This window comes from Photorhabdus hainanensis (assembly GCF_018448965.1).
In the GTDB taxonomy this organism is placed as follows: Bacteria; Pseudomonadota; Gammaproteobacteria; order Enterobacterales; family Enterobacteriaceae; genus Photorhabdus; species Photorhabdus akhurstii.
Genome location: NZ_RCWD01000028.1, coordinates 1 through 57,671, shown reverse-complemented (window position 1 = coordinate 57,671; position 57,671 = coordinate 1). Strand labels below are relative to the sequence as shown.

27 protein-coding genes (1 of these 27 running past the window's edge) are annotated in these 57,671 nt (G+C 41.8%); 13 read left to right on the top strand and 14 right to left on the bottom strand.

Annotated elements, in window-relative coordinates; translation table 11 throughout:
• On the bottom strand, positions 1–5 hold the beginning of the coding sequence (locus EAE92_RS16410) for a dicarboxylate/amino acid:cation symporter (protein WP_214068864.1). It extends 1,249 nt beyond the left edge of the window; 5 of the gene's 1,254 nt are visible here — the first part of the coding sequence; the start codon lies at positions 3–5; its stop codon lies beyond the left edge, outside the window.
• 492 nt (positions 6–497) lie between these two features.
• Here EAE92_RS16410 and ybfF point away from each other — a divergent pair, with 492 nt between their 5' ends.
• A complete protein-coding gene (gene ybfF, locus EAE92_RS16405; protein WP_422616062.1) occupies positions 498–1,271 on the top strand; it encodes an esterase in 774 nt (257 codons plus the stop codon).
• Between the two features lie 54 nt (positions 1,272–1,325).
• On the opposite strand, the gene rtxA (EAE92_RS16400) is transcribed toward ybfF, so the two are convergent.
• Positions 1,326–11,465 carry an MARTX multifunctional-autoprocessing repeats-in-toxin holotoxin RtxA gene (gene rtxA / locus EAE92_RS16400; protein WP_214068862.1) on the bottom strand — a complete coding sequence of 3,380 codons (10,140 nt, stop codon included), beginning with the start codon at positions 11,463–11,465 and terminating at the stop codon, positions 1,326–1,328.
• Between the two features lie 1,018 nt (positions 11,466–12,483).
• Here rtxA (EAE92_RS16400) and EAE92_RS16395 point away from each other — a divergent pair.
• Positions 12,484–12,738, top strand: a complete 255-nt coding sequence (locus EAE92_RS16395; RefSeq protein ID WP_214068861.1) for a type II toxin-antitoxin system prevent-host-death family antitoxin — start codon at positions 12,484–12,486, stop codon at positions 12,736–12,738.
• A 163-nt stretch (positions 12,739–12,901) separates the two neighbouring features.
• Here EAE92_RS16395 and EAE92_RS16390 read toward each other — a convergent pair whose 3' ends face one another.
• Both EAE92_RS16390 and EAE92_RS16385 read right to left on the bottom strand, forming a co-directional pair.
• Positions 12,902–20,047 carry a Tc toxin subunit A-related protein gene (locus EAE92_RS16390; RefSeq protein WP_214068860.1) on the bottom strand — a complete coding sequence of 2,382 codons (7,146 nt, stop codon included), beginning with the start codon at positions 20,045–20,047 and terminating at the stop codon, positions 12,902–12,904.
• 537 nt (positions 20,048–20,584) lie between these two features.
• Positions 20,585–21,601 carry a formamidase gene (locus EAE92_RS16385; RefSeq protein ID WP_214068859.1) on the bottom strand — a complete coding sequence of 339 codons (1,017 nt, stop codon included), beginning with the start codon at positions 21,599–21,601 and terminating at the stop codon, positions 20,585–20,587.
• A 481-nt stretch (positions 21,602–22,082) separates the two neighbouring features.
• Between EAE92_RS16385 and EAE92_RS16380 the strand changes: the two genes are divergently transcribed.
• The 6 genes from EAE92_RS16380 to EAE92_RS16355 all read left to right on the top strand — a co-directional run bounded on the left by EAE92_RS16380 (position 22,083) and on the right by EAE92_RS16355 (position 29,613).
• Positions 22,083–23,639, top strand: coding sequence for a Fic family protein (locus EAE92_RS16380; protein WP_214068858.1), 1,557 nt, complete (start codon positions 22,083–22,085; stop codon positions 23,637–23,639).
• Between the two features lie 959 nt (positions 23,640–24,598).
• On the top strand, positions 24,599–25,576 hold the full coding sequence (locus tag EAE92_RS16375; RefSeq protein ID WP_214068857.1) for a class I SAM-dependent methyltransferase: 978 nt from the start codon (positions 24,599–24,601) through the stop codon (positions 25,574–25,576).
• Positions 25,577–25,619: 43 nt separating this feature from the next.
• Positions 25,620–25,958 (top strand): cupin domain-containing protein, encoded by a 339-nt coding sequence (locus EAE92_RS16370; protein ID WP_214068856.1) that lies wholly within the window; start codon positions 25,620–25,622, stop codon positions 25,956–25,958.
• A gap of 1 nt (position 25,959) precedes the next feature.
• Positions 25,960–27,018: a pyridoxal phosphate-dependent aminotransferase gene (locus tag EAE92_RS16365; RefSeq protein ID WP_214068855.1), complete on the top strand. Its 1,059-nt coding sequence runs from the start codon at positions 25,960–25,962 to the stop codon at positions 27,016–27,018.
• Positions 27,019–28,362, top strand: a complete 1,344-nt coding sequence (locus tag EAE92_RS16360) for an MATE family efflux transporter (RefSeq protein ID WP_214068854.1) — start codon at positions 27,019–27,021, stop codon at positions 28,360–28,362.
• Between the two features lie 12 nt (positions 28,363–28,374).
• On the top strand, positions 28,375–29,613 hold the full coding sequence (locus EAE92_RS16355; protein WP_214068853.1) for an ATP-grasp domain-containing protein: 1,239 nt from the start codon (positions 28,375–28,377) through the stop codon (positions 29,611–29,613).
• A gap of 214 nt (positions 29,614–29,827) precedes the next feature.
• On the opposite strand, the gene rtxA (EAE92_RS16350) is transcribed toward EAE92_RS16355, so the two are convergent.
• A complete protein-coding gene (gene rtxA, locus EAE92_RS16350) occupies positions 29,828–40,414 on the bottom strand; it encodes an MARTX multifunctional-autoprocessing repeats-in-toxin holotoxin RtxA (protein WP_214068852.1) in 10,587 nt (3,528 codons plus the stop codon).
• Between the two features lie 915 nt (positions 40,415–41,329).
• Complete coding sequence (locus tag EAE92_RS16345; protein WP_214068851.1) at positions 41,330–41,965, bottom strand: hypothetical protein; 636 nt, start codon at positions 41,963–41,965, stop codon at positions 41,330–41,332.
• 815 nt (positions 41,966–42,780) lie between these two features.
• Here EAE92_RS16345 and EAE92_RS16340 point away from each other — a divergent pair.
• From EAE92_RS16340 to EAE92_RS16320, 5 genes are all read left to right on the top strand, one after another.
• Positions 42,781–43,470: a PAS domain-containing protein gene (locus tag EAE92_RS16340; RefSeq protein ID WP_214068850.1), complete on the top strand. Its 690-nt coding sequence runs from the start codon at positions 42,781–42,783 to the stop codon at positions 43,468–43,470.
• 41 nt (positions 43,471–43,511) lie between these two features.
• Positions 43,512–44,198, top strand: coding sequence for a helix-turn-helix transcriptional regulator (locus EAE92_RS16335; protein ID WP_214068849.1), 687 nt, complete (start codon positions 43,512–43,514; stop codon positions 44,196–44,198).
• Positions 44,199–44,640: 442 nt separating this feature from the next.
• The gene (locus tag EAE92_RS16330) at positions 44,641–45,309 is read left to right on the top strand and encodes a helix-turn-helix transcriptional regulator (RefSeq protein WP_214068848.1); all 669 of its coding nucleotides are present in this window, start codon (positions 44,641–44,643) and stop codon (positions 45,307–45,309) included.
• Between the two features lie 556 nt (positions 45,310–45,865).
• Positions 45,866–47,128 carry a hypothetical protein gene (locus tag EAE92_RS16325; RefSeq protein WP_214068847.1) on the top strand — a complete coding sequence of 421 codons (1,263 nt, stop codon included), beginning with the start codon at positions 45,866–45,868 and terminating at the stop codon, positions 47,126–47,128.
• A gap of 4 nt (positions 47,129–47,132) precedes the next feature.
• The gene (locus EAE92_RS16320) at positions 47,133–48,005 is read left to right on the top strand and encodes a hypothetical protein (protein ID WP_214068846.1); all 873 of its coding nucleotides are present in this window, start codon (positions 47,133–47,135) and stop codon (positions 48,003–48,005) included.
• 90 nt (positions 48,006–48,095) lie between these two features.
• On the opposite strand, the gene tssE is transcribed toward EAE92_RS16320, so the two are convergent.
• From tssE to EAE92_RS16280, 8 genes are all read right to left on the bottom strand, one after another.
• Positions 48,096–48,524 carry a type VI secretion system baseplate subunit TssE gene (gene tssE / locus EAE92_RS16315; protein ID WP_046394646.1) on the bottom strand — a complete coding sequence of 143 codons (429 nt, stop codon included), beginning with the start codon at positions 48,522–48,524 and terminating at the stop codon, positions 48,096–48,098.
• A gap of 4 nt (positions 48,525–48,528) precedes the next feature.
• Positions 48,529–48,807: a hypothetical protein gene (locus EAE92_RS16310; RefSeq protein ID WP_214068845.1), complete on the bottom strand. Its 279-nt coding sequence runs from the start codon at positions 48,805–48,807 to the stop codon at positions 48,529–48,531.
• On the bottom strand, positions 48,785–49,870 hold the full coding sequence (tssG, locus tag EAE92_RS16305; RefSeq protein WP_214068844.1) for a type VI secretion system baseplate subunit TssG: 1,086 nt from the start codon (positions 49,868–49,870) through the stop codon (positions 48,785–48,787). Before tssG ends, EAE92_RS16310 begins: the two co-directional genes overlap by 23 nt.
• On the bottom strand, positions 49,834–51,594 hold the full coding sequence (gene tssF / locus EAE92_RS16300; protein ID WP_214068843.1) for a type VI secretion system baseplate subunit TssF: 1,761 nt from the start codon (positions 51,592–51,594) through the stop codon (positions 49,834–49,836). Before tssF ends, tssG begins: the two co-directional genes overlap by 37 nt.
• Before the next feature lie 523 nt (positions 51,595–52,117).
• Positions 52,118–53,101, bottom strand: coding sequence for a T6SS immunity protein Tli4 family protein (locus EAE92_RS16295; protein WP_214068842.1), 984 nt, complete (start codon positions 53,099–53,101; stop codon positions 52,118–52,120).
• 248 nt (positions 53,102–53,349) lie between these two features.
• Positions 53,350–54,351, bottom strand: a complete 1,002-nt coding sequence (locus EAE92_RS16290; RefSeq protein WP_246545255.1) for a T6SS immunity protein Tli4 family protein — start codon at positions 54,349–54,351, stop codon at positions 53,350–53,352.
• Between the two features lie 98 nt (positions 54,352–54,449).
• Positions 54,450–56,063 carry an esterase/lipase family protein gene (locus EAE92_RS16285; protein ID WP_214068841.1) on the bottom strand — a complete coding sequence of 538 codons (1,614 nt, stop codon included), beginning with the start codon at positions 56,061–56,063 and terminating at the stop codon, positions 54,450–54,452.
• A 715-nt stretch (positions 56,064–56,778) separates the two neighbouring features.
• The coding region (locus tag EAE92_RS16280) for a type VI secretion IcmF C-terminal domain-containing protein (protein ID WP_281422785.1) at positions 56,779–57,671 on the bottom strand (893 nt) is incomplete at its 5' end.

Here is a 57,671-nt window from a genome sequence, read left to right as displayed (position 1 = left end):
TTCACTTCTTAATTCCCTAATCCATAGTGTAAAATCAGATTCTATTTATTCTTATTAGAACGGTGTAGTTATTGTTAAATGTACCTTATGTCTTCATTCATATAACACATAAAGTAAATTTTCATCATTTTTTCACAAAAAATTAAAATTAACACACAATTTTTCAAGATATAGATCACATAAACACACAATCAATAACCTCACTAAGATGATTGAACCGATAATCATCTCATAAGTTATTTAAAACTTTCCATTTAATAATATTATTTACTTGAAGAACATTTATTTTTCAATCCATTAAGTATTACATTGAAAAAATTAACAAGTTTTTGATACATGAGCGTTTTGAGAACAACTTAATCATAAGATATTATTAACTATAATTGTATAACCTGGTTGCTTTTTTATAATTTAAGCAACAATATACACGGTATGATATCAATACTTGAAAGAAAACAATTCTCATCATGAAATTAGACAACCTGTTAAATTACCATATGCAGGTACCGGAAAATCCGCTCTCTTCCACCCCTGTGGTATTCATCCACGGGTTATTCGGCGATCTCAATAATCTTGGGGTTTTGGCCCGTGACTTGCAGCAATACTACCCCGTCATTCAAGTCGACGTGCGCAATCACGGTTTATCCCCACGGGCAAATAATATGGATTACCACGATATGGCACAAGATGTTATTTCCCTGCTGGATCATCTGCAAATTCAGTCTGCCATTATTATTGGTCATTCAATGGGCGGTAAGATCGCGATGGCAATGACCGCACTAGCACCAGAACGGATAGAAAAAATTGTTCTTATTGATATAGCACCCATTGCCTATCAAGTTCGCCGTCATGACCAAATTTTTACCGCACTGAATAAAGTGACAGAAGCCGGAGTTAAAACCCGTCAAGACGCCGCTAAAATTATGCGAGAAAATATTCAGGAAGAAGGTGTCATTCAGTTTTTACTGAAATCATTCCATCAGGGGGAATGGAAATTCAATTTACCGATATTAATTGATCAGTATGAAAAAATCAGTGGCTGGCAAGAGATCCCTACATGGCCTCGTCCAGCCCTGTTTATTCGTGGCGGCCTCTCCCCTTATATTCAGGAAGAATATCGGAACGATATCGCCAGACAATTTCCACAGGCTAAAGCTTGGGTAGTCGCCGGTTGCGGCCACTGGGTTCACGCAGAAAAACCAGACGCCGTTTTAAAGGCAATTCATCGTTTTCTTAATACCGATACAGAATTAACGTCGGAAACCGATTAATTAGCAAGAAAAGTGGCTCACTTATTTTGAGCCACTTGATTATCAGGAAGTTAATTAGGCAAATTTCCCCTTGCCAATCGTGACATCTGCCCACGCTGTTGCGATAGCCGCTTTCGCTTGACTCTCCAGCCCCTCAATAAAACCATTATCACCGACTGTCGGCGCAAAACCACTCATTGCCTGAATCAAAGAATCCACCACATTATCTGACAGTGCGGTAAATTCACGCTCCCCTAATGCGTTCTTATCACCCATCTGAGTCACCAATTTGGCACGATTGCCATTAAAGTAATCATCAAAGGTAACCGAACCTACTGATTCAAATAACTCCTGAGCACTGTTGTCCCGAGTTTGGCGCTTCACTGACAGCACCAGATCATATCCGCTGCGCTGCAACCATAGGTTTTGCCAGTCAACACCATTAAGCAATATCATGTCTTCTGCGCTGATATCATTGACTGATGTATCAATCACCTCTCCGCTAACCACAAAACTGTCCGCCCCCAAACCACCCCGGAAGCGGTTTTGGTACCCGCCAAGCACCAGCAAATCCTGACCTTCACCGCCATCAAACTCACTGAACTTCGCAATCGCCGCGGCTATTAAGTGATCATCACCTTCCCCACCGTTGATTACCGCATGGTAGCCCATCAGTTTTATCGCATCGTTGCCGGAATGGCCGTCGAGCCGGTTGTCATTGCCAAATACTCTGGCAAAATCATTGCCTTCACCCAATTCAACCTGGTTATTATTGCCGATGGCGACAACGTAATCCTGACCTTCACCGCTATCTACCCGGTTATAGTTGCCGGAGATGGTGACGTAATCCTGTCCGTTACCAGCATCAATAAAGCCGCCTTCACCAAAGACAAACGCCTGATCATTGCCTTCCCCCATAAACACATGGTTAATACGCCCGGCCATCACCGCGGTATCATCGCCATTACCGCCAAACATCCAGTTTTCACGTCCCATCAGGACGCCCAGATCATCTCCTTCACCGCCGGTAAAGATGTTGGAAGTACCCATTGAATAATAAACATCATCACCGCGACCACCCCAGAAGTTGTTGTTATCTCCCAGATAAGCGCCAAGATCTTTACCATCGCCACCCCAATTGAAGTTATAGTTTCCCAACGATATATGGATATCGCCATCATCATGCAAATGACCACTGTTACGCAGGAAATCAAACGTTTTTTCCTCCATATTAAGCAAATCAACCGTCAGGTTTTCTTTCAAATGCGTGGCTAAAGACTTCATTTCTGTTTGCTTATCTTTACTGAACATCGTCGCAAATAGATTAGGCAAATTCAGTGAGTTAAAGCCAAATGCAGATTGGGCTTTATCATCATCGGTCTGAGTACGCTTTCTATCGACGCTCACTGGAGATTCCGGTTCATGATTTCCATCAGACGCTTTCTCTTGCAGGCCATGACTTTCCGCAAACGATCTGACGCCATCCTCGCCCATATCAATGCCCGCTTTCAAACCATCAAGCAACTTCTCTAGATTTGTAAAAGCTTTCAGTTGATCCCCGCTAAATTCTGCAATCACTGCCAGCATCTCTTGCAGAATCGTTTCGCTCTCAACTGGTTCCCCTGTACGGGAAATAATTTGGCCCTCTGCGGTGTAATTCACGCCAAAAATGTCCGCTAGGGTAGTCTCTGCATTTACACTTGCTAATCGACCAAGCAGCTTATTCTTAAGCTGACGCGGCAAGTCTTGCGGATGATAGGTAAAAGTGGTCTTCGCCATACCCGTTGCCGAATATTGCTGAGTCATCAGACCAAACAACGAACCCAGATTGGTATCCATAATCGACTGGATATGATCACCAAACATAAAATTCCAGTTTCCGGCTGTTACCTGGATATCCGCTCCTTGACCACCGACGGCAAAGTTAAAAGCCAGCTTCTCATTAGCTTGACGCAATTTATTTGCGCGGCTCATGGTGCCCATACCAGTCACATTACTGGTTAGCCATTGGTGATATTTTTTATTCAATGTGACTTCAATATCTCGCTTCAAACCACGGCTACTACGTTCATGCTGTGAATCCAGCTCAACCAACGTTTTGTAGTCCACACTGCTGGTTTGATCCAAACGGGACATATCTTGTACAAACTTGTTCGCACCGGCGATGGTCCACTGCTGATCTTGCGCGATTAACCAATTTTGTCCTTTGCCAGAGTAAGCAATACCTTGTAGCACGCCGGCAACATGCGCCACACCATCAAACGGGTTAACCAGTGGCGGCGTTGGAATGGATTTATCCATCATCACAATCAAGTCATTACTGCTGCCCTGATTGAAGCTCACGTTACGATTACCAATAAACATCTGCGCCCCTTCAAGCGCTTGATAACCATTGATATCGAAGCTGTGTTTACTGTCTCCGTCACCGATACGGACCATCACATTATTGTCACCGAAGGCCAATGACTTAAAGCCGCCGTTACCCACTTTAATACCGATATTTGATGTTCCCCAATTCAGCGCGGTAAACTCCCCTTCACCCACATTAACCTGAATATTGCCGGAGTAGCTAAGTTGATTATTCGATTTATCGTTGGCGTCAATCTGAATGGTATTTTCACGTTTCTTTGGCATAGTAAAAGGACGACGATAATCTGCAACCACCCCTCTCGTCACCGCATCATCCCCGGTGTATCCCACCTTGGAAAGGGTGATATCGCTTTCAGTGATACCGCGGATAACCCTTTCTGTACTCGCCGTCAATTCACCCTGTTTATTCCATTCGAATACAACTTTGTTATCAGGCAAGTTATTAACCCACTGGTTATTGGCATCACGGGTAAATTTACGGCCTGTTGCATCAATCGCGACTTCGCTACGGCGGGCGGAAACATTACTACGAATACCTTGTTTGTCTAACTCTGTAATAAAACGACGGGCAAAACCGTCCCGTTTGTCATCACTTATCAAAGAACAACCCACAATGCTGATATGGCCTAGTTTACCCGCCGGTTTAAGGTCGTGGCTGAACTGCTTGAGTTTCACAGCGAGTTGATCGGCGGTGTAACCACTCAGGCGAATGTTATTTTGCTCCGACGTATCACGGCCATGACCGACAATTTGCCAACGTAACTTGCCGGATAATCTGGCAGAATCGCCATAAACGACACGATATTTACCGTCAGCGTCCAGTTGCACAACCACACTGGAATCCGGGTGTTTACCGGCCAGATTGGCGGCGGCTCTGGCAACGACCGGATCATCCTCCATTTGAATAATGACCTGATGACTAAAACGAGTCGTACGATCATCAGCTTGTGGCGTGACAACCGCCTGCTCCCAAGTTCCCGCATCTTTGTTTTTGATGATGTCACTTGATGACAATTTTTCCAGTGAAGAACTCGCCGCATCACTATTAACCGGCACTTTAAGTATCAGCCGATTTGCTGCCGGATAAGAGAGGACTTTATCGATATTCGACCGCACAAAGCTGGCCGCTTGTTTAAAGTTGTTGCTCTCAATGTCAACCAGAACCTTCTTAGTTTGTTTACCTTGCTTGCCTGTCACTTCCAAGGTGATGTTACCTTCTCGGTAATCAGCTACACGCCCAGTGACGTTTGAACCTAAGTTAAATACTTTGCTCCGCTCTTTCAATGCACGCAACACGTAGTTTTGTTCACCATCACGTGACGTTTTCCAAACGCCGTCATATTTCGCAATGGTTCCCTCTTCAAACTTATTAAATTGAACATAAAAGCTTTGGTTGGATTCTTTACTTGCCTGAAATTTATAACTCGTTATAAACCCTTTATGAAACGTATCCATAAAACGGCGGAAATCGTTATAGTTAGCAAACGACTTGCCGCCATAGTTAGGATCATAAAATGACCAAACTGTTTGATTGATTTTTTTATGTACCACAACGGACATAGCATGTTCTTCAGACATGAATGTCATATAAGTCGATTTTCTTATATGACGCAGCTTATCCATGACGGATTCATAGCCTTCCGCAGAGTAATTCAGTGCGTTATTAATGTTCGGCCCGGCCAATCCATTAGTTTTCAATTTACCGCCATAGGCAGCATTCGCTTTTTTATAAGCTTCAAGAGTCGAGTCATCCATAAATTGGCTGTACTGCATCGATAATAAATCTTCAATAACCAGCCCAATATTTTGACGGCGATATTGGGTCAGCAAAGCCGATTCAATGGCGTCGATATCAGTTTTCTTATTGACTGATTTATCGTTGTAGGCTTTAACCGAGTCCCTCAACCACATCATATAAGCTTTACCACCCCCTGAGCCATGTACTCGTTCTTCCATTAAATAACGGGCAGATAAAGCAAAACACAATCCTTTCATGAGCTTTTTAGACTCAGCGGTATCTCCTTTAGTCAAGAGCACACTGCCAATTTCCGGGATAACTTCGCTAAGTTTTTCTAACAAATTGCCATCCTGGCTAAAATGGAATGAATAAGCTTCCAGCTCTTTTCCATGTGCTATAAAGTCAAAAATTTTATTATCAATTTTTTGAAAAACATCCCCTTTTATTGCCCCACGATGTTGAGAAGATGTTGTTAGCAGATTTTTATCCAACAAGGATTGATTATTAACCTGCAATCGATTAATCATGTTTTCCGCGTCTTTCAGTATGGCCAGATCTTCTTCTATCAACCTTGCACTGAATCGCCCATCTGCCTGTGCGACAAACTCAGGGTTAACATGGCTGCTGGTTTCAGGCATAGCCGTGGACTGATAAGCCTCTCCCGGCAAACCACTACCAAGTGCGCCTATTCGCTGTGGCTTAGCATTGTCACTCTGTTTCGCGCTCTTCGCATCGGTTTGTGCCTGAATCACTTTCTCCTCAGCCACAGCAATATCACGTTTGCCTCGATTTTCTGCCTCTAGATAAGCAACACTGGCATTACTTTCCGCTCTTTCTGCTTGCCGCTGTTGTAACAGGGCCTCTTTTTCTCTCAATTCCACTTTTTTATGAGCGTCTATCATATCTTGTTGCACGCCAATACGATGCCGCTCACTTTTCGCTATACCTGCCTCCGATTGTGCAATCGCTTTTTTCACACTCTGTCGGTTATCGCTAATATTTTGCTGTACATTAACCAATGCTCTCTGTGCATTAGTGTTGGTGTTATCCAATTTACTTTGAGCATTGTTCAAGAATCCGGCAGCAAATTGATTACACCATTGGTCGCCTGACTTACCGTGGTAATTATCAAAGTCATTCAATGCATCCAGACCTTGAGTCATGGAGAGCAGTTCATCTGTTACTGCTTGTGATTCTTCTTTTATCGCATCACGCTGCGCTTGCCCATTGGTGTTTAGCGCTGCCTGATCCGTTGATCCCAATTGAGACTGCGCTCCTGCAATTGCTCCCAGTTGCTGCTCTTTCTCTTGTTCCAAGATGCGGCGATCTTCTCCAGCCTTATCTTTATCACTTAACGCATTTTGCGCCGCTTTATCCTGTTTTACCTGTTCGATAACGGCCTTGGCTGGTCGTGAGCTTTCAGATTTCGCAACAATATTATCGAGAACATAACCTACGCCATCATTTAAACCTGTACCTTTAAATGCAATTTGGTTACTACCGGCTTTCGCTGTCAACTCCAGCGTTTTGTTTTGCCATCCAGCGGCATCTCCAGAAGTTGAGAATACCTGTTCCCCGTTCCAGAAAACTTCCATGCCGTTGTTGGTAAGATAAGTATTATGACGATTGGCAAAATCAAAATTCAGTGAAATAACTTCTCCCTCGAACAAGTTTTGTAAGTCCTGATAAATCGCGGTGTTTCTATCCGCATCAAGCTCACTAACCCGCTCTCCATGCCCCTCGTTATCAAGACCGTAAGCACCAGCTGAGTGATATGCTTCAATACCATTGGTTGCCAACCAACCGTAATTACCTTGTTCAAAATTACCATTGATGATCAGATTAGCTCTCTGTTCCGGCGCATCGCTTTTATCAATGTTCAATGAATGATGGATATTTTCGAGCTCAGGCATTTCGATCGCTGTTATAGAACCATGTAGGTGGCTGCTTAAATCTGAATTTACCGTTGCGATTTTATCCATCTTAAAACCATCAATAGCAGAAACTTCGGCTAAATTAATCGCCCCTCTGCCTTTATGTGTCCCAGATGTACTAGCCTCACCGCCCTCAACCAGATAGTTGATCGCCTGACTGCCCCCCACACCTAACGCTGTCTGTTTGATATGTTCAAAGAAGGAAGAGAGTTTGTTGCTTTGTGTATTGCTTTCCGCAACAGAGAAACTATAGAAATCACCGTTACCGATCTTAATCGCCACGTTATTGCGTGCATACGAGGCATTCATCCCCAGACCATCACCAATATGAATATTGGCGTTATTTTTACCTTTCATCACCGCAACATTCAGGCCATTTCCAACTTTAGTATTAACATTGAAATTACCCCATGCCACGTTAACGGAAACACCCTCACCTACTTTGGTATTCACATTCAGGTCGCCATGCGTCGCCGTTACATTTAAGCCATTTCCCACGGTGGTGGTGATATTCGCTTTGCCTTTCGCCGCGGTAACCTGCATGCCATCACCCGCTTTGGTGACAATATTTCCTTTACTCCACAAGGCATTAAAACTGTCACCGTTACCCACCTGAGTCACAATATTAGCCTCACTCTTGGCAAGCACCACATTGCGCCCATCACCGACCTTGGTAATGACGTTGGCTTTACCCCAGGCGCCGGTGTAATCATCACCGTGACCAACATGAGTGATAATATTGGCGTCACCCTGAACGATCGTCACTTCTTGTCCATCACCCACTTTGGTTATGATGTTCGCTCCACCTTTCGCGAAGTTATAACGATCGCCATGCCCCTTTTGCGTCAAGATATTAGCTTCACCCCAAACCGCATTGATACCGGCGCCATTCCCCACTTTGATAATGATATTGGCTTTACCTTTAGCAAATCCCACCGTTGCGCCATCACCAACATGGGTCATGACATTCCCCACATTCGACACAAGCAAGCCGACAGTCGTCCCCTCTCCCACTTTGGTCAGAATATTACCTTCGCCAAGCAGTACGCCAGCAGTCATCGAATTGCCTACATGAGTAATAACATTAACTTTCGCCCCTGCGACAACCCCCATGAAATCGTTACCGGTTTTGGTGACAATATTCGCTTCTCCTAACGCCAAAACACCGGTTAAGCCATTGCCGACATGGGTCATAATATTGGCCTGACCAAACATTGCCGCCAACGTTGTACCATCACCGATTCTAGTCATCACGTTCAGTTCACCGACAAACAAGCCGATACTGGAACCATTACCCACATGGGAATAGATATTAGCTTTACCTATCATCAAGGCAGTTGTCAGATCATTACCAATCTTGGTCAACACATTGGCGCCGCCGATCATGGCGGCAAAGGTATTGCCATCTCCCATATGGGTAAAAATATTGGCGCCGCCAATCATTGCGGCCAACGTCATACCATTACCCGCTTTAGTCGCGACATTGCCTTTTGCCAGCATCAAGGCAACACTTCCCCCATCGCCAATATGGGTAAATACGTTGCCTGCGGCTATCATCAGCGCCAACGCATCACCATCACCCACTTTAGTAAAAATGTTTACCGCGCCTCCCATCAGCGCCCATACATCACCTTTACCGACATGAGTAAAGAGGTTGCCTGCGCCAATCATGGCTGCAACCACAGCGCCATCCCCGACTCGGGTAAAGATATTGCCTGCCGCCCCCATCACCCCCAAAGTCTGACCGCCACCGACATGGGTAAGTACATTACCTATCCCAAACAGAGTGCCGGTAGTATCTCCGTCGCCTATTTTTGTCAGGATATTGGCGCCACCAAGCATCACACCTGTCGTATTTCCGTTACCAATGTGAGTCAGAACGTTTGCACCACCGCCCATCACCGCCAACACATTGCCGTGTCCTTTCTTGGTAAAAACATTAGCCCCACCCAAGGCAATTGCCTTGGTATTCGACATTTCAGCATCATCACTGATATGCGTGATAATGTTAGCCCCGCCGAGCATACCGGAAACCAAATCACCGGCACCGAGCTTAGTCAGCACATTGGCGCCGCCCACCAATACCGAGGAGACATTGCCATTTCCTTTTTGGGTCATGACATTAAAACCGCCTACACCTAACCAACTCGCTCTACCATTGCCTATCTGCGTGTGGGTGTTGTAACCACCTAACATGAAAATCTGGCTGTTGCCATTGCCGTTGTGGATTGAAATATTGCCAACTGCCAGAAGACGCGCCAAATATCGTCCATCTCCGACACGGACGAAAACATTTGCCGCACCACCAGCATGAACATCCATATCTCCACGCTGACTTTGATGAACAACGACATTTGCCAGACCTGCGCCTTCAAAATTGACATTGCCATAGGTGACACTGGATGTAATAACATTTCCGCCGCCAGCGCCATTGAATTGAATATCACCGGAACTCTCGCCACTATTAGTAGATGAGTTCACCAGTGCTTGCTGACGGTATTCTTCGGTATGCGCCAACCGATCAGAACCATACCGCATCGTTGCATTAAGGCTATATTGAAGCTGACTTAACACGCAGCTACCCGCACTCACCGAGTGGTAACCGTTTGTGGATGAAATATCTTCATCAGCCAGATTGCCGGTATGATCACCCGCTTTAAGCCATGCATTGACAAGGTATTTGAGTTCCCGCGTGACAGGATCATTTTCCAATTCAACCACCACTACTCTCGTGTATGATTCCAGATATTTAGCATACACATAAGTATTCGGCTGACGGTTCGATCTCACCGCGGAAACATCAAACTTCTGACAATTGGCAAAGATCGAATGCCCTCCCATCTTTGCATCAGAGAGAGTGATATCTTCCGCTTTGACCGTTGTCCCACTCGCATGAATAATCCACTCGTTTTCAGATAAACCCGCTTCCACGGCATGAATAATTACCGGCTGATGATGTTCAACCATTAAATTGAACAGACGATAAGCATCATTGATGTTGATATTGACAAATCCATTACCGGAAGAAATCTCCGTTGAAGCGAGACCATTGAGGTGATTACCCTCCTTATACCAGGAGGAGGCGTAATAATTGAGCTTACCGGTTTCGGGATTATTTTGGAGCTGGATTTTGCTGATTTTCGTATACATTTCGTCAGCAAAGGCAAAGAGATAAGTATCAGGTTCAGTGGTTGATTTAATACCCGTCACTGGTTGGGCTTCTTGAATCCAAGTTCCGCCCATCGTCGCTGTAGTTAATACAATATCTTTAGCCTTAGCATATTCCAGCGCCTCATCACGGAAACCGTTATTGACACCTATTCTTGATATTTGGTTGTAGGCTCCGACACCGGAGAAATTAATATTGCCATGCGCAATATTAGAATAAATCTTGTTATAACCACCCGCACCTTCGAAAGAAATATCACCACGGGTTTGTACGTAAACATCTTCCTTTTGACGAATACGTTTAATTCGGTTCGACGCCCCGGCGCCACTTAAGGTAATATCACCCTCTTTACCTTTACGTACAATATGATTGTCAACCCCGGCACCTTCGAAAACAATATTACCGAGCTCTGTCCGCGAGCTAATACTATTTGCCGCACCTGCGCCATTAAATGTGACATCGCCACGGCTTCCGTGGTAATTGTCATACCAAGTGCGGTCAATTTTGTTACCCGCTCCAGCGCCATCAAAGAATAAATTGCCCTGATTGGTTCCATGCCATAATTTATTGTAGCCGCCAGAACCATTGAAGCTCATATTACCCGTTAAACCATCACGGTTCATTTCGTTATAAATGGCCGCACCGGTAAAATCCAGATCACCGTGATGACCGGCGTGATCCATAACAACGCCACCCGCGGCGCCAGAAAATGAAATATCACCATCACCATCTTTATCAATATCGGTGTAACCCGCACCACCTCTTACTATCAAATCACCTGTGGAATCCACAATGGATAAATATGCCGCACCACCGACTACCGTGTCATTACCTGTACCGGTATAAACTTTGGCGGCAATCGACCCCAGAGCAATATGGTCATTTCCTCCGCGGGCATAGATATAGCCACCAAATCCAATGGCATCAATGTCATTATCATTGTCATCAGCGAAATAATTCCCGGTAAAGAAATATTCCGCACTCCTGCTTGATGATTTACCCATAAACAATCCCTTAGTTTAATATACCCTATGGATTTCAAGATGCATCGCGACGGCAAGGGAGTGAATCCCCGGGAGCATAGATAGCTATGTGACCGGGGTGAGCGAGTGCAGCCAACAAAGAGGCAACTTGAAAGATAACGGGTATAGAAGTTAAAACCGTACTCGACGGATATAATGGTTAGGTTGAATGTCTCATTTTTTTGGCAATACAAATCCTTTAGCCTCTTCATGATAAAAAGAGACCAAATAACAGATTGTTAGCAACGTTAAAGCGGTGATCACGGGATATGATCATTTCGAAAAAAACAGATATTCCGGCTCAACGATTAAGCTTTATTTAAAATACTGAATGCAGGAAAATGCTACTCCACCATTATTTCACTCATCCGGCAATTTCGTTCTTAGCACACGGAATATAAGGTAAGCAGCTCTCCTGCTGATATGCAGATTAGAGAGAATTTGTACAAATCCTTTATACATAGCTTTACTCAAAAGACAATTTATTCATAAAAAGCGCACAATAAAACTTTAAAATTAAAAAATACCTAAACTGATGTATAGACAAATAATTTCAAATAAAACCAAGATTCCAAAACAATATTTAACCCAGAAAACTTCTTTCTTTCATATAAGATATAACGTTTCGCTAATTATGATCAATTATTTATTTTTTCTTTATTAAAATACCAAAAATATATTTTCACTAATAACATTAATTCTATATATATAATATATTATTTATATAATAACTATTTGAAATAATTAATATCGATTCTATTTAATGTAAAACTGCCACCTATCCTGACGTTAAAAAAATGCCCAGTTCACATTTGACTGGGCATTAAAGTTGTACATATGACACCTTAGTTAATCTGATAATAATGACCGCTATAGCTCAGATACCACAAATTACGAACTTGGAAGCTTGCAAGATATAGAAACAATCGTACAGTATGTTGTACGATCAATGGGTGTTTCGTTGTATTTTTCAGGTTATTTCTTGGCATAGGTAGGATAAATGAAAGAGTTAACTTACTCAGAAGCAAAAAAAAATCTTTCTAAAACGATGATAAATGCTGTGAACGATTATAGCCCAGTGATTATCACTCGTGAAAATGGCGAAAATCGCGTACTTATGTCATTAACTGATTTCGAATCTTTGCAAGAAACAGCTTATTTGATGAGATCGCCAACCAACGCGAATCGCCTTATGGAATCTATCTCTCAATTAAGAACCAACAAAGGGAAGGACAAGGAATTGGATTTAAGCTGATGAACCAGCTCAACTTATTGATGTTCAGTACAGAGCCGGGAAAACTCCCGGCTCTGACTGTTAACGAGGTTTTGGATAAAACGGTACGTTATCAACAATCCGATCTTATCCAGTAAGCTATTGATACTCGACCATCATATAATTCACTCTCTCAGGCGCCGATTTATCCATGATTCATTTTACCTTTTACTGCTGTGGCAAACGGTTTACCACCATCTAACGCAGTGTAGTGGAGATGAATCTGAATATCTTTCAACTGCGATGTGTAGAGGTTGGGAACCAAGACATCAATCACAGACTGATCGGGGAATTCCAATGTCCAGGTTGAAACGGCTCCTGTTCCTTCGAAAGGCAGATAGCGATCATCATCAAACATCAGGGTGCATAGCCAGTTCTCTTTAGCGACACCACCATCATCTTTTTCATTTAAGGAAGAGAGGGCAATTTGCTGTTGAGCGCGCAGATTCTTCACAATATTTTTATCGCTTCCGCTATTTCTGGTTGGGTCATAAAGCCAGGTTACCCCATCAATATCGGTATTGGTTAAAGTGAAACTGCTGGTTTGTGTCAGGATGGCGCTAATCTCCGTCGGTAATGCAGGGTAAGGGCTGGATATGTTTAGTGATATCGAAACGGAAATGCGCTTAATCTGGCGTAGATAATGTCCGGGATAATTCGTGTCGAACAGTTTAGAATCCAGCGTAAAACTCACCGCCTTTTTATTAATGATTTGAGTTTTCAACCCATTGTCTGACAGCAATTTACTGAGCGAGATGGTTTTATTGATATTCAAACGGCGTTCATTGCGTTGTAACCAAGCGCTTTCCATTTGTAATAGATCAAGCTGCAAAGATTCCCCTGCCAGCAAACCCTGGTAAGAATCATTCCACGCCGAGGTTTTGATAAAACCTTGCCGCTGATAATCCCCGACTTCATACCGCCAGCTTCTTTCCGCCATCAAACACATGGAAAGTACCGCATCATAAGCTGGCGCATACAGTGCTGCGAGACGCCCCATCAACCACTTATAGGTTGGGACAACCAGAAAGCCGGATGTTATAAACTCATACAGCTCACGGGCAGCGGATTGTTGCGCCTGAGCTTCTTGCAGGGCGGTTTGAGAGCTTTTGATAAGCAATTCCTGCTCTTTTAATTGCATCTCAATGATATTGATTTCACTTTGGGCTTGTTTGTACTCAATTTCCCATTCTTGACGACGGCGTTGATATTCTGCTCCGTCTTGCAACCTGTCGGCAGTACTGCTTAATGCGTCAGAAAGAAGGTCAGCAACGATGGCTGCATTTCTGATCGACGCTTCGTACCTAGATCCCCCAACTGCCATACCATAAATATTGGGTACGGTTTCCAGTACCGCGCTGGCGGTAAGGAAAGGCGCAGCCGTCATTTTGTATATTCCTGATGCCACTTTCACGCCGAGGGCTGCTATCTCCAAAGCAGAAAGGTTTTCTTCATATAGCGCGTGATAATGTTGGTAGCGCTCCTCTGCCATTTTTTTGCTGACTTCCAGTGTGGCTTTCCCCATTTGCGCAAGTTGCAAGGCTTGTTGTTGCAGTTCTACTGTAAAAGCAGATAACCGGAGCGCTTGCGATTGTACCAGCACGTCCTTTTCGGCATCAACTTCAGTTTCCATGATATGAAGTAACCGATGTCCCATTTCAATTAATTGTTTTACCGCGCTATTTGCGCTTTTTAACATCAATGGGAAGCGATAAGGGGGGATCTGTTGCTGCATATTGCTCAGCCCGCTGGTGAGATAGCCGGCGTTTCTTCGCGTCAAGCTCTCTGCACTCGCGGCACCAGCATAAAGTGGCAACGGTTGTACTTTGCCATCCAGTGTTAGGCCATGACGCAAGTTATAGAGCCGAGTGTTCAACGTTTTTTGAAATTCAATTAGTTTTTCATTGAACGGGGATTTAAATAAATTTTCAGCCGCACGTACCTTGGGTTTCAATTTTGCTTTGACCTTTTCCAAGGTATCCGGACGCCAATGACTGGCATCCAAACCTTCCGGTAATGCGCCGAGTAATTGCAGGGCTTGTTGATAACACAGACCGGCTTCGTTCAGGCTATCTCTGGTCAGTTGTCTGTAGAGGTTATCGCCTTCTTGTATCCACAAATTGATTAAGAAATGGAACAGAGCTTTCTGATAATAGACGGGTTGGTTGTAAGCGATAGTATCAGGATCGGCCGTTCTCATTATTGGAGGAAGATCATTGCCATTTTCGACAATGGCGCGAGAATTCCACATTCGAATATTGTTATAAGGGTCAAACAGGTAATTGATAAACCATCGGCGTGCATCATAAAAACGCTGCTCTTCATAAAGTCGGGAAGAGATTAGGAAAGGAAGATGGAAAAACAGTTCCCAGAAATATTGCCCGTTAGCACCATTAAAATCGACTTTTGTCGGTGAAGTTTCGTTATCTAACGCAGGCTCAAGCAAGGATTGAGTTTCCCATGCCAATACCTTGTCAATGGATTGCGCCGCTCGTGCGACCAGTTGTTTGCCAAATAATGTGTTTAATCTAATGGCGGTAGATTTGAATTTCAGGTTGGTTATATCTAGATATTGAACTTGCTTTTCATTTCTTTTCAACGTAATGGCAGGAATTTTATCACCTTCTTCGATCGTGAGTTCGTATATATTCTCGATAACTTGTAGTTTATTTTCTGATTCAATTAATCCTGCGGCTAAACTAAAAAAATAGGTATTGATATTTGGTTTAAGATTAAAAATGATATCTTGTATTACCGCGTTACCATCTAGTGGTAATTTTTGGCTGGCGTATTGTTCACCTTGTGGGTATGTTCTGAAGACCAGCACAGATGGTAAATATTCCCAACCATCTTGGATTTTGTATATCTCTTTACGTAAGGAAATATTCTCTCCCTCAATGGAGAGTGATAGGTTTTTATCACTGAGATTCCATTGTGTACTGGCCTGAAATGCACCGCTACCGATCCATGAAAAATCGTGGCTTTTGGTAATCTTATTATCTTTCCATTCAGAAGGTAATAACTTGAAAAGTTGTGTTTCATCATAGCTGATAATAAAAACATCCGTTGGCGCATCTCTTCCGGCCCACTCAAAATTAAACGTTTTTATTGCTGTATCACTGGCAGGAATTTGGACTTGCATTTGAATGTTCTTAGTATCGATCACCCAAAAAAGTGCTTCGGAGGGGAACCTGTCAGGGTTTGATGATGCTAATTGATAGCGTTTAACCAATGTGTTTCTGCCAGTTAACAGAAGATTAGTCCCGCCGCTTCCTACTTTGCCCTCTAATTGCAGAAAAGAAGATTTATGCGGTTTAATATAACGATAAATATTCTTCGTTTCCTCCTCGGTTTCTTTTATGGTGAGAAACTTCGCTGTACCTGCATAGTGATGTTGTAATGTGTCTGGATTGCTGAAAAATTTATACCACATCGTAACAAGTGTTTTTTCATTCTCTTGAGTCAGGGACTTCTTATCCAGCAATAATAAGTCGCGCAATTCAAGGTAATAATCTTTGTTTTTCTCCCACTTGCTGCTATCTTTATTTTCGGAGTCATACAATAAAACCCCCATCCATTGGTCTCCGTTCACTTGTAGTTGTACATCCACATCCACCATAGCTATCAATCCAGGTTTATATTTTTCATCTTTCAAATAAAGGTTATCTTTGTCAGGAACGCGCTTATTCTCTTTTGTCGGATATTCACCGTTGGCATCTTTACCATCCAGACGGAGTAATAGATTGGGGGCGCTCCATTCACCATTACTTTGTTTGAAGGTAAATTTCACATTGATAGCGCGATAATTAGTGGGTTTCTGATCTACATCCATCAATGGCGTTGCTTCACGCTCAACCCAGATTGCATATTGGCGGCCAGAAATCACGATTGGCCGAATTGCCAGCATGGTTCCGGATAAAGACAATGTGATTTTTTCCCATTCACTCCACGCCAGTGGGCTAATGACATCGTTGTTATCACGCAGCTTAATATCCAGTGTGCGCCAGTAATACTCTATAGGTTCGACATTACTTTTACCGATAAAGTGATAACTATCGTTTTTGGGGTCAGTACCGTCGATATAGCCGCACATCAATTGCAAATTGCTGATCCGTTCAAATTCGGTCAGATAATGCAGAATGGCTGTTTGGATCATATTGTTATTCAAACGTGATTGACCCAAATCGTTTTCCAGCGTGGTAAAGGCGCTGGTTTTACGCAGCCTGCTGGCGGGGGAGATAAAGTTTTCCGGGAAGTTTCTTTGCCTTTGCCAAGCTTGCCAACGGTTATATTGATTCAGAAAGTTCTCCCAGAACTGGGTTCGTTCATCACTGATGATTTGTCCCTCATAGCCGGTTTCCATCCGGGAAAAGAGACGAAACAGATAACGTTGTAAGCTGGCAATGCAAAAAGCCACTCTACTGGTATCGACTTCTTTAGCCACCAATATATCGGTCAGGAAATAGTTTGAAAGATCTTCAACGGTCGTGATATCCGATGAAGCATCGCTGGAAGGCGCCCAGCGCTGTAGCAGATATTCGACCATCGAATCACGCCAGCGTTCATTGAGTGAACCGCCTAGCTTGGATTGTACTTCGGAAGAGGTGGCGGCAAACAAGGCGCTGCTGACTTGATACCAATGATCATAGCTGGATGCTGTGGTCAGTTTGGCGATATCCAGTAATGGCTGGGCAGATACTTGACTCTTTTCGGCCAGTGCTTTTAGACGCATGACGGTACTAACGTCAACGACATTCTGTGCCACCTTCAGATTAAAATCGCTGGTTACCCGCAGAACCTCTTTACTTGACCAGCCAATTAATTCGGCCAGATTTGTGGCTGCCTGTTCAGCACTCCAAACTTTGGCGTCAGACGGTTGTTGCCCAATTTGACCGACTTGATACAGATAGTAGATCACATCAACTTCTGTTTTATTGGCGGGTAATAAATTCAGCCAATCACTATAACGGCTCAGGCGATGGAGAAACGTCAAATCAAGGGGGCGAAGTTGGTTATCTTTCTGGAGATTGAACCCGGCAGGGTAATTCACTAATGCTATAACGCTTGTATCTTTCAGCTTGAATAGCTTGCAAATCTCAGTATAACGGTTGAGATCGTACCATGTGCTCAGCGCTTGCTCTGTTTGTTGTTGAGAGCCGGAACGGCGCGCCAATGCAATGGTATTACTCAGAAAGTCAGCGTTGCTGTTCCCCGTCCATCGCAATAGTGGCAGCGCAAGTGAATCCTCAATATCAAAGACATGGGCGATGGCATTAACTATCAGATCCTGTTGGGCAATAAAGGCGTTGCCTATCAAGGTCGTTAACTTTTGTGTCCAGGTATCCCCTTGTTGTTGCCATTTATCATCTTGCACTAATTTTTTAAGAATTTCGCTGACTTTGCCGCTTAAGGCTTTTTGATCATCGTTTGAAACGACTTGAACCAAAACAACACCTAATTCTCCTATCAGTTGATTAAGCTCATTCATCCACTGGATCGGCGTCTTCTTCGCCTGAAAGTCTTGCATGACAGCGCCAATTTTAGCTTCACTCAGCAGCGCATCGCTAGCATCAGGGATAACAGTTCTGACTTTGTTAATCCAATCAATATTCTCAATATCAACCGTCACATTGCCGTCAGATCGATAAGGGGTGAGTAACGTGTTCAGCAACAGGGGAGATAAATTATGGCGCTGAATCCACTGTGCCGCATTCATGACCGCGATAAGTACATCAAGGATATCAATGGCCTTGGCATCTTGCGCCAATGTTGGAATACCCGCTAGCTGTTGCAGATAATTGTTATTATCACGGCTCAATATGACGAGTAGCCCCAAACCCTCTTTAATTGACATGCGTAACTGACAAGGCAATGCTACCAAGCGATACAGGGCGGAAACGACATTCAGTGAACACTGGGGTTTCTTCAACCCCTGAACATACATCACGAGCGTTAGCAGAATTTGGCATGTTTCATCATCAATATTCAGACCTTTGCATAGCTGATTAACGATTAAAGCATCAGGGCCTTCGGTCGCCATTGGGTCAAATTCACGATTATCCAGCACAAGCACAGAGGAAGAGGATGCCTGTTTTGACAGTCCTTGCGCATTGAAAATCCTGTCAAAGAAGGAGAGTTGATCGCCGAGAGCATAAGGCGTTATCTGGCCGATAAAAACAGCAAACTGCTCTGCGGTTATGTTGTACTCTTGCCGGAAATGCAGGAAGACGCCCAATGTGCGGATAGTTGCTTCTGTGATAACAAAACCGGTCTGTTTTTCTGCTTGTCGTGCGGTTGCCAGTAACAGATCCAGTTGCTCATAAGAGAGTTTCAGTGCTTTTTGCAGATGCAGGAAACGTTGGATACGGTCAAAGTTATCAGTACTGACGTCTGAGATTAGGATAACGCTTTTGGCGGTGTCTTTATTCTCGAATTTTTCCAGATAGAGAGCGGGAGCTTGGCCCGCATTGATATAGGAAGCGGCATAGTTAGCACCGGAAGGAAACCGTTTATCCACATTGTCGGGTTTGATGACATTCGCGGAATAAGTGACGGTACTGTATATCTCGTCTTCTTCCTCTTTTGATATGCCATTAACGGCAAACAGGCGTTCAGCTTCTTGGGAACTTAGCCCGGTTTGTTGAGTAAACACCGTGAGGCGAGACAAAGAGAGCGCCGCCTCGGCTGCATCGCCTTTGAGACCGTAGTAGTTATCGAAGAAATCTTTTTGGCTGCTTTGTGATGTTTCCAACAGCAAAGCTTGCAGTTTGGGCGCCAAGGTACTGCTAACCATCATGGCCGTTTGCAGCGAATCCACACTCAAATTGTCATCTATAAAATTGGGGTATTTTCTGTCGGCTTGTTGAATAAGATCCAGTAATGCGATCTGCTTTTCGGCCAGTACGGTTATCGTTTGCTGGAGTGGAAAATGAAATGGCAACGAAAGTGGGTAATAAATATCGGCCAGCGAACCCGTCAAAGGTTGGTCGTTATTAAGATATGTTTTGATTTTTTCGGCAAGAATTTCAACAACAAGGGGTAATGATTGACTGGTTTGATTGAGATTTGTGCCATCAAGCAGTAATTTTTCAATATCTGGCCGTCGTTGGCTAAGAAGCCGGGCACTCTTTTTATCGGCATCTTCTTCAAACAAGCAGGACTGTTGATACAGATCGACCAAATAAGCCAAAGGGCCATCGTTGGCTTCAGGTAAACCGGGAAAACAATAGAGATCTTGGTTATCGTTAAATAGCGTTTTATAGCTAATTCGTGATTCTATTTTATTTGCCATAAGTAATTACCTTTTTAATAGAAAATAGGAGTATTCATCAAACATCATGATGCTTAGATGTTTGATGAATAGAATTACACTATGGCCTATCACGGTGAATCATCCAGCCTAAAATATATTTCTGCTTTAATCGTTTTTAAAAAATCATTTCATTTCAACTCACCCTATATATCTCAATTAAATTAAATTTAGATTTTATATATCCAATTTACACAAAAATTAAAACTACTCTCAATCATCATATAGATAATTAATCTATTCAATAAATTAATACTAAACTAGTAATGCAACCAATTAATAAACACAATGGAATTAATTAAAAGATAATAAAAAAATCACCTTGCTACAATAGTTATCCAATAAAATATTTATACTATTTTCAATTTCAAAAAAAATAATTAAAATTTCACACAATACCTTTCATACCAGAAGAATGCCAGATTCACCACTTTTCCACTACGCTTTAAGTTGACATAGGATGGAAAGAATAGCAGCATCGCAGCACTCCTGTGGTTGCCATATTATTAGCCTCTCAGTTTACTTATCAATTTTCGGTAATGGCCCCAATTTCACACCTTCTGGGTAATATTTCCAGCCATCACGAATACGGATGTTTTCATCCCAAGGCAATTTATATTCACCGTTTGCCAAATCGCGCACCCAAGTCAAATAATTAGCTCTCTCTCCGCCAGGTTTACCAACATAACCTCGGCAACCGAGATTAAAAATACTGTTCTCAAGCGCCCAATTCTCACGAGCCTTATCCGCCAGACGCGGGAACAGTTCAGCGGTAACAATTTCCCACGGATTACGTTGGCCTTGCTGGATAACGTTACCGTCATAATTACAAATCGTACCTTCACCGAAATAATAAAAAACTTCATCGTAACCTGCCAGATTAACCGATACGGTATACATTAAGTTCTGCCAGGCATTAGTGCGATTAGTCCAGATCCATTGATCGTTGACTTGGGTAGAATAACCAGAAATACGGATAAAAACGTTACAACCTTTATAGGCTGCTTCACGCGCCAACTCAGGAAACATACCATCATGACAAATACACACCGCCAGCTTCGCACCTTTAGGCCCCTCACAAACCGGCATACCCAAATTACCCGGCATCCAAGGCTCAATCGGCACCCAAGGCTGCAATTTTCGGTAATGCAATGCAATCTCACCATTATTGTTAATAATAATTGCAGAGTTATAAGGTGGCTGAGACGGATCTTCATTACGTTCCATGACTGAAAACACGCCCCAAATATCATTGCGGATACAAGCCTGGCGAAAACAATCCACTTCTGGACTGTCCAGCGATAACAACATTTCATCGTAAGTCCAGATCTTGGTATTTAATCCCTGAGCGGAATATTCAGGAAATACAATAAAATCCAAGTCAGGATAACCGGCTTTAGTTGAATCGATTGTTTTACAAATCTGCCGCACTTGAACCTGAATATCTTCAGGCCCCTTAATAATAGGAACAGGATATTGAATAGCGGCAATTAATAACGCTTCATCCCACGCACTGACACTTCCGGTACTGCCCATAAAGACCTCTGAATGAATAGTAATTATTAGAATTGAATGACAAGTTTCATCGTTATGCAGACAAAGAGAGCGTTATCTTTACCCGTCGTTAAGCGATTTCACTAATGCATAATAGCGTCTCTTTTATTCACAAAAATGCGATCTGTAACATTAAATAAAAAAATTAATAACTTTGTAGTAAAGAGTACTGTTATTAATATTAGGGTTAATTTGTCCTGAATCACTTTACAAAATAGTCGAGCACTTTGAAGGAACTCAATCCGGTTTGAGTGATCTTAGGAGTTATCAAAAGATCCCAAACTACCTGTTTGGCCTTTGCCTCATATTGACCATCAACAATCAGTTAGTAGGACTCAGATTCACTGCATTTGAGTGTAACAGCTAATAATGCAAGTTCGTAAAAGCTAGTAATTCAATATCGTAATAGCTAATATTGCATTCCCGTATTAGCTAATACTTGAACATCTGCTGGAAGAAAGACATGGCAAAAACTGGAAACGAAAGGTTGGCAGAAGCGCTGAGAGCTGCAAGCGATGTGGCCGTGGGCAACGTGCTGAGTTCTAAGTCAATCACTGATAAACAACGCACACTTCTGGTCAATAAAGGCTATTTCAAGCAAATCATCAGGGGATGGTATCTCCTGGATGCAGATCTCACGACTGAAAAAGCGGGTGATTCAGTACTTTGGTATGAATCCATCTGGTCTTTCGTTGGGCAGTACGTCGAAAGTATCTTCGGAGATGATTACTGGCTAAGTCCCGAATCCTCTCTTGATTTACATACAGCAAACAATGCTTTACCAAACCAGATAATTGTCTACACCTCAGACACGACGCCTCGCACACTTAACCTACCTAACAACATGAGTATGGTGATCATCAAGGGAAGGGTTCCCTGTAAGACTGTCAGAGTAAACGGTATAAATGTTCATTCGTTAGAAAGCGCACTCGTTGAAACTGGCCCACAAACTTTCAGAGCCAACCCTATAAGCATTCAGCTAGCGCTCAGGAATGCTGATCTGAGTCTGCTTTCAGAAGCAGTACTGACAACCAAGAATGTTGCCTCAGGAAACAGATTAATTGGCGCCTATCAGCAGCTAAAGATGAGAGCCGAAAGCCGGAAACTACAAACCATCATGGAAGGAGCCGGTTTTGAAGGTATTAAGCAGGTTAACCCATTTGACCATATTCCGATGATAGTAGGCGGTAGTCGGGGAGAATCCCCAAGCGCAGTTCGTGTGAGGCTCTTGTGGCAGGAGATAAGACAAGAAGTCGTCGAGGTATTTGATGACTTTCCACCACCTTTTGACTTCTTTGAGCGCTCAATCGAAAAAACACACGCCATGATGAGCAGCCTCTACATAAGCGATGCCTACAACTCACTATCCATCGAGGGTTACAAGGTTACGCCAGAATTAATCGAGCGTCTGTCTAAAGGCGACTGGTCGCCGGATACCATCCAAAGGGACAAGGAGCAGAAGGACGCAATGGCTGCCAGAGGCTATTACGATGCCTTCAACAAGGTGAAAGAGCTACTGCGTGAGGCACATGAAGATAAGGAAGGCTTGGACATCCACTACCTGATTGACGTTGGCTTGACTGACTGGTTCACTGCGCTGTTCAATCCCTGTGTAGATGCCGGAATTATCAACAGACTGGATTTGGCGGGATTTCGCAAAGGACCAATCTATATCCGCACTTCAATGCATGTACCGCCCTCCAGCGAGCAATTGATGGACTGTATGGAAGCACTGAAAGAGTTGATCGCTAATGAGAAGTACTTTGTGGTAAAGGCTATCTTGGGACATCTTTTTCTGGGTTACATTCATCCGTTTCCCGATGGTAATGGCCGCACCGCCAGATTCTTAATGAATTTCTTGCTGGTAATCGGAGGATACCCTTGGACGGTAATTAAACTCAAAAATAGAACTCAGTATCTATCAGCGTTAGAATCAGCTTCGGTAGGAAAGAATGTGAAGCCATTTGCGGAGTTCATAAGGCAATCTATGCAAGAAGTAGAACACAATATCGCAATATGAACTAAAATCGGGGCTGACAGGCCCCTTAGCAAAAACCGCCGTAAACCGGCAGTCACGAAGCAATCCCGCAAATATGCCTGGCTCAATGAGAAAGAATCTTTCGATGATTAAGTATCTACGCGATATTAATATCGTGATTTTCGCGATAAAAAACGCCATGAATTCATTACAATAAAATCAATTAAACGTTTTAATTAACTCTATTTAATAACAAAATCCTAAATTTAACATTAAAATAGTGATGATGAATTAATAAAAGCATTAACAAATAAAACTCAGAAATAGTTTCTGAATAAAAGCTATTTACGATTTTGTATAATCGCTCTTCTATTTAAAGGTGACGGTTTACGTAGTCACCAAATTCAATCATAAAACGATTCATTGCCATATGCCAATCATGCAGCGGCATTGTCCAGTTTCTCCCCAGCTACAGCTGATTTTGACATAACATTCATTCCTAGATTTCAGCGAAAGTCTCTATTGCCTGCCAGACCGCTTCTTCCGCGACAGCTTGATAACCCTGTTTCAAGTCCTTCATAATGGCTTTTGAGTGTGGTGGTCCACTAAATCAAGAATAGATCACCAACCTTGCTTACCCGTTCGTTAAGAAAAACCGCCAACTTTAATGATAACAACCACAAAAATGCTTATTACTATCAATAAGTTAAACGAATTTCATACGTCACAACATGATTTGATTAATAAAAAACTTTACATTCCTATTCGTATAATGTATCAATAATTAAGATGGAATTGGACAAATAGTGATAAGAATCATAATTTTTTAATAAATAAAAGACAACATCCGCCGCTTTTATTTCCTGCTTATTTATCCCATTCCAAATTGTCACAATATAGATCTAAAGAACAATATGATCAGTTATTGGCATACCATGTTGTTGTGTAATACTTTAGCTCTTTCAATTGACATTATATGCAATGGAATAAGGAAAATCGCTATGTTGGCATCAAATTTATTTAATGGTTACATTGGCTCCAACCTATGTTACCACCTTGAAAAAGAAGGTGTATTTGAATTATTCGGAAGCAACTCTTCATTCGATAAGTCCATTCTGAAAGAAAAAATTTTTAACAACCGAAAAATAATTGAATCCCTTATTTCATTCTCAACAAAATTTGGTTTTTTTGTTGATTCTGACGATGGGAAAATTAGCCTGACTCCATTAGGAATGGACATGAGGAAGAATGTTGGATTTTTCACTTGGTCTATAGGTGGCTATGGGAATTTCATGCGAAACTTTACAGACATCAAAGATGAGAAAAATAATTCATTATATAGACTGATTGATGGAGCTAACGTAGCGTTAGGATCTCGGCAAGCAAATCGTGAATATATGTGGAACACAATAATTAAGGAATTAAAAAGACTAAATATAAATAAAATAGTAGATTTAGGTTGTGGTGCAGCCGGAGCTTTAATAGACATTTGTAAGATTTTTAACACAGTAACCGGCTTAGGTATTGATATAAGCCACAAAGCTGTTGAAGCTGCTGAAATTAATATAAAAAATAATTCTATGGATGACAGAATTTATGTGGTTAATCAGAACGTAATGGAAGTTACCAATGATGCTTCATTAATAGCCACATTCGAAACTGTTGATACAGTAATCTCCTTCATGATGCTGCATGATTTATTTAATATCGAAGATCCTGTAGACGTTCTTCGAACATTACAAAAGACCTTCCCAAAAGCAAAAAGATTTCTGCTGGCAGATACCTTTATGTCAGATGAAAATACAATCACCAAAGAAACTCCCATATTTACTTATGGTTTTGAATTTGTGCATCACTTTATGAATATAAGGATTTACAAGAAAGAAGAGTATATAGATTTCTTCTCAAAAGCTGGTTTTGAAATTGAAAAAATTCAATATTTGAATGTTCCTAATACTTACCTTTTCACTCTGAAGTGAGGCTTATATGGATTTTTATAATTTCACGCAGGACCTACCCATAATGAAATCTGTCGTAGGTCATGAGAACAAGGTTCCCTTCTTTATAACTAAAGAAATGTTTAGGGGTATACCTTTCGAGCTTGCAGGCGGCGATATATCAGAGTTAGTGAATAAACCTGTTGCCGCATTACATAAACATGAAGTTGATGAAATATATTTCCTAATTTCTCCCGAGCCAAACGAAGCTGTCATTGATGTAACAATAAATGGAGAAACAAAGACATATTCCTCTCCTAGTGTTATTCATGTACCCGCTGGAATAGAGCATCAATTCATTACAAGAAAGGCTAGTAAGGGATGTTACTGCTTTGGCATATTATATGGCTCCCAGGAGGCTTAAAATGAATAAAAATATGGATTTCAACACCAGTGATACCCATATATCTCATCGACTACATTTGAACGAAAGTGATAGCAATAACTTGCTTAATCTTAAGCATATTTTTTTAAATGAATTTAAAAAGATTAGTATCTATCCAGATCCAGGCAATACAGATCTAAAAAACAAAATATCCTATCACTGTAAAGTTTCACCTGATATGGTGGTTTTAGGAAATGGTATAGATGAAATAATTCTTCTCTTAAGTTTAACTTTTTTAAAAAACAAAAAGACTATATTGACTAGTGAGGCCACATTTCCCGGTTATGAGACATCAGCAAAAATTGTCGGGGGAAATGTTATATACGTTCCTTTAAATGATATGAGGTGCAGTATTGCTAATTATCATAAAAATATTACTAGCGATGTTATTCTTGCTTATTTATGCAACCCTCACAATCCGACTGGAAGTATAGTAAGCCTAGATGAAGTTATCAATTTCATTAAGGTAATGAATGATAAAAGAGTTATTCCCATCATTGATGAGGCTTATATTCAATTTTCTGATGAAAATAAGAACTCTATTCTAAAATATATAGCGAATGGTGGAAGGGCTATTGTGTTGCGGACTTTCTCCAAAGCATATGGCCTTGCTGGATTACGGGTGGGTTTTGCGGTAGGCCCTAAAGATTTAATTCATGCTGTCTCCTTAACTGCTCTCGCCTTGCCATTTAGAATAAACCGTTTCGCTCAAAGGATGGCTTCTGAAGTCCTTGCCAGTGATATTTTATCCATCAATGTAAGAATAGTGAGAAAGTTAATATCCACTATTGAATTATTATTTAGTCAGTCTGAGGTGACATATATACCATCCTCTACTAACTTTATATGTTTTAAACCCCCTATGGGAAATACTAATTTTCTTATAAAGGCAGAAAAATTTGGGGTCATGGTTCGTGATTGTGGTCTTTTTGGACTCCCAGGTTGGGTAAGAGCGTCAGTAAGCAATAAAAAAGATGTCGATTGCCTTTTATTTTTATTAGATATTACTTCTTGTGAAAAAACCAATCTGGTGATGTGAATGAATAGCAGAATTAACTTCAAACCATATCAGCAAGTTTTAATTACTGCTTTCCCTTTTATTTTGCTTATGCTTTCACAAAGCTTAAATAGCATTATTGACATGTTCATTGTGGGTAGGATCGGCATGAATGCCATCGCCGCTGTTGGTCTTTGCGGATTTATTTTCTCGATAATGACCAGTTGTGTAACTGGTATAACTATAAGCGTTCAAACTGTAGTTGGTAAGAGCATTGGCGCTGAAAAAATAAATCAAGGTATTAATGCGCTTCATAGTGCAATATTTGTTGCTATAGTTTTAGGTATATTAATCGTAGGTTTAGGTTTTTTTATCCCAAAATTCATAACATTGTTTATTCATGATGAAGTTTTAGCTTCTGACTGTATAACTTACCTTCAAGCTCTAGTGTTAGGTGCTCCAGCTATAGGGATTGTCAGGGCTTTTCGGGGTTACTATGGCGGGATCGGTGAGAATAAAATGAGTGTATTAATAATCTTCTCCACTTATTTTTTTAATTTCTTAATAGGTTTTACACTCGTTTCCTTAGGGTATGGAATCAGAGGTGCTGGATTGGGAACATGTTGTGCTTTTTACATAGGTGCCTGCTTGTTTTACTTCAGTGGATATTTTATAGATTCTAAATATCGTTTTTTTAAAGTTACTAAAATTTTTGAACAAATCGGTGTGATATCAAAACTTTCTTTCTATGCAGGTATACAGCAACTCTTCTTTTCGGGTGGGTTTGCAGTTATGTTCATTATTGCTAGCCAAATGAATTCTTCTGCTTTGGCAGTGATAACAGTTCTCAATAATCTTATGTTGCTAAGTATCACACCATTAATCGGAATGGGAATGGCCTCTGCGGTTTATGTGAGTCGATCTCTTGGAGCAAATAAATATAAGGATGCTAAATCGTGGGGTAATATTGCGGTAAAGTTAGGTTTTGGAATATTCATTATTCAACTCTTCATTTTGATAAATCCACATTACATTATGGGTTTATTCATAAAAGATAATTTTATAGTAAATAATTATATAGGATTGTTTAAAATAACGATATTATTTGTTTTTTCTGAGGTTTTTGCTCAAATATTAAAATTCTCTATGTTTGGAGCAGGTTTCAACCGGCAGTTGACAATGGTTACAGTGCCATTGCAATGGTTTTTTTTCATACCGTTAGCTATTTATCTTTGTCTTTTCAAAAATCATGGCATTGAAACACTATGGTTTTCATTTCTCGTGTATCGTTTAATTGAATCAATATTCATGCTGATTATTTGGTTAAAAGAAAGTTGGGTTCCGGCTAAGTTAGATAATACTTTTCCTGAATCCACTGACTGCTAAGGTGCGTATAAGATGAATTTGCTCGTTATTGATTTTGAATCCTCTAATTCTAACCCTATAAGTGAATGGTATAAAGATCACAATTGCTATTTAATTACTTCTATCGAATCATTAAGATTAATGAGCAATGAAATGATTTCATCGTTTAAGAAAGTTGTTGGCATTGAAAGTTTACATCCAGATAATGATGACCTGATTTTTTATTATGCGGAAAAGTTAAGAAAAGAAACGGTCTTTGACTACGTTATAGGAGTCAGAGAGTTTGACTTATTACCCGCTGCTTATATAAGAAATAAATGGGGTCTACCGGGTGCAAGTGTCGAGGCAATAGAAGCATATAGAGACAAAGGTGTAATGAAGAAGATTTTGGAAAGAAATAATGTTTCCATCCCTAAGTTTTCATTGATAGAAAATGCTCTAGATGTCCTCAAATTCATAGAGGATCATGATTATCCTGTCATACTCAAACCACGAACCTCTAAACGTGCACGAGGTATTTCAATACTGAAAAATGACAATGATCTCCATAATTCTTTATATATTGGATTAAAGAGGAATTCTGAAGAATTAATTAATATGATGGTCGAGGAATTTGTTGAAGGCCCAATGTACCATGTTGATGGAGTTGTCTTGAATAATCAGATAAGATTTATTTGGCCTTCATTATATTTGTCAAATTGCATGGACTTTCAGGATGGTGACTATATTTCAAGTTGTTTGTTATCACCTGAGGATAAACTGTTTGATAGAATAATAAGATATGTAAGAAAATGTATTGAGGCACTTCCTTCACCTGTGAATTTTGCTTTTCATGCAGAAGTTTTCCTATGTTCTGACGGAAGTTTTAAATTATGCGAGATCGCTGCTCGTGCAGGCGGCGGGCCAGTAATGACCGCGATAGAAAATATATTTGGCATCAACCCAAAAGAGATCGCATTTAATGCTTACATTGGTAATGTGTTAAATGAAAAGCTTGACTCTACCAATATTATGCCAAACTCAATTTGCGGATGGATAATTATACCAAATAAATTAACCAACTCTTATATTTATAACATTCCTGAATTTTGCCCTTTCCCTCAAGTTACAAGCTATAAAACTTTTGCTAAGGATGGAGATTATTTTTCTGACGAACACCAAGTTATAGCTGAAATCACTATAATTTCATCAAATTCGAATGAAGTTAAAAACCTTATCGCCGGGATTATGAAATGGTTCTATAGTCAAATTAATTTTAAAGCCGTTAATTAAGGTAGCCTGAGGTTTTTTTAAGAAGGGAACTAAGTGCCTGAGGCACGATCAAAGTTTCTGTTCAAGAAAACAAAATCGTAGAGATCCTCAGGCATATATAATCTAGAAGAACTTTACTGCAACATTGATGACTTTTTCCAACAAGTTACCGAAAAAGCCGAACCTGAATTTACATGATTCTGAAATTGCCGCTCTTAAGCAAACCTGCCGTTAATTAAGCAAATTTCCCTTTACCAACCGTCACATCAGTCCATGCCGTTGCGATAGCCGTTTTCGCCTGACTGTCCAGACTCTCAATAAAACCATGATCACCCACTGTCGGGGCAAAACTACTCATGGCCTGAATCAAAGAATCCACCGCATTATCTGACAGTGCCGTAAATTCACGCTCCCCTGACGCGTTCTTATCACACATCCGAGTCACCAATTTGGCGCGATTGCCATTAAAGTAATCATCAAAAGTAACCGAACCTACCGATTCAAATCTCCCCTGAGCGGTATTATCCTGAGTATGACGATTCACTGACAGCACCAGATCATACCCGCTACGCTGGAACCACAGATTTTGCCAGTCAACACCGTCAAACAGGATCATATCTTCTGCGTTAATATCGCTCACTCGGTTATCAATCACCTCTGCGCCGATCACAAAGCTATCCACACCTGCGCCGCCCCGGAAATGGTTCTGATACCCGCCTAATACCAGCAGATCCTGACCTTCACCGCCGTCAAACTGGCTGAACTTCGAAATAGCCGCGGCTATCAAGTGATCGTCGCCTTCGCCGCCATTGATCACCGCATGGTAGCCCATCAGCTTAATCGCATCATTGCCGGAATAACCATCAACCCGATTGTCATTGCCAAATACTCTGGCAAAATCGTCGCCTCCACCCAGTTCGGCCTGATTATTATTGCCGATGATTACCGCATAATCCTGACCTTCTCCACTATCCACCCGGTTATAGTTGCCGGAGGCGACGACGTAATCTTGTCCGTTACCGGCATCAATAAAACCACCTTCACCAAAGACAAACACCTGGTCATTGCCTTCCCCCATAAATAGATGGTTAATACGCCCGGCCACTACTGCGGTATCATCCCCCTTACCGCCAAACATCCAGTTTTCACGTCCCATCAGGACACCCAAGTCATTACCTTCACCACCGGTAAAGATATTGGAAGTCCCTAGCGAGTAATAAACATCATCACCGCGACCACCCCAGAAGTTATTGTTATCCCCCAAATAAGCGCCGAGATCTTTACCGTCGCCTCCCCAGTTGAAGTTATAGTTTCCCAACGATACATGGATATCGCCATCACCGTGCAAATGCCCGCTATTACGCAGGAAATCAAACGTTTTTTCTTCCATATTAAGCAGATCAGTCGTCAGGTTTTCTTTCAGGTTAACCACTAACGATTTCATCTCTCGCTGCTTCTCTTCGCTGAACATCGTGGCAAACAGATTAGGTAAGTTAAGCGAATTAAAGCCAAACGCAGACTTGGGTTTATTATTGGTCTGGGCATTTTCTCCATTGATATTCACCGCAGATCCTGATTCCTGATGTTCATCGGGCGCTTTCTCTTTCAGACCATGACTCTCCGCAAATGACCTGACTCCATCCTCGCCCATATCAATGCCCGCCTCCAGGCTATCAAGTAATTTTTCTGGATTGGCGAAGGCGTGCAATTGATCACCACTAAACTCCCCAATCACTTCCAGCATCTCTTGCAGAATCGCCTCACCATCAACCGATTCGCCGGTGCGGGAAATAATTTTCCCCTCCGCGGTGTAGTTCACCCCAAAAATATCCGCTAAGGTGGTATCTGCGTTTACACTCGCTAATCGGCCAATTAGTTTATTCTTAAGCTGACGCGGCAAATCCTGTGGATTATAGGTAAAGGTGGTCTTCGCCATGCCCGTTGCCGAATATTGCTGCGTCATCAGGCCAAACAACGAACCCAAGTTAGTATCCAGAATCGACTGGATATGGTCGCCGAACATCAGGTTCCAGTTACCGGTTGTCACCTGAATATCGGCGCCACGCCCGCCTACAGCAAAGTTGAAGGCCAGTTTCTGATTAGCCTGACGGAATTGCGCTATACGACTTATTTTGCCCATACCCGTTCCGTTGCCATGTTCGCCTAACCACTGATTAAACTTCTTGTTCAATGTCAATTCAGCGTCATGCTTCAAACCACGGCTGCTACGCTCATGTTGCGAATCCAGATCAGTCAATGTGTTGTAGTCCACGCTGCTGGTTTGGTCCAAACCGGACATATCCTCCACAAACCTCTTCGCACCGGCGATGGTCCACTGCTGATCTTGCGCCGCCAACCAATCTTGATCCTCACTGAAACCGGCAACCCCTTGCAGTACGTGAGCAATACGCGCAGCGCCATCAAACGGATTAACCAACGGCGGCGTTGGAATGGATTTATCCATCATCACAATCAGATCATTACTGCGGCCCTGATTAAAACTGACATTACGATTACCGATAAACATTTGCGCCCCTTCAAGCGCTTGATAGCCTGCAATATCGAAGCTCTGTTTACTGTCGCCATTACCGATATGCACCATCACATTGTTATCACCGAAGGCCAGTGATTTAAAACCACCGCTACCCACTTTAATACCGACGTTCGAGGTTCCCCAGTTGAGGGCGGTAAACTCGCCGTCTCCCACATTTACCTGGATATTACCGGAGTAACTGAGCTGATTATTCGATTGATCGTTAGAGTCAATCTGAATCGTATTTTCACGTTTCTTGGGTTGAACTAACACTTCATTGTGACCGGTAATCGCGCCTTTAATAACGGTATCCGCTTCGGTGTGTCCTACCCTGGAGAGATTGATATCACTTTCAGCAATACCACGACGAACCGGTTCGCTATGCGTGATCAATGCATTTTCATCATTCCAACTTAATACAATTTTGTTATCAGCCAGATTGTTAACCCATTGGTTATTTTGATCACGGGTAAATTTGCGTCCACCGGCATCAACCGCCACTTCACTACTGCGAGCGGAAACATCGCTGCGAATGCCTTGCTTATCCAACACGGTGATAAAGCGACGAGCAAAACCATCCCGTTTGTCATCACTGATCAAAGAACAACCCACAATACTGATGTGATCAGGTTTGTGAGTTATGCTTTTACCCAGATTAACGTCCCGATAAAACCGCGTTAATCTGGTCGCCAGTTCATCAGCCGCGTAACCACTCAGACGAATGTTATTTTGCTCCGAGGTATCACGACCATGACCGACAATCTGCCAACGTAACTTCCCGGATAATCGGGCAAGATCGCCATAAACCACACGATATTCGCCCCTGGAGTCGAGTTGAATCACCACGCTAGAATCTGAGTGTTTACCCGCCAGATTGGCCGCGGCTTTAGCGACGACCGGATCATCCTCCATTTGGATAATAATCTGACCATCAAAGCGAGTTTCACGACCATCAGCTTGTGGCGTCACCTTCTCTATTCGCCAGTCACCGAGCAGCCTGCTCATTTTCTTATCCTGATGAGGATCGTCGATGATAGTCGGTTCTAGCCTCTTATTTTTACCCGATAACCCATCTAATTCTTCCACCGCTGGACGACTTTGGGGCTTCACCCAAGCATGTTTCTGATAGAACTCCCCAGTTTCTCGGAAAGCGTTATCCAGCGCCTGACTTACCCACACTTTGCCTTCTCCACCGGCAATATCCACCAGATCCCGATAATTGGCAGTATAGCTATTTAACATCTGCTTACGTTGCTCATCACCCGTTACCTGTAGCGCCTGATAAACCGCCAGACTTTCGTTGACAGAATGACCACCATCAAATACTAGAAACGCCAGCGTGTTGAGATAGCCCTGTCTGGCCGAGAAGGCAGGCTGTTCATTAGCAATCTGTTCATTAGCAATATAGTTATTGAGGTGAACCATGATATTGGTCGAGCCGGAAGCGCCTGTCACCACAGAGTGACCTTGCGCTAACGCATGATGCTCAAATCGCGTTTCCCATCCGGGGACCAAAATTCGGCCCGCAGCAACCTTTCTGCCATACAAAAAGTCATCATGCTTGTTATTAGCAGGCTGGTAAGGCAATGCCGTACCATAATCGTTAGTCTGCTTTTCGGTTATTTCGACTTCATACGTGACATCAGCCCCGCTAGTCAGTTGACTACTGGTCGAACGGGCTTTGGTGATCGCATCCTCATAGAAACGATCCCCTTTAACCTTCCACTCCGCACGATCCATCCCCATTCCTGAGGTAGTTGCCATTTTCACTGCCAAAAATGGCACCTTAATCACCGCAAAACCATCATCAACCTGAGTCATCATGACTTTGAAATTGGCAAAAGTCGGTTCATCCAGAAACGTCGTCAATTCAGGCACCCGACTAAACCAGGGACGAAAGTCCTTATTAATGACCTTGGCGAATCCCGCCATCTTTTTAGCAATAACCTTCTCACGATCGGCTACATCAGGATAAAAGCCCCCTATCCACTGCTCAAATCTCTCTACCAGAAATTGTCCTGTCTGTCTGGAAACAGTCATCGCATCCTGTGGCGCTGTTTTCACCAATTCATGGGCCAATTCAGAATCAAAATGGCGGCCAAACAGGTTGTCAATATATTGTCCAGTCGTCTTTTTCTTACGGGCATCAGTCAGTAATTGTTGAGCTAACGTGTGTAATTCAGGATGTGTCTGCAACTGGGCAACCGCCTCCTCAAACAGCTTAATGGTTTCCTGTTGTGTTACTTGTCCGCTAAGCCACAGATTTTTGGCTCGTTCAATGAGCGGCATACCTTCGGGAATAGCTTCTTGTTGCAATCGGCTAACGAAAACAATGAGACTTTCACTTTCAGTTTTAGGCGCTTCCCGCGCCGCCGCAGAGTTAATCTGGGTCAATGGCTTGATTTGTAAAGCAGTAAGACGATTAATTTCGCTTTGCGCGATATCGCCTTTCAGACCTACCACACGCCCGAATCCATCAAAGGATACCTGTTGGTCAAACTGTGCAATATGGTCAGGCGCTAGGCTAACCCCTAAAATCCCGGCTGATTCAGCTCTTTTTGCTTGAAGGTAGGCAACCAATTCCCCCATCTCAAAACGCAGGCTTTTAACTAATCGGCCACGCCTGGCAAATTCATTGGGATCATGCTGTTGCCAATGAGCAAGCGCTTGCTCAAGCTGCAACACATGCTGCTCATCAGGTTGTTCGACCGTATTATTGAAAACCTCACGTACTGCCGCCAGCGCCTTACTGGGCCGATCGGTATTTATCTGACCAAGATATCTTTTCGTCGAATCAATAAACCGCTTGTCACCCTGACTCAGCAAGAAAGGATCAAACTCTCTCAGGATGGAAGAATGGGATTTAAGGCTATCTCCACCAGCAACTTGCCCTAACCCTTGCAAATTAATACCCGAAATTACAGGTGCTTTTGTGGTTAACTTTCTCGGTTGATTTGAGGTAGGTTCCACAACCCTATCGGATGACGTTCCGGTAAGCCGCGAAATGACCGAAGCACCGACATGTTCAGCACGAATACCCCTGTTGATCTGTAGTCGATTAACCGCCCGTCGCGCACTATTCAATGCCGCCAAATCTGCGGCTGTTAGTGTTAGATCTTCACTGTTCCAGCCATTAGCTTCCGTTTTGGATTCAGGATTGATATGACTTTTCAGTTTCGCTACATCGATTGGCGTATAAGCCCTCCCAGACAAGCCACTGCCGGGCGCCCCGCTACGATCGGGTTTTGCATCACCGGCCTGTTTCGCCCCTTTCGCATCAACCTGTACCTGAGCGGCTTTATTTTTCGCTGCCGCGCTATCATATTCACCGCGTTGTTTCGCTTCTTCATATACGGCATAAGCATCGCTTTCCGCTTTTACTGCTCGCAGACGTTGTAAATCCGCTTCTTTCTGTCTTGATTTCGCTTTTATTCGCGCATCTTCAATATTGTCGTCTGTGTTCTTTATATTCTGATAACTTTGTTCTAAACCTGCTGCTGATTTGCCAATTGTATTTTTTACGTGTTGTTGGTTATTAATAAGGCACGGCTGTAAATCAGCCAATTTTTTCTGGGAAATAAATTTAATGTCATCTAATTTCTCCTGAGTACGGTCCAAATATCCCATAGCAAACCGGTTACGCCACTCATCACCCAATTTCCCAGTGTAATTCCCATAGTCATTAAGCGCATTCAGACGTTGAGTCATGGAGAACAGCTCTTTCGTTACCGCTCTGGATTCTCCACTTATTGCATCACACTGTACTTGCCCATTGGTATTCAGCGCATTTTGATTTGTTAACTCCAATTGGAATTGTGATTTTGCAATTATTTTAAGTTGGTCATCCCGTTCTTGTTCCAGAATGCGGCGATTTTCTTCCGCTTTCTCTTTATCACTTAACGCATTTTGCGCAGCGCTGTCCTGTTTTGCATGTTTAATAACAGCCTCAGCTTGTGATGACGATTCACTCTGCGTCGAATCAACCTTGTCTCCAATATGCAAGGCATGCTGAATAGCCTCAATATCAGGCGTCTCCACCTGAGTGACCGTGCCGCTTAATTTATTACGCAGATCCGAACTAACTTCATCAATGGCATTCATCTGGAAACCATCAAGGGCAGAAACTTCGGTTAAATTAATTGCTCCTCGGCCTTTATGGGTTCCAGAAGTACTCACCTCATTACCGTGAATCAAATAGCTAATCGCCTGACCACCTTCCACACCTAACACAGTTTGTCTAATCGTTTTAAACAGAAAAGGAAGGTTATTACTTTGCGTATTGCTTTCCGCAATAGAAAGAGAGTAGAAATCGCCGTTACCAACCTTAATCGCCACATTATTACGCGCATAAGAGGCGTTAATCCCTAAACCATCACCAACATGAATATTGGCATTGCCCTTACCTTTCATGATCGCAACATTAAGGCCATGCCCGACTTTAGTATTAACGTTATATTCACCCCACGCTGCGTTAACGGAAATACCATCCCCCACTTTGGTATTAATATTAAAATCGCCGTGCGTCGCAGTAACACTTAAACCATTCCCCACCGTGGTAGTAACATTCGCTTTGCCTTTTGCCGCAGTAACCTGCATCCCATCACCTACTTTGGTGACAATATTCCCTTTACTCCACAAGGCATTAAAGCTGTCGCCGTTACCTACCTGAGTCACAATGTTGGCATCAGCTGTGGCAAGTATGACATTACGCCCATCACCGACTTTGGTAATCACATTAGCTTTGCCCCAAGCGCCGGTATAATCATCACCTTGCCCCACATGGGCGATGATATTGGCATCCCCTTGAACAACCGTGACTTCCTGCTCATTACCCACTTTGGTAATGATGTTCGCTTTACCTTTGGCGAAGTTATAACGGTCGCCATCACCAACCTGAGTCAGGATATTAGCCTCCCCCCAAACAGCATTAACGCCGGTACCGTTCCCCACTTTGGTAATGATATTCGCTTTACCTTTGGCGAAACCCACCGTCGTGCCACTACCAACATGGGTCATGATGTTACCCACATCGGAAATAAGTAAACCGACGGTTATCCCGTCACCCACCTTAGTTAGAATATTGCCCTTACCGAATAGCACGCCAGCAGTGGTTGATGATCCCTTATGAGTGATGACGTTAGCCTCCGCCGCCGCAACCACTCCCATAAAATCATCGCCCACTTTGGTGACAATATTCGCCTCTCCTAACGCTAAAACACCGGTTAAGCCATTACCGGAATGCGTCATGATATTGGCTCGACCAAACATTGCCGCCAATGTTGTACCATCCCCTACCCTGGTCATCACATTCAGCTCACCGGCAAACAGACCAACGCTGGCGCCATTACCCACATGCGAATAGATATTGGCTTCACCAACCATCAAACCAAGCGTCAAATCATTACCCGCTTTCGTCAGGATATTGCCCTGTCCGATCATCGCCGCAAAAGTTGAACCATTACCAATATGGGTCATCACATTGGCCTCGCCGATCATTGCCGCCAACGTCATGCCGCTACCCACTTTGGTGGCGATATTTCCTTTAGCCAACATCAAGGCAACACTCGTTTCATCACCAATGTGGGTAAACACATTGCCGGCAGCAATCATCAATGCCAGCGCCTTACCATCCCCGACTCGGGTAAAAACATTCCCCAAGCCCCCCATTAACCCCCATGCATCACCACTGCCAACATGGGTAAAGATATTGCCCGCGCCAATCATGGCCGCAATCGCAGTCCCATTACCCACTTTGGTAAAGACATTGCCTGCGGCTCCCATCACTCCCAGAGTCTGACCGCCACCGACATGAGTCAGCACATTACCGATGCCGAGCATAATACCCGTGGTGTTATCGTTTCCGATCTTGGTCAGAATATTAGCGCCGCCTAACATCACACCCGTCGTACTCCCATTGCCAATATGCGTAAACACATTGGCGCCGCCGCCCATCAGCGCAATAGCACTACCTCTGCCCTTTTTCGTCAAAATATTGGCGCCGCCTAACGCAACCGCCGTGGTACCTGATATTTCATCATCGTGGAGATGGGTGATAATATTCGCGCCACCAAGCATACCGGCAACCAAATCACCGGCGCCAAGCTTAGTCAGCACATTGGCGCCCCCCGCCAGTGCCGAGGAGACCTTCCCCTTACCTGCCTGGGTCATCACATTAAAACCGCCGGCGCCTAACCAATTAGCGTTGCCATTACCTATTTGGCTATGAGTGTTGTACCCGCCAAACATGACAACTTGGCTATCGCCATTACCTTGGTGGATCGAGATATTACCTATCGCCAGGAGATGAGCCAGATACCGACCATCACCGATTCGAACCAATACGTTTGCCGCACCGCCAGCGTAAACATCCATTTCTCCATGTTGGCTTTGATGCGCCAGCACGTTTGCCAGACCTGCGCCACGGAATGTCAGATTACCCTGTTCCCCACGCTTCACAATCACATTGGCAGCGCCAGCGCCTTCAAAATTAACATTACCGCGTGTGACACTGGAGGTAATGACATTGCCGCCCCCCATGCCTTTAAAATTAATGTCACCGGAGCTGTCACCCATATCCGTGGATGATTTCACCAACTCCTGATGACTATACTCTTCGGTATGCGCTAAATGCTCAGAAACACGACATACTGAATTCACTTTATATTGCAGATGGGTTAGGGAGTATCCGCCCACCTCCATTGAGCGATAACCATTTTTAGGGGAAAAATATTCGGCAGCCAGATTGCCGGTATGATCACCTTCTTTATACCAAGCACTGGCATAATATTGCAGCGCACCGGTTTCAGGATTATTCGCCAATTCAACCATCACCACTTTGGTATATGACTCAACATACCTGGCATAGATATAAGTGTTCGGTCGGCGGTTCGATTTCACTGCTGACACATCCAATATCAAACCACCGGAATGGATTGCATGCCCATGCATTTTGGCATCAATCAACGTGACATCTCCTGCTCTGGCATTGGTTCCGCCGGCATAAGTCACCCAGTGATTTTCCTGCAAATCTTCTTCAACCGTATGTTGAATAGTAACGGGTTGATGATGCTCAAAGATTAAATTAAAGAGGCGGTAACCACCATTGGAACGTATATCGAAAAATCCATTACTTGAAGAGATATTCTCCGCGGCAAGATTATTGAGATGATTGCCCTCTTTGTACCAAGAAGTAGCGTAATAACCGAGCTTACCGGTTTCAGGATCATTTTGAAGTTGAACCTTAACCAGCTTCGTGTACATTTCATCGGCCAGCGCAAAGAGATAAGTATTAGGCTCGACAGTTGATTTAATCCCAATCACCTGTTGGTGTTGGGATTGTTGGAGCCACTTTCCCCCTATTGTCGCTGTCTCTAACACAATCTCTTCGGCTTTAGCGTATTCCAGAGCGCCATCACGAGAACCGCTATCTACGCCGATTCTTGATATTTCATTGTAAGCGCCGGCGCCATCGAAACTAATATCACCATGTGCGACATCAGAATAAATCCGGTTATAACCCCCTGCCCCTGCAAATTCGATATTACCGTGGGTCTGTCCATATTGATCTTGGCTTTGGCGCAAGCGTTCAATACGGTTTGATGCTCCGGCGCCATGCAAAATAATATTACCTTCTTTACCTTTACGTATAATGTGATTATCCGCTCCGGCGCCTGTGAAATTAATATTGCCGTTTTCAACCCGCGAACTAATACTATTTGCGGCTCCCCCGCCTTCAAATTTCACATCGCCGTGACTTTTCTCATAGTGATCATACCAGGTACGATCAATTTTATTACCGGCGCCGGCGCCGAAGAAACTTAAATTACCCTGATTGGTTTCATGCCATAATTCGTTATAACCTCCGACACCTTCAAAAATCACCTCACCAGATTGCCCTTTACGACTCAGGCCATTATAAGCAGCCACCCCAGAGAAATTGAGATTACCGTGGCTTCCCCGGTGATCGATAGCAACCCCTCCCGCCGCGCCAGCAAATGAAATATCACCATTGCCACTCTTATCAATACCTGAATAACCAGCAGCGCCATGTACTGACAGATTACCTTCCTTATCCACTATTTTTAAATATCCGGCGCCACCATTGACAACCTTATTACCAGAATCAGCATAGACCGTCGCCCCAATCGAACCGAGGGTAATACGATCATCGCCTCCTTTGGCATAAATAACCCCTCCTACGCCGATGGCAACAATATTATTACCATCATCATCATCGTAGTATTTTCCAGTAAAGAAATATTCTGTACTACGGTTTGATGATTTTCCCATAAATAATCCCTTAATTTAAGTTGAGGTTAAATAGAAAACCACTGCATCTGACAGATACAGCAACGGTTTTGAGAATCGAGTTTTCCGTGGACAGTGCGAATCCACCGTTCTTACCACGGTAAAAATATAATGACAGCCATCAATGATGGCATTATTTGGCCTAATTAGGCAGATTACCCTAACTCTATTAAGTTACTATTTCATTGATTATTTACTTTATGATCAATGAAATAATGAGAGAAAACACCTTTGTTACGATTGATATCAAAGATGATTGTTCGAATTTTTTAAACATATTTCTCCCTTAACAAGAAATTTATTCACAAAGATTGTAGAATATATAGTGAAATAAAAACCTAAGCTCAGAGACATAATGAGCTTATATATACAAATAGTGTTAAATGAATAATCAGAATAAAATAATATAGAGCAAAAACTCAAAATCAATATTAATACACAAGAAAGTCTGTTTACCCCCCACATATTGCCCTATATCCCCACACTGATGTTAACAATACAAATAAGACAGTAAAAAATAAGATTAAAACATAGATTAACTTGTTGTTTTTATTAAAATTATTAAAAGATTTTCACAAATCAAATTACTAAGGTTAAATTATTAACATTGTTGCATCAGAAATGTAGGTAAATTTAACTTATTTCTTTGCAACAAAATATCTATAGTAAAAAATAACCGCTCACTTCCATTATTCTGATATAAATAAATGCGACCAATAAATACAATATTACTAACTATAATGAGTTAAATTAATAGCGAGATTACACTTCAAACACTGTTCTGGAAATTTATAGACTTTACAATGAGGGATAACGCGTTGGGTGAGGATTGATATATCGCAAGTTAATTATAATGGAATCATTCAGATCGATTATGAAAAAACCCACAAAGTGGGTCTATTGGATGGGTAATTCACTTTTCGAAATAATTGCCAATCTATTCTGACGATGTTCAGAATCTCCCCATAACCAAGATTCTTGGCGACTAACATCATTCTGGGTCAAAATCTTACGCAACTCACAGGTAGTCATATCATAAGCATAAACATGCATATTATACGCCAGCGCGTCATACATACGGGCCTGCCAAAAAGAAATACCGTCATGAGTCTGGTTCATATCCGACACAATTACATTGTAATGCTCAAGCAGATAATCAAAGAACACCTTGTCAGACAAATCATGTAGAACAGCCCGGTGTTGAGGCGTTCTGATACGCCAAACAAGAATTTGCGTTACTGGGCGACAATTTAATACCACATCTGGCTGTATAACCACTCGATTATAATAGGCAACCTCTTTAGACACATTGTTAACCAACGCCAATTCGAAGTGGGATTGACTGATACGATTACCAAATCGACCATCAATACGAACCATGCGATAACCTGGCGAAAGTAACAATCCTTTTATCTGGTCAGTAATATCAACCCCATCCATTAAGGCAGTATAAAGGCTATGGTTATCTGAGCTTCCATTCAGATGAGCGAAAACCTCATTAATCTTTTCAGGATTTATCAATCTTATTGACATATAGCCTCCTCCTATCCCCACGCTAATCCTCTAAAAAGAACGATATAGTTATCAAATTGATAACTGTACCTTAAATAGAAGGTAACGATATGATCTTTGCACATCCCATCAAACTTGCGTGTTATACATGTGAAGTAACGGATAACATTAAGAAAAAATTAAATTCAAATAGAAAAAACCAAATTGATGTTAGCACCATTCATTAAGTATTTACTACTTAATCCCAACAAGTGTAACTACTGCCAGCTACCCTTTAAAAGGGTAGTTAGCACAAACAATATGAAAAACTAAGAATATATACTTAACACAACAGACGTAATTTATTGAGTTCAATCTTTAGGTCACATCAAAAATGTGTTCAAAAGCTATCGTTTTTTTCACGCTACTGCTCAGATTTTTTCTTTATTACAAAGAAAAGTAAATAAAATAATTTAAAAAAACAGCCCTTAAGCATTAAGACAAATAATTATTTATCAATTGACAACAGCTAGAATGCTGATAATTTTGAGTATAATCTGTACTTATTGACCACCAATGATGCCTGTTTTCCAGCTAAAAAATGGCGGATATCAGGCACAGCAACAGTCTTCAATCACTCTTTCAATAAACACAAAAATAATCCACATCTAAAATAGTATATATGGTTATATTCATTGTTATTTAAAGTTTCATTATAAAATAGTAAAAATTCAATTAATAAACATACGCTTTTTGACGAGAAAAGCATTATATCCTATTATATAGCAGTCCGCTTAAGGCATAATCGAAAACGCAACTACTCAGATAACAATTTAAGTCGAAATTTAGGAGTTACTATGTCAAATATAAGAAACAAATCCACTCTTATTACGCCACAATTAACCATGATGTGGGATAAAAGCAATGAACCTTGGGGCGCCAGAGATCACCAATCAAGGTTTATTTATGCTAACCCTGCTTTCTATCAATTGCTCAACCTTCCTGAAGATTTCGATATTTTAGGGCTTTCTATGGGTGAATTACCTTCACCTGTTGCTGAACATGCAGAAGAATTCCACCGTCAGGACCAAAAAGCCATCCAGACTATGCAGCGCGTCACTTCATTGGAAACGCACCAGTTTGGAGAAAATAACATTAAACAAAGCTATATTTGTGATAAATTTCCCCTTTTTGATGAGAATAATGATTGCATTGGGATCTTCTTTCATATGTATAAGGCTCAAGATTTTTCTGTTTCTTACTATTATGAAAGAATATCGCCAACAAACCTGGAATTTATGCCACCTAATAATATTCTGACACAAACCGAGTGGGAAGTCCTTTTTCTGACTTTACGCTCACAAGATGAAGAGAGCATCAGTAAAGAATTAATGATGAGCACAGAAGATGTCGTTAATCATATTCAGTCAATTTATCAGAAATTTGACTTATCACCTCATGTAGAGTTAGCAGATTTCTGTAAGAAAAATAACTATCATCTCTATATTCCTGAAAGATTTCTTACTATTGGTAGCAGGGAGTTATAAACTTAGATTACTAACCATTAATTATACGATAGGATTTCATTATGAACCAAATCAACAAATTAAATCTTTCACCTCAAGTCATTAACACTATGCGGCAGAGTAATGAACCTTGGGGGATCAAAGATAAAAATTCATGTTTTATTTATGGTAATTTAGCACTTAATCATCTCGAAAATCTTTCAGATTCATTTGGTTTTGAAGGCCGGTATGATAATGAAATTCCTTGGGATGGCGCTGAATTTGCAACAGACTTTGTTATTCATGATAAAGCTACAATGGAGAAAGACGCAAGAGTATGTTCACTTGAAACACATATGTATGGGAAAGATAAATTTCTTTCATCTTATTTCCAAGAAAAATATCCATTCTATAATGATGATGGCGAATGTATCGGCGTTATGTTCCACGCATGGAAAGCTCAGGATTTCTCATTTACCCGTCTATTTCATGGAAAACTACCAGCATCTATCTTGTTCTCTCCACCAACCGATATATTTACGCAACGGGAATGGGATGTTATTTTTCTTCTATTACAAAAATATACCAGTAAGCAGATGGGTAAGATGTTAAATATTTCCTATCGTACGGTTGAAACCCATCTCTCGCGAATATATAAAAGAATTGGTGTTCATTCTAGTCGTCAATTAGAAGATTATTGCCGCACAAATGATTATGATCTTTACGTACCAGAAAGATTTGTACATCCAGAAAGTAGAATATTTCCTTAACCCCTAAATAACAACCGGGTTTTTATGAAGAAGAACTATGAAATATTACCTCAAATTATTAACACAATGGCAATAAGTCATACACCGTGGAGCGTAAAAAGTAGTTCTTCATATTTTATTGACGGTAATTCAGCAATAAAAGAATTTACTCATAATATTGAGGAATTATTTGATTGCAGAACACCTTATAATCATAAACCTCCTTAGAATTATTCTGAATTTGTAGGATAATCAATCAACTAACAAATTGCTGGATATTACCATATAAACTATTGTTTTAAATATAATAAATAAGAAATTAAAACAATAATTCAGTCTGCCATAACATATAAGACTAGAAAATTATTATGAGAAAATTCAATTTTATTGCTATCCCCCAGAAAGCACCAGGAAATCCAAAAGTAGAATGTTTATTTAGGCTGAAAACTATCAAGGAGTTTTTATGAAGAACTGTACGATATCACCTCAAATCATCAACACGCTGGAAATCAGCAATGAGCCGTGGGGAATAAAAGATAGCTCTTCAAATTTCATTTATGGAAACTCAGCAACCAAGAAATATATTCATAATTTTAAAGCATCATTTGATTATGAAGGGCTTTACGATCATGAACTCCCTTGGGACGGCGCTGAATTTGCTGAGGAATTTATTATTCAAGATAAAAAAGTCATGGCAACAGAGCAAAGAATATGTTCAATTGAAACACATATATTCGGACAAAATCAAACTTTATCATCTTTTTTCTGTGAGAAATCACCTTTTTATCATGAAAATGGACATTTTATCGGCATCATGTACCATTGTTGGAAAGCCAAAGACTATTCATTGTCTTACTTGCATCAATATTATAAAAAACTACCCGCGTCGATTATGCTCCAACCACCAAGCGATATTTTTACGCCGCGTGAATGGGATATCATTTTCTTCTTTTTACAGAAATACACCAGGAAACAGATTGGACAGAAATTAAATATTTCTCACCATACCGTTGAAACTTATATGTCTCGGATATATGGAAAGATAGGCATTCATTCTAGTCAACAACTGGAAGAATACTGTTTAGCGAATAATTTTCATCATTATGTACCAGAAAAATTCTTATTGTCATAGCAATTTTATTATTAAACCGCTCTGCTGCTGACAATAAAATTCAATCTGGACGTACCAGAAGAAAAAACGGTAGCCTTGATCTATTAATAAGGCTACCGCTGAAACAATATTATTAATTCCATTATGGTAAAAAGAATTAAAACAATCCCCTTATCTTTATTTTTATATTTAAGACTTTATTTACTTGGATATTGTAAAGATAACATCAGGAATATTGTTATTGTAAACGATAAAATATCGAATCCTCATAGGCAGAAAATGTCCTACCACAAACCCAGTGATAATATTCATTGTAATCATTAAAAAATTTATCTTATCGCAAAATTTATTATTAAAATTCAATCTGATATGAAAACTGTATTTAATTTATGTCACAATTTTACAACTTTATTAACAATAGAACTTTTACTCGCTATTGTTGTTCAAATCGTTGTTATTACCTTATTTCTAGATGAATATGGGGAAACAAAATAATCGAATAAAAAACAGTCTTAATAAAAGATGTTTTCGAGTACAATAGCCCTTTCTACACCAACACGAAATGACAAAAAGATTTATGCTCAAAAAAACAGCTCGCTCAGGAACTTTTACCGATAACATGAAACTCCCTGTTCACCGGTGGTTTCGCTATTCCGCTGGTTTTTCGGCTGAGTGGGTGAATTCTGAGATTTTAAAATTTCAAGACGAAACGGGTAAAAAAGCGATAATTCTTGAACCTTTTGCTGGTTCAGGTACAACCAACATTGCAGCCGATTTTTTTAATGTTAGCTCTTTCGGATTTGAGGGACATCCCTTTGTAGCAAGGATCGCAAGAGCTAAACAGCTTTGGTATTTAGATACGAATGACCTAAATGATGCAGGAGAAGAGCTTATCGCATACGCATCGTCTTTAAAGACAATGCCCGATCCTATTCACTACAACGAAAATAACCTTTTAGGGAAATGCTACTCCGTTGATTCATTTAACAAACTTGAACGATTAAAAATTGCATATGAAAAATTATCTAATGCTGAACCGATCTGGGAATTGATCAGGCTAAACATAACATCAATATTGAGAGCATGTAGCCATGTGGGCACAGCTCAGTGGCAATATGTATTACCTAATAAATCCAAATCTAAAGTGCTAGATCCCTTCGAAGCTTTCTCTGGGAAGCTTGAAATGATGAGAGCCGATATGCTTCATGCAATTTCGTCAGGTTGGCAGAGCTACTCACATATTGAACACAAAGATGTGAGGCAACCGTTTAAAGCAGAAAAGTGTAACTTGCTAATTTCATCACCGCCATATCCTAATAACTATGATTATGCAGATGCAACAAGACTAGAGATGATGTTTTGGGGAGAGATAAATGGTTGGGGCGACCTCAAAGATGTTGTCAGACCTTCACTGATGAGATCATGTTCTCAGCACTCGTCTTCAGATAAAATCGACTTGGATGAAGTTCTTAGCAATCCACTTCTCTATCCAATAAAAGATGAAATATCTGATGTAACCAAAAAGTTAGACATAATAAGGCATAGTAAAGGCGGTAAAAAATCCTACCACACCATGATTGCGGCTTATTTTTTAGACATCGCCAAAATATGGGTAAATATTCGTAAAAATATGGAGAAAGATTCAAAAGCCTGCTTTGTTATTGGTGACTCCGCACCATACGGTATACATGTTCCTGCTGAAAAATGGCTTGGGGAACTTGCTGTTTCTGCCGGTTTTTCCTCTTTTAGCTTTGAAAAGCTAAGAGATAGGAATGTTAAATGGAAAAATAGAACACATACAGTACCTTTACATGAAGGTCGTTTATGGGTTGAAGGGTAAGAATATGGCCATATCTCCATCTCACAAACTTGGGCAACTCATTGGGAACATACTCGAAAATTTATTCGTTCCTTTATTACAAGATATAGCAAATAAGACAAACTTATATCTTGATGTTGTTGGACAACCAAGAAAAGCACGCAAAGGAAAAAAAATAACTTGGGAAGATACTTATGGAAACACTCATGACTTAGATTTCGTATTTGAGTATTCTGGTTCAGCAACAACATTAGGAAGACCCGTCGCCTTCATTGAATCAGCATGGCGTCGATATACCAAACATTCAAAAAATAAAGCTCAGGAAATTCAAGGTGCCGTTCTTCCTATTGTAAGTAAATATCAACTTGAATGTCCTTTCAAAGGCGCAATACTCGCCGGAGAATTCACAGAACCTTCCTTGAAACAACTTGAGAGTTGTGGTTTTCAGGTTCTGTATATTCATTATAAAGATATTGTTTCAGCATTCGCTTTAGCCGGGATTGATATGGCTTTTGATGAAGATACCTCAGAAATAATCCTTGCTGAAAAAGTTGCACTTATTGAACGACTTAAACAAGATCAACTTGAAATAGTTAAATCTAGTATTTTTAACTCAAATAAGGCGAACATTGAAAGATTTACAAAAGCATTGGAATGGAAAATACAAAAAACACTCAAATATGTAGTTATAACCCCTTTGTATGGGCATGACTTTAAATTTCAAACTTTAAAGGAAGCTAAAGACTTTATTGCTACATACAACAGCACTCTCATTCCTAATCACCTAATATTCAATACATTTTTAATCCATGTTAAGTACATGAATGGTGACAGTGTTGATGCTGAATTATCTAGTATTCAATCAGCTTTAGATTTTCTAGAGCGAATTCTCTCTTAAACTACCAAAGGCTTGCACAACAATGGCAAGCCTTCACTTTGTATTACAAATGATCATTTACGACACGAGTAACAAAACACACACAAATACCTAATCCATATACCCTTGCTGGCGTAAATGGCGGATCAACACATTCCCTTCCGGCACAAACTCAGTACTGAAACGCACCAGCCCTACACCTTTGAGTTCAGCATTGATGACATAACGCAGATGCCCCGGTGCAAGCTCCGGCAATAACGTCACATTGACTTGCTTCAAACGCGGTTCATAAGTCAGCAACGTATGTTCAATTGTCGAGATCAAGCGCTGCGACGACGCGGGCAACCCTCGCAGAATGGTGTTGAGATCAGGCAGACCATAATCGGGCAGATGGGTAAGCGAACCGGCACGACTATTGAGGATACGTTGCATATTGTCTAATACCGACAAAATTACCTGATCTTCTTCACTCACCTGATGCAACTCCAGACCACAATTAAAATTGCCGAAAAGGCTTTCATACAGAGAAGGTTTTTTCATGTACTTACTCCTTTTCAGGCAACAAGGTCAAAGCTTTGTTATCCCGCAACTGATAAACCCGAACCAATGTCGGAGCGGACAGAGCGACACTTTTTCCAGCGTCGGTATTGACCGCTGCCTGTGGAATAAAACCCAGATGCGACATTTTCACCTGCTTATGAAAAGGGGAGTGAGTGGCCGCTGCCGTGCCGTCAGTCACGGTCTGAGTCAGACCGCCCCCCGCCAATAGTAATATTATCGCCGTCATCACCGACGCAACCTTATAAAAAAGTATAACTAACATAGTCTTCTCCTTTATCTTGATTACTGTCTGGAGATATCCCCTGATAACCTCCCAGATTCAGCGTAATGTTGTCAGGCACTGCCGCCTGATCTTCAACTTTTAGACCTAATACTCCCGTCAGCCCTAACTGAACAGGCTGACCACCCAGTATCGGCGGCGGTAATATTCGGGTCGGCAGAGTCAGTTGCAATCTGGCTTGGTATCGCCAGCCCAGATAAACCCGCAGCAACACCAAAAAATCGCTGTATAGCTGCCCGCCCGGCAACCAGCCCCGCGCTTCCTCCGGGCAATCCGTATGCAGCGCCAGCAATAACTGGCTATTGATATCAATGCCTATTCTGCCTAACACGGTACGCTGCGACAGGGAAATTCGGTGAATCTCTGAAAGATTCGCCGGTTGCATGAGATAGATCTGTCGCGGGCAGGAGGGCGTCACCACTATCCGAGTCTGCGGCGCCAATAATGCCGCCAGCGCTGATACACCTTCCGCGGTTCGAGTCGGCAGGCGCATAACACTGAGCAACGCCAGAAAACGAGACATCGGCGTGGCTATCTGTTGCTGACTACCCGGTATCCCTAAGCCAATCAGCCCAAGCAAACATTGGGATGTTATGTCGGTTCCTCCGGTAGCAAAAGTCGCCGGATAGGAGTATTTACGCCAGATACGGTAAAACTGGGTGAACATCCGGTGGTTAAAAATATCCAGAAAGGCTTCGATTGTTTCATTCCCTTCCCTTTGCTGAGCGATATCGTTCAGGTAAGCAGTCGGCAACAAAGAATCCACCCCATATAACCCCATAAACGCTGTTCTGGCCGTCGGCGGACGCTCCGGATGTTCACTGTCAGTTTCTATCGCTTTCAATTCACTGGCGGGAAATCCCAAACCTGGATGAGGCCGCAAACGTATCGCATCATCAGCCGGATTTTCCGTACTACCCAACGGCGGCTGATCAGGGACTGCACGTTCAATGATCTGACAGAATTGGTAGAAATCGAGTGTTGAAATGTCAGCTTCCAGCATCGCCATCAGCCGGGAATGTTCTGACAGTGTTGTTCTTCCCATAACAGTCGCTCCCCCGTAGGTTGTAAAATCAGCGTAAGTCGGTTAAACAGATGAATATCGGTGTACAAAGCAAAGAAGCGGTTGAGCATTTCGCCAAACAAACAGATATCGCCGTTGCCTGCAAAGCCGTTGCTATCCAGTGTCACTTCAATGTGTACGCCCCGCCGCAAACATCCCTGCTCAAATCGCTCAATCAGCGAATGCTTCACCGCGACAATCGCCTCCAGACGGCGATAATTCATCTCATTGTCGGTCCAGTCATACAGGGCCAACGTCCCGCGCAGCACTTCCGGGTTATCCATCATGCTAAGAAAGTTAGAACCAAGATGGCTAAGTACCCGCCAGTGGAAACGGTCTCGGTTTGGCGGATAGCAGGGCAATGTCGGTTCACACAGGTTACGTACCGTAAATTCCGCCAGCGGAGGATTAACGGCGGTATCCAACAACGTATCCTGCAATGCCCTACGAGGCAGTTGACCATTGGTGCCGGTCAGCTTGAGTGACAAAATTTCTTCTTTATACAGTTCATTATCATCAAAATCCGCTCCCCCCAGAATAATCCAAGTGTCACACAGACCTGACGGCCCCCGTTTCACGCGGGTATGGTAGTAGCACTCCGGTGCGTCATGACGCAACATGCCGCCTTTATGACGGAAACTACTGAATGGCACATACCGGTGGCCCTCGCGTTTCGAAGAGGAGACCTCATCCACGGAATAAACCTCGGTATGTCCGTCTTGAAAACGGATCGGACACAGCAAATACTCGGTTTGCAATGGTTCCAGTTGAAGCGGATCGGATTCCAATCGAAACAGGTTAATCACCGGGGTACAGTGCAAACGGATATGCTCGGCAGCAAATGGCAAATCACAGGGCCAACTTTCACGCAGAACCACATCCAACTCAAACCACGGCGTTCTCTCGGGGAGAGTCAACTTTTCCAGCCCGCAGAGCGTAACAAACATAAACTTTTCACGGAAAGTGAAATATTCCAGCAGCAGTTGATAACCACTAAACGAACTTTCCCCTTTCGGCCATAACCTCTCCTCTTCGCCAAACCCCATTGGAGAGAATCGGCCGTCAAATGGCTGACGATCAGGTTGACCGGGTAAACGCAGGTAAAGTTGCTGTGTTTGCAGCGTAAACGCCCGATGCAATGCACAGGCCAGCGGGCTGTCGGCACTGAGATACAGCGGTAAACGGCTCAAATCAATTTGGCGCCAGTCCACCAATGTTCCACAGCCAAAACGCAATCGAATAACGGAACGTCCATTGGGTTCTTCTTGCAGGGAAGCATCGGTCAGTGCCAGAGGCAACAACTGAACCGCCTGAGTCGTGGTATAACGACACCGAGTCTTGCTTGGGCCGATCGGTTGCGAAAGGATTTCAAAACCCTTTTTCACCTGTACCGAATTTTTCAACTGTGCCCAATCCATCCCAAATTCAACAATGGAAAGGGACGGAATCGTGCGTAGGTAATGCGGCCACAACAAGCTAACCAACCCTTCCGTCAACTCCGGCAAGTCATCATCCAGCTTCTCACGCAGGCGCCCGATCATAAAGGCAAAACCTTCAAACAGACGCTCCACAAAAGGATCGCGCATACCGATTTTATCCAGATTAAGCGCGGCCGCCCGGTCAGGATGAGCCTTAGCAAACTCTCTACCTGCCTCACGCAAATAGCGCATTTCTGCCTCATAATAGCGCAGGGTTAAATCATCCATAGGATGCTCCTCCAAAAGAGTTATTAAAAAATACCGTTTCCCGTTCAGAATAAATAATAAGAAGGGAAATAAAATATTAGAGAAAAATAGCCGTAGTCTGATATCACCTAAAAACAATGCCAGACATAACGACATTCTCTATTTTATTGCCAGAGCAATCACGCAATAAGCAATTAATATTCAAAGGCAATGTTTCATACCGAAATACTTTTCCATTTATTTTAAAATTATTGCCATTAACCTGAATGATCACATAAAAAACCGAACAACATGATAATGGCAGAGGTCATACCAATAACAAAGACACTCATCAATAACACGCCAGGAATCAAAAAGAACACAATTTTATATTTTTTCCACCCTCCACGTTTAATTATCCGACGAATGATAAGTATATCAACAACCAATATTGCCGGGCTAAAAACCAACATATAAAGCAAAAAAACCATTAGCGATATAATCCATAACACCTTTAACCTCCCATTAGTGAATTATTTAAAACACTATCTCTCTCACTTTATTACTATTCGAAAGCATCCGGTCTTCTACGAAAGGTTTTCGTTATTGTATCCCAAAATGTGATCAATTCATCTTCGGTATATGGCGTTGCAGGTAACTGGTAATTCATTAACATAATGACAATACAAACTTTTTTATCATCCAACACCATATCATTTGCAATAAAATCAAATTGATAACGAGGATTATTATCAAAAGATTGCAGACCTACCGCTAACAACTCCGCGCCATGTATCCCATTTATCTCTCTTTCTCCTTCTCTTATTATCCTGCCATAGTTAACGAACCAGTCCCTTTCAATTTCACCAATATGTTCAAGTAAAATCCCTTCCCCTTTAAGGTCATTAATGATTTCAAGACTGAATGTGAAATTATCATCCTGATTTCCTTGATAGACAAACTTTATACTTTCTTTTTCATTATTATAGTCGGCAATAAAACCATCAGGGATACAGATTCCTGCCTCTGTCGGAATATCGCTATCCTTTCTGCCACTGATTCTGGCAATTAGCTTTTGCATTTTGTCCAGAGTTTGAGAAAGCATTTTATATTGGCTTTCGGTCAATCCAGATTTTATATAACGGTCCCTTGAATAACTGTATTTATCATCTGATATCTCTGTAAACTTCATTTCTATAATAAAAGCAACCCCATTATCATATAAATGGGCTTCTAATACTCGGGTAAAACCTGGCTCACTGATACTGTTATTTCTATCAAAAATCACACCATATAAGTTTCCCTGGAGATGATAAGTCTTCTTTAAAAAGGGCAGATCTTTCAAATCGGCAGTCTTAGTCGTCCTTAATTTTTGCTCTCTTATCTCTATCCGCTGTTCAAATGCGGATAGATGCATACGCTTGGTTTCTATTTTCGCATCACCAATAAATATCTCATTGTTGATGATGTTTTCAAATGCTAAGGGAATATCAATCAGATAATTCCCGACACAACGAGTCTGCATATTGGATAATATTTCAGTTTTCATTTAATTTTCCTTTTCAGGTTAAAACGAGATAATAAAAGGCAGGGAAATATCACTGCCACAAGGCATAAATTGCTACGATAGTGAATAAAACCAATCATCTTCTCTTTTACCTAACTATCACCACTTATACTATCTTGATAACTGAGTCCACAATATATTTTTGTGTTTATCACCATCATTTTCATTTGCTAACCTTAGTTTTTAGACCTTATATCTCTATAAGAAGTTCAATTTAAAACTTACTTTTATTACTCTTTAAAAGCACCGGCTCTTTTACGAAAAGTACTCGTTACCACATCCCAAAACGTTATCAATTCATTTTCACTGTACGGCGTTGCGGATAACCGATCATTTCTCAGATTAATTTTAACAAAAGGGTTCTTATAATCCCCGGTTGTTTCATTGGCAATTAACATAAATGCATATCCCGGAATTTTGGTTTCTAGTTCATCACTTTTTTCTGTCGGGGCGGTCGTTAAAACTTCCTCCGTATAAGTGCCATTAATTTCACGTTTCTCTTTCCTTATTATCTTAGCATGCACGGCCAAAAACAGACCTTCCATTCCCCTCAAACGCTCTAATAGATGGTTTTTCTCTTGAAGATCATTCAATATTTCAACACTGAAAGTAAAATGATCACTTTCATTTCGCTTATAGACAAAGGTCATATTCTCTTTCTCATCACGACTGCCAGCAATAAAACCATCAGGAATGCAAGTACCTGCTTCCGTGGGTATTTCTGTATCCTTTCGGCCACTGATTTTGGATAATAAATTCCTCATTTTCATCATCGTTCTATCTGTAGCCTTTAATTTATATTCAGAAAAACCATCTTTGATAAAACCGGCTCTATCACGAGCATATTTTTCATCAGACAAATCCATAAATTTCATTGTTATAGTAAAAGCAACCCCATTGTTATATAAGTGAGCTTCTAATACCCGAGCATAGCTCGGAATGTCAATATCTTCGTTTTTTTCGAAAATCACACCTTTCAAATTATCTTGAAGGCGATAAACTTTTCTTAAAAATGGCATATCTTTAGGATAAATAGTTTTAGCTTCCTTTAATTTCTGTTCTCTTAACTGTATCCGCTGTTCAAATGCAGGTGGATATAAACGCTCAGTTTCTATTTGCGCATCACCAATAAATATCCCATCATGAATAATATTGTCAAATCCAGCAGGAAGATCTATCAAATAACGGCCCACACAGCGGGTCTGCATATTTGCTAACATTTCGTCTGTCATTTTCTTTTCCTTTTCAGTTAAAATCGGGTAATAAGATACGGGCATATGCCACCACAAGATATAAATAACCGCTAAAGTCAGTAAGGTCGTTTTCCTATTCAATTTTCACCTTTCACCGCCTGCACCATCTTCACAATTGAACGTAAGGTGAATAACCGGGCAAAAGTCTCTTCCGTCTCGTTATTTCCTTTATACGCACCTTCATGGTCGACTTCTGTTGCCAGCAAGCTGCGTAAATATCTGGCTGAAATACAGCCAGCCCGTTCCGGCACGGTACCATCCCCTTTATCCTTTGGCGGTGCTAGCTTAAAAGTTTTCGCCGCAACATCCTGAAAAGAAGGACCAACAGAAAACTGCACCATACGAGTTGTGCCCGTCTCTAAGTTATAAGGATCGTATATCGGCCGATCAAATGTCAGGCCGGAATAATCCTCCGTTTTATTGTAATAATCTTTACTGACTTCTTGCCAAGAGATAATTCCATAGGATAGATGTTTTTCACTGGCGCCATAAAAGGCATAAGTATTCGGGTGGTATTTACCAGTTAGCTCTTCAATAAATGGCCTAACTTCTTTTCTTATAAGATACGTATAATTTTCCCAGCTTTCATTATCTTTCCATTTATCCTTTTTATCCGGGTTTAAAAGCCAGGTTTCACATAATCCCCACCAGCGATCCTTTTCCAGATAAATCTCCTCATACGGATCTAATTTCGGCAGTTTATGCGTCATTTTACCATCAGCGATATGTAACCAGCCTCGACCATACTCCTTTCCCGGTAGAAGCTGTAATGGGCCGGGAGACTGCGCCAGCACCGGCGTCATCTCTTCACCATCATGACCGACAACCAGCCCAGTCATACCATCTTCACCGGTTTTCATCCTTTTATAGGTGGTCGGGGCACCCGTAGCAGGCATCACCCCATGCACAATGCCTAAAATTTTATCTCTGCCATTCAGCAATTCTGAATAATAACGAGCAACCAGCCCCCCCATTGAGTGAGTGACTAAAATCACCTTTTTGGTTGCACATCGTTTACCATAGAAAGTTAAAACCTTATCCACATATTGCGCCAGCCTCTTGGCTGAATCTTTATTAGATTGCAACCAGTTATAGCCCATCACATGAACCGGGTAGAGAAAATCATAACTATGGTCAACCTCTGCCTCGGTCAGCGGCTCTTCTCCCCACTCCGCATTCAGGTTCATATCAACCATACGTTGCCGAAGGGTTTTTTCCCCCTTCCCTGCCAGACAGTACTCAAAGGCCAGACGCTCATCATCCAACACCGCTTGAAGCCAGGGCAGGAAAGTGCCATAGCTCATATGGGCTATCTCCCCCCAACCGCGCTGCTTGCAAGTCTGGAATTTATTCTTCTCAGTGTGATCAGGAGTGATATCCCCGGAATCATCGACCTTTGTTTTATTCGGGTCTAAGGTTTTTTTCCTGTAAGACGCGCCCAAGCATGTCCAAACTAAAACATCAAAACTTAATATCCTGTTTAGCCGCCAGACTGACTCCCCCTCTGTCGATTTCAAATTACTCCCCATCACCCCCGGCAGGAAAATTACCGGGATCACTTTAGTCGCGTATTTCAAACAAGTCGCCACCAGATTTTCTTCAATTCTGGCATTCGGCACGTTGTAATAAGGGAGGCCCAGTTCATCATATTCAGGGTGAATAAAAATCTCATTTTCCTTCGGCTCACTCATCATTTACTCCTCATCTTTTATTTTCAATTGACTAATTTCCACCTCAACTTGCTTTGGCAAGGGACTCTTTCCATTCTGTACATATGATCATCCGTTCGGATCAAAGATATTTACACAGGCCCCCCATATTTTCGCAATACATCAATACATAAACAGGATGAGCGATTTCTGAATTTTCCTATCTTCCCGGCGGGTGCTTATAAAAATCAACTCTTTTTTTCAAAAAAATACGATTTTTAATGCACACCCCTTTTCATCACCGATATAACAGCATACCGAAAAAAATATTTAAATTTCATGACAATAAAATGACATTTATTGACAAAACTAAACCGACATTGATTGCCATAAAATGAAAGCGACCTGAATACGCTGTTATAATCATATTCCTATGATAACAACATCTATTTTCATTTTATTCAATAGATTACATCCGCTTTAATCTTATCACTCCTTTTTAAATTTCATTTACCTCATCACTATAAAGAAGAATCATTCTCATTCCTGCTACGCGAATAACAAAATATTTAATCACATCAAGAAAATCCCATAGCAGCATTTACTATTCATTGAGAAAAGTATCATCAGGCTTATCATCCATATAACCAAATATCTTTATCGGAATATCTGTAGCAATATCTATTATGGCAGTTATTCTATTAAAGAAAATAGTTAACGATTACGCTATTTCTTCATTTATCCCCAATAGCATGCATTATTCCGCTATCAGGTCATCGTCATTTACCGCTGATATTGTCGTGTGACTACCCGGTTTTACCGCAAAGATATTTTTCGGCAATTTAAATCCGCGCAGTTTTAATAATGCCAGCGGCCCTTCGCCTAATTCTGTGCGTAAAATCCAGGTCAACGGTAATCCATCCGGGGCAGTAAATATCAGGCGGTAACGGCTTTCATCCAGCCTTTCCGCTTTCGCCCGCTCCAGCCAACGGATCAGCCCCCAGTTTCCCTGATAATCACCGAACAACCGCGCCCCGGTATTAACACTGGTCCACATCAGCGTCACCCCCGGTTCATCGGTCTCGCCCGGCCAGTGAAAACTCTGCCAGCTTTCCATCTGGTTAAAATAGCGCAATTGCTGTCCATCTATCGTCAGGTCGGTTTCCGCTACATTCCGAACCGGTTTGGCCCGCAGTTCAAACCGCAGCCCCTGACTGCCATCGACAAATAACAGGTCCGATAACTGACTGAGCTGATTTATCGCCTTTAGAAAATCCGGGTTAATCTGTACGCCCTGACCATTCACCTCATCCACCACCCACTGGTTCCCCGCTTTATGCACTATCCCGCCTAACTGACGCGTCAAAAACTGCTCTATCCGTCCCGAATCCGACCGAATAAACTGCCCCAACATCGGCAATGAGATTTCACTTTCCCCTCTGGCAAACGGGTAACGGCCAGTGAATGCCCGGTTCCAGTTGTCGACTATCGCCGTCCGCCACTGGGCGTTCAGATTCGCTTCCGCCGGTTTCAGTACGCCCTGCCACGCCTGCGTTAACGGCTCCACAAACATTGCCTGACCAAAACCCCGCCATTGTCCTCCCAGACTGGCGGCTATCAGGCGGCCATAGCCTTGTGTATCGGTCAAAT

Coding starts and splice junctions, on each gene's coding strand:
- EAE92_RS16360 (WP_214068854.1), top strand. CDS start 27,019: ATGAATAGCAGAATTAACTTCAAACCATATCAGCAAGTTTTAATTACT.
- ybfF (WP_422616062.1), top strand. CDS start 498: ATGCAGGTACCGGAAAATCCGCTCTCTTCCACCCCTGTGGTATTCATC.
- EAE92_RS16380 (WP_214068858.1), top strand. CDS start 22,083: ATGGCAAAAACTGGAAACGAAAGGTTGGCAGAAGCGCTGAGAGCTGCA.
- EAE92_RS16295 (WP_214068842.1), bottom strand. CDS start 53,101: ATGAAAACTGAAATATTATCCAATATGCAGACTCGTTGTGTCGGGAAT.
- EAE92_RS16320 (WP_214068846.1), top strand. CDS start 47,133: ATGGCCATATCTCCATCTCACAAACTTGGGCAACTCATTGGGAACATA.
- EAE92_RS16335 (WP_214068849.1), top strand. CDS start 43,512: ATGAACCAAATCAACAAATTAAATCTTTCACCTCAAGTCATTAACACT.
- EAE92_RS16330 (WP_214068848.1), top strand. CDS start 44,641: ATGAAGAACTGTACGATATCACCTCAAATCATCAACACGCTGGAAATC.
- EAE92_RS16370 (WP_214068856.1), top strand. CDS start 25,620: ATGAAATCTGTCGTAGGTCATGAGAACAAGGTTCCCTTCTTTATAACT.
- rtxA (WP_214068852.1), bottom strand. CDS start 40,414: ATGGGAAAATCATCAAACCGTAGTACAGAATATTTCTTTACTGGAAAA.
- EAE92_RS16340 (WP_214068850.1), top strand. CDS start 42,781: ATGTCAAATATAAGAAACAAATCCACTCTTATTACGCCACAATTAACC.
- EAE92_RS16395 (WP_214068861.1), top strand. CDS start 12,484: ATGAAAGAGTTAACTTACTCAGAAGCAAAAAAAAATCTTTCTAAAACG.
- rtxA (WP_214068862.1), bottom strand. CDS start 11,465: ATGGGTAAATCATCAAGCAGGAGTGCGGAATATTTCTTTACCGGGAAT.
- EAE92_RS16390 (WP_214068860.1), bottom strand. CDS start 20,047: ATGGCAAATAAAATAGAATCACGAATTAGCTATAAAACGCTATTTAAC.
- EAE92_RS16325 (WP_214068847.1), top strand. CDS start 45,866: ATGCTCAAAAAAACAGCTCGCTCAGGAACTTTTACCGATAACATGAAA.
- tssG (WP_214068844.1), bottom strand. CDS start 49,870: ATGGGAAGAACAACACTGTCAGAACATTCCCGGCTGATGGCGATGCTG.
- tssF (WP_214068843.1), bottom strand. CDS start 51,594: ATGGATGATTTAACCCTGCGCTATTATGAGGCAGAAATGCGCTATTTG.
- EAE92_RS16310 (WP_214068845.1), bottom strand. CDS start 48,807: ATGTTAGTTATACTTTTTTATAAGGTTGCGTCGGTGATGACGGCGATA.
- EAE92_RS16285 (WP_214068841.1), bottom strand. CDS start 56,063: ATGAGTGAGCCGAAGGAAAATGAGATTTTTATTCACCCTGAATATGAT.
- EAE92_RS16345 (WP_214068851.1), bottom strand. CDS start 41,965: ATGTCAATAAGATTGATAAATCCTGAAAAGATTAATGAGGTTTTCGCT.
- EAE92_RS16290 (WP_246545255.1), bottom strand. CDS start 54,351: ATGACAGACGAAATGTTAGCAAATATGCAGACCCGCTGTGTGGGCCGT.
- EAE92_RS16355 (WP_214068853.1), top strand. CDS start 28,375: ATGAATTTGCTCGTTATTGATTTTGAATCCTCTAATTCTAACCCTATA.
- EAE92_RS16385 (WP_214068859.1), bottom strand. CDS start 21,601: ATGGGCAGTACCGGAAGTGTCAGTGCGTGGGATGAAGCGTTATTAATT.
- EAE92_RS16375 (WP_214068857.1), top strand. CDS start 24,599: ATGTTGGCATCAAATTTATTTAATGGTTACATTGGCTCCAACCTATGT.
- tssE (WP_046394646.1), bottom strand. CDS start 48,524: ATGAAAAAACCTTCTCTGTATGAAAGCCTTTTCGGCAATTTTAATTGT.
- EAE92_RS16365 (WP_214068855.1), top strand. CDS start 25,960: ATGAATAAAAATATGGATTTCAACACCAGTGATACCCATATATCTCAT.